The sequence below is a fragment of the Paraburkholderia solisilvae genome (genome assembly GCF_902859875.1).
Lineage (GTDB): Bacteria > Pseudomonadota > Gammaproteobacteria > Burkholderiales > Burkholderiaceae > Paraburkholderia > Paraburkholderia solisilvae.
On record NZ_CADIKF010000020.1, the window covers coordinates 54790 to 112460 of the forward strand.

Consider the following 57671-nt stretch of genomic DNA (forward strand, 5'->3'; position numbering starts at 1 on the left):
TGCCGCCGGCGGAGAAAGTCGCGAGGCTCGCGGCGGCGATCCGCTCGCTCGACGGCATCGTGAGCCTCGATGACGGCGCGCTGCCAAGCGGCGTGATCCAGCCCGTGCATTCCGTTGCCCGACTGATCGCGAGCGCCGACGCGGCGGATTTCGTCTGGCGCCGCTTTCCGTTCAATCAGCCGCTTTTCATCATGTTTTCATCGGGTACGACCGGCAAGCCGAAGTGCATCGTGCACGGCGCGGGCGGATCGCTCGTCGAGCATCTGAAGGAACATCGGCTGCATGGCGATCTGCGGCCTGGCGACAAAATGTATTTCCACACGTCGTGTGCATGGATGATGTGGAACTGGCAATTGTCGGCGCTTGCGTCCGGCGTCGAGATCGTCACTTACAGCGGTCCGCTCGCGAGCGTCGATACGCTATGGCGTCTCGTCGCCGACGAACACGTGACCGTGTTCGGCACGAGCCCCGCGTACCTGAAGATGTGCAGCGAAGCCGGACTCGAGCCGGCGCGCGCGTTCGATCTGCATGCGCTGCGCGCGATGATGTCGACCGGCGCGGTGCTGTATGACACGCAGTTCGAGTGGGTGCGCGATCACGTCAAACCGTTGCAGTTGCAATCGATTTCCGGCGGCACCGATATTCTCGGCTGCTTCGTGCTAGGCAATCCGAATCTGCCGGTCTTCACCGGCGAAGCGCAATGCAAGTCGCTCGCGCTCGACGTCAACGCGTGGGACAACCAGGCCGGCACGCCGGCGCACGGCGTCGGCGAGCTGGTCTGCACCAACCCGTTCCCATCGCGGCCGCTCGGCTTTTTCGGTGACCCGGACGGCACGCGTTTCCATCAGGCGTATTTCGCCGCGAATCCGGGCATCTGGACGCACGGCGACCTGATCGAATTCTCTGGGCAAGGCAGCGCGCGCCTGCATGGGCGTTCAGACGGCGTGCTCAACGTGCGCGGCGTCAATGTCGGTCCCGGCGAAATTTACCGCGTGTTGGCCGACATCGAAGGCGTGCGCGAAGCGATGGTCGTGCAACAGACCGTGCCGGCCCGCGCCGCGCCGCCGGACGCAGAGCCGCTGCGCCCGGCCGCCGGGCACGACCGGCGCGTCGTGCTGCTCGTCGTGTTGCAGGATGGCGTCACGCTCAACGGCGCGCTGATCGCGCACATGCGCCGCGAACTTGCGCGCCGCGCGTCGCGTGCGCACGTGCCGGACGTCGTGATGCAGGTCGGCGCGCTGCCGGTCACGCACAGCGGCAAGCCGTCGGAGGCCGCCGCGCGCAACGCGGTAAACGGGCTGCCGGTGGGCAATACCGGCGCGTTGCGCAACCCTGAATGTCTCGATGCGATCCGCCACCATCCGGCGCTCGCCGTCATCACGCGCGAATTGCCGCCGCCGGGCGAAACGGTCGAAGATCTCGAATGCTATCTGCGCGCGCTGTGGGAACGCCTGTTCGATCTGAGTCCGATCGGCCGCGACGACAGCTTCTTCGATCTCGGCGGCGACTCGTTGCTCGCCGCCGCAATGATCGCCGAAGTCCAGCAGGCGACCGGCGCAACGATCTCGCTGGCGACGCTGCTTGCCGCGCCGAGCGTCGCGCAGCTGGCTACGCATATTCGCGGCAGCCATGCCGGCGAAATCGCCGCATCGCAGATCGTCCTGCCGCTGCGCGCCGGCACCGGCACACCGGTGTTCTGGATGCATAGCATGGCCGGTTCCGTAATGGAGTGCCTCGCGGTGATCCACGCGCTGCGCACGCCGCGCCCGTTTATCGGCATTCACGCGCGCGGACTGAACGGCGAGGCGCCGCCGCTGCGGGACGTCGCGCAAATGGCCGCGTCGTATATCGTCGAGATGCGCAGCGTGCAGCCGCACGGCCCGTACACGCTGGTCGGCTATTCATTCGGCGGCCTCGTCGCGTACGAGATCGCGCAGCAATTGCATCGCGCGGGCGAACAGGTCGACATGCTGTGTCTCGTCGACAGCTACGTGCACGAACGCTGCCTGCCGTGGGGCGCCTGGCTGCGTTTCCAGCGCGCCTGGGCGCGGCGCCAGTGGCGCACCTTCAGCGGCCTGCCGTTCGCACAGCGCATCGGCTTCGTGAAGCGCAAGCTCCACGGCGCGACCGACAAGATCCGTCTGCGCCTCGGCCATATGGCGCACAAGCCGTTTCCGCAGATCGCGCATTTCCCGCCGGTGCTGATCCGGGTGCGCGAAGCGATGCGCGTGGCGATGACGACCTATCGGCCCGTCGCGTACACAGGCGGTCCGGTGTATTACGTGCGCGCGGCGCTGCTCGACCCCGAGCGCGGCGATCCGCTGCCGCTGTGGCGGCAAGTTGCGAAACGCGGGCTCGCCGTGGTCAACGTCGGGGGCAGCCACACCGATATGATTCTCGAGCCGAATATCGACGTGCTGGCGGCCGCGCTCGACCGGGTGTTCAGTAATGAGATCGCGCCGTCGGGGGCACAGGCGGCATCGGCCGCACTGCGCGCGAAGAGCGGCTACGCGTAGGCGCGGCGGGCGCCGCGACGCCTGGTGCGGCGGCGCCCGATGCAATGACGCCCGATGCAATGCGCTCGACGCAATGACTCCCGATGCAATAGCTCACGAAGCAACGACTCACGAGACAACGGCACAAGAAGCAACGCCGCAAGAAGCAACGCCCCACGCCATGCGTGGGGCCTTGCAAGCCGTACTCTCAAGCGCCACCGCGCGCCGCGTCGACGGCGCGGATCGCCTGCGTGCCGTTGTCTACTCCGTCCGCTCCGCGGCCAGCGGAGCCGCGCCGGCCGGCAAACTCGTGCGCGCGCGTGCATCGAGCGTGCGCCGCGCAAACTTGAACAGCGGCCGGTCGACGAACCGGTAGAACAGACAGCCGGCACAAGTCGCACAGATCACCGCCAGCACCGCGCCGAGCGGCGCGCGAATATCGAAGCCGTGCACGATTTTCGGCAACAGCTTGCGCATCGATTCGACCACGAACGGATGGCTCAGATAGGTCGCGTAACTCGCGTCGCCGATGTAGATCAGCGCGCGCGTCGCGCGATTGTCGCGAATCGACTCCTCGAGGCTCAACGCACACAGCACGAGGCAGAACGACGGCAAGCCGTTGCGCACGAGCGGCGAGCTACCCGGCAGCGCCCACTCGGCGTAGGTCATCAGCACATACATCGCGACCGCGCCCGGCAGCGCGAGCGTCGCCGGCACCCGCGCGCCGCGCTTCCACGCGTACCACGTCGCGATGCCGAGCGGAAATTCGAGCAGACGGTTTTCCGCGAGGAAACGGCCGAGCGCATGACTCGAATGCGCAAGCACCGCGACGACATAAAGCGTGGCGAGCGCGACCGTGATAAACGCGAAGCGGCGCTCACGCATCAGCAGCAGTGCGAGCGCGGTGACGACATAGAACAGGATTTCGTAGTTGAGCGTCCAGCCGACGAACAGCATCGGAAAGATCTGGCCGCTCTCCTTCGTATACGGAATGAAGAACAGCGACTTCAACAGCTCGCCCACATTGGCCGTCGTCGAATTGAAGAGGTCGGGCCGCACGATCGCGCCGAAAAACACCACGAACGTCATCAGCCAGTACAGCGGCACCACGCGCGCCACGCGGCTGACGGCGAATTCGCGCACCGTCATCGTGCCCGGGCTCAACGCGAGCGCGATCACGAAGCCGGACAGCACAAAGAAGATATCGACGCGAAACGCGCCGAACGCCGTGCCGTTCGTGATCATCACGTGATGCACGATGACCGTGGTCGCAGCAACCGCGCGGAGAATTCTCAAGGAGTTGAGCTTACGCATCTGGCACCCATAACGGGACATCGCCGGAGGATTCTAGGCATACGAAATAGCGTTGATCAGACAACATCCGGTGTCGGCACGCCGCGAGCGTGCGCTGCACCAAATACCGCGCGCCGTTGTCCGTCGATGCCTGGCGATTGGCCGACATCGCCGTGCCGCCGCGGCCAGTATTGACGTGCCAGCTGTCCGGACCCGCGATGCGGCGGGCGCAGCTTGCGTGATGAGGATGATGAAAAATACCGGCGATTTCAGCCATATGCGGGGCGTGCACCATGAATCCACGGCAGATGAACGTCAGCATGCTCGCGGCCGAGCGTCATGCTTATGCACCCTATATCGACGGGCTGCGCGCCATCGCGGTGCTCGCGGTGATCGCCTATCACCTGCATCCGCAGTGGCTGCCCGGCGGGCTCGCGGGCGTCGATATCTTCTTCGTCATTTCCGGCTTCGTCGTCAGCGCGTCGGTCGGCGCGCTGAGCTCGGTCAGCCTGTCGCGCTTCGTGCTGTACTTCTATGCGCGCCGCGTGCAGCGCATCGCACCGGCGCTGATCGTCTGCCTCGTCGCCACCGCGCTCGCGTCGGTGCTGTTCATTCCATCCGCGTGGCTGAGCGACACCAACTCGAAAACCGGTCTCTTCGCGTTCTTCGGCCTCAGCAATCTCGTGCTCGCGAAGACCGGCAACGACTATTTTTCGCCGCGCGTCGAGTTCAATCCGTATATGCATACGTGGTCGCTCGGTGTCGAAGAACAGTTCTATCTGATCTTCCCGGTGCTGTTCTTTCTGTGGGTCAGCAAGGCGCCGCGTCGCAAGCTGACGCTCGTGCTGTTCGGCGCCGGCTTTGCCGCATCGCTCGTGTGTGCGAAATGGCTGGCAGTCGGTCATGAAACGCTCGCGTTCTACCTGATCTTCAGCCGCTTCTGGGAACTCGCGGCCGGCGTGATGCTGTATCAGGCGCTGGTGCTGTGCGGGCGCCCGTTCGGCGTCGCCGAACGCGGCGCCACGTGGGTCACGTCGAGCGCCGCGCTGCTGTCGCTCGGCCTCGTCGCGGTCGGCCTTGCACTGTCGGCGCCGAACACGTTTCCGTTTCCCGGCGCGCTGCTGCCGGTGGCCGGCACGCTCGGCCTGCTCGGCTTTCTCCATGGGCGGCGCACCGAAGGCATGCTGCATCGCGTGCTCGCGTCGCGCGGCGTCGTGTTTATCGGCAGGATTTCGTACTCGCTGTATCTCTGGCACTGGCCGGTGATCGTGCTGCTGCGCTGGACCACCGGCATCGATACCGCGCTGGAAAAAACAGTCGCCGCCGTGCTCACGTTCGCGCTCGCCAGCGCGTCGTATTACTTCGTCGAGAATCCGGTGCGCCGCTCGCCGCGCTTGCGGCAGTGGCCGCGCCCGGCGGTCATCGGTTCCGGATTCGGCGTGATCGTACTCGGCGCGGCGCTCACCTTCGGCCTCTATCAGCAGCAGCCGCGGCTGTCGCTGAGCGTCGTTTCGCATCAGGCCGACGACTGGTACCCGTACGGCGCGCTCAACCAGCGCTATGCGGGCTGCAGCGAAAAGTGGGACACCCGCAAGCTCGATGACGGCCCGGTGTGGACCTATTCGCGGGTCGGCTGCAATGTGCCGGCGCGCTACGCGTCGCGTCTGTTCGTGATCGGCGATTCGCACGCGATGGCCTATAGCCTGATGTTCCGCGAACTCGCGTTGCAAACCGGCGTCGAGGTGCTGTCCTATAACAACGGCGGTTGCGCGTTTATCGGCTTTCTGCCGGTCGATCGCGCGGACGCGACGCGCTGCAAGGCGTACGACGACGACGCGTTTGCTGAAATTCTCGAGAAGGTGCGGCCAGGCGACGTCGTGTTCCTGCCGTCGCTCAGGCTGCCGCGCTTTTCCGACCAGTTCGCGCGTTTCGACGATCGCGCCGCGCACGATGCGATGTTCAGCGGCGCGTCGCTCGCGGAGCGCCGTGCGCGCGAACAGGAAGCGATCCAGCTGCTGCACAAGCTGACCGCACGCGGCGCGAAGGTGGTGCTCGAAGCGCCGGAGCCGGTCTTCCGGACGCCGGCCTTCCGCTGTGCGGACTGGTTCAATCGCGACAATCCGATCTGCACGCCCGGCGGACAGGTGCCGCGCGCGGACGTGGAAGCGTATCGCGCGCCGGTGCTCGATTCGTATGCGCGCATCGCGCAGGCGGTGCCGTCGGTCAGCGTGTGGGACCCCTTGCCGGTGCTGTGCCCGGACGACGTCTGCTCGATGCATACGGGCGGCGTGCCGCTCTTCTTCGACGGCGACCATATCAGCGGTTATGCGAACCGCCTGCTCGCGCCGCACTTCCAGAAATTCATCGTCACGCTGATGGACGCGCCGCGCACGTAGGCCGCGTAGGCCGTATCCGATGAACGGGCCACGGCGCGCGTGAGTGCGCCGTGGCGCATCACATCCGCGCTCAGGTTCCCGACACAATGCAACGCAAAAAAACGCGGCGCCAGGCAGCGCCGCGTTGCATCGAGCTAATCGATCGAGCTAACCGATCGGACTAACCGGTCGGACTAACCGGTCGGACTAACTGAGGATCAGTTGAAGGTATCGTCACCGGCGATCAACCGGTCGCGCACCAGCGAGCGCCAGCCGTCATAACGCGCGGTCGGTGCGCCGACAAAATCCGGCTCGTCGCGCTTCACATGCAACTGATCGGAATACGCGCCGTACTCGGACGTATGCTGCTGGCGCCGGGCTTCCGCCTGCAGCTTGTCGTCGAGGTCCGCGAGAAACTTGAAGTGCAGCAGCGCGCTCGTGATCGCGCCACCTGCGCGCGACGCCGGCTGATTCAGGCGCGCGGGCCACAATTGATGCGACGACTTCAGAAACGCGTACGGCTTCTTCCAGTACACGAGCGGCGTCTTGTTCAGTGCCGGACCGTCCCACACGTCCTTGAAGAAAATACGTCCGCGCACCCCGCCCTTCGTCCATGTCGTGCGCGAGCGCGGATCGAAGCGCGTCTGATAGCCGTACGCGTCGTATAACGGACAGACGCTTGCCGGATCTTCGCCGGGCAGGCACGCGTTGTCGCGAGTGCGATTGCCGCTATACATGTCGAGCATCAGGCTGTTCATCGAACGTTGGCCGTGCGTTGCGAGGTGGTCGGTCAGCGCCGCAATGCCGCGCGTATCGTGATGCGGGTACACAAAGAACTCGTCCGCGTCGACGTAAAGAATCCACTTGCCGCTGCAATAACGCGACAGCACGGTATTGATCCAGTCGTTGCCGAAACGCGATTGCTTGTACGAACCGTGCGCGGCGAACAGCGACACGCCGGGCTCGCCGGCGAGCAGCTCGCGCAGGCCGTCGGTGGAATCGTTGTCGAGCACGATAAACTGCTCGAAGCCGAGCGCTTTGTAATAACGCAGAAAAAACGCCATCCGGTGCGCTTCGTTATGCACCGTCATGATCAGCACATGCGACGCGGCCGGCAGGCCCGGCGCGATGCGCACCGCGCGGACTTCGCGCGCCTTTGCGATGCGCCGGATATGCGCCTTCGAAAATTCGACCGCGTTATAGAGCAGAAAGGACAAGCGTCCCGCTCGCTCGCCGCGCTGCCCCGCCTTCGGCAAAGCGGCGGCAGCGGGCTGCGGCAGGTGCATCGGCGTGGTCTGGTCTTGCGTTGTCATGTGAGAAACCCCGAGCGGTTTTCCGTTTACGGCGAGCACTGAACGCCGCACAACCGGCAACAGCCAGAGCCGGCCAACCTGCGCGCGTCGTTTTGCATGCCAAACGATACTAGCATCGAACCCTTCAGACGAGACGTCAGCATCCCGTACTTTTACGCCTGCAATGTGCCCTGCCGATCGTAGTCGCCCCGCCTGTGTGCGAACGCACGCGCACCGCCCGGCGCCATGCGCCGAATGGCCGATGGCGCCGGGATTTGGGCCGAAGCGGAAGGCCGCGGCTACCTAGAATGCCTGACAAGCGTCGGTCCGCATCGTGCCATGCGGACCGGTTCAGCGCCGCTGATCATGGTCCCGGTAAGGTCAAGACAGCGGCGCGGCGCAACCGGACAGATCCGGCGCCGATTCGGAGGAGATTGCGATGGCTCGCAAAGGCATCATTCTGGCGGGGGGCTCGGGCACGCGTTTGTACCCGATCACGCATGCGGTATCGAAGCAGCTGATTCCCGTCTACGACAAGCCGATGATTTACTACCCGCTGTCGACGCTGATGCTCGCCGGAATCCGCGACGTGCTCATTATCTCCACCCCGCAGGACACGCCGCGCTTCGCGACGCTGCTGCGCGACGGCCATCAGTGGGGCATGAATATCCAGTACGCGATACAGCCGTCGCCGGACGGTCTCGCGCAGGCCTTCCTGATCGGCCGGCGCTTTATCGGCCGCTCGCCGTCGACGCTGATCCTCGGCGACAACATCTTCTACGGCCACGACCTGCCGACGCGCCTCGCGCGCGCGAGCGCCGCGAAGCATGGCGCAACCGTGTTCGCGTATCACGTGAGCGACCCGGAGCGCTATGGCGTCGTCGAATTCGACAGCCGGCAGCGCGCGCTGTCGATTGAGGAAAAGCCCACCCGCCCGCGCTCGAACTACGCGGTGACCGGTCTTTACTTTTACGATAACGACGTGTGCGACATCGCGGCAGGCATCGCGCCTTCCGCGCGCGGCGAGCTCGAGATCACCGACGTCAACGCGTGCTACCTGCAAGCGGGACGCCTCGACGTCGAGATCATGGGCCGCGGCAATGCATGGCTCGACACCGGCACGCACGACTCATTGCTCGACGCGGCGATGTTTATCGCGACACTGCAAAAACGCCAGGGCCTGATCGTATCGAGCCCGGAGGAAGTCGCCTACCGGCAGGGCTGGATCGACGCGCAACAACTGCACAGGCTCGCCACGCCGCTCGTCAAGAGCGGCTACGGCAACTACCTGCTCGGCATTCTCGACGACCAGCCAGGCGAGCCGCTCGACGCCCAACCGGCCGTTCTGCGCGACATGCACGTGATCGACGCGTTGAGCCGGCATAGCGACGCGCTCCAGACGTAACGCATTACCCGGCAGCCGCCACGCGGAGGCGGCCGCCGCCAGACATGCACCCGGTGCAGACGACACCATCCGCGCATTCAAATAATGATGTAGCAAGGACAAAGCGAACATGACGACATCCGTATCGGTCGCGATGGCGACCTGCAACGGCATGCGGTATCTGGCTGCGCAGCTGGAAAGTCTTGCGCATCAGACCTGGCTGCCCGCCGAACTGGTCGTCACCGACGACGCCTCGACCGACGAGACCGTACAGATCGTCGAAGCCTTTGCCCGCGTCGCGCCCTTTCCGGTGCGGCTGCATATCAACCCGAAACGGCTCGGTTATCGCGCGAACTTCATGAAGGCCGCGCAGCTATGCCAGGCCGACGTGATCGCGTTCTGCGACCAGGACGACGTCTGGGTCGAAGACAAGCTCGCGGTCTGCATCGACCGGCTGGTGAATACCGACGCGGTGCTGATTTATCACAACGCGATCGTCACCGACAGCGAGCTGCTCGAAATCGATACGCTCGCGCGCGACGCGCTGCCCGCCGCGTACAATCCGGCGCTCACCGTCGGTCCGCTCGCGTATGGACTCGGCTTCACGCTGTTGTTGCGCCGGCAACTGATGGTATTCATGCCGCTATGGCCACGCTCGCTCGATTTCCATGACCCCACGAATCGCGAAGGCCACGACCAGTGGTTCTTCTTTCTCGCGAACGTGTTCGGTTCGATCGTCTATATCGATACGCCGCTCGCGCGCTACCGCCGTCATGCGGCAGCCGCGACCCACACGCGCTGGGCAGGCGCGTCGTGGATCACACGCGGACTGCCGTACCTGTTCGAGAACCTGCATCACTGGCGCAATTTCGCGGACGGCTGTGCGCGCCGCGCCGAACTGCTGCGCGAGGTCGCCGCGAGCTACCCGCCGCACTACGCGGCGGCGGCGCTTGCCGGCGCCGCGCGTTTCGATGCGTATGCGCAGCTTTACGTCGACCGGCTCGACCTGTACAACGCACCGACGCTGGTCGAACGGTTCACGATCTTCTTTCGCATCAAGGCCAACGGCGGTTACCGCAATGGCGACGTGTGGGCAAAAGGCAGCCGCAGCGCGCTCAAGGATCTGCTCGTCGGCGTGTTCGCGCTCGGCAGTTTGCGCAAGCGTTTCCTGCCGGCTGGCGAAGATCTCACGCTCGGCGGAAACTGAGGTGGCTGTCCGGCCGCCCGTCACGCTCCCCCTCATTGCGCGCCCTGCGCACCCTGTGCGCCAGCCTCGACGCGACGGCTTCGCGCGCCCCGGCATGCGTAGCAGATCAGCGCGATCACCAGCACTTCGGTGAGCACCACCGAGATCGCCGTGCCCGTCGCGCCGAATTCTTTCACGAGAATCAGCGACTGCACGAAGTGGAACGCCGCGGCGATGCCGTAGATGCGCTTGAGCGGCCGCACTTCACCTTGCGCGATCAGGCTGAGCTGCATCAGCACCGTCGCGATGCTGACCACCACCGGCAGGAAGATCAGCGCCTTGAGCACCGGCACGGCCGGCAGGAATTTCACACCGAACGCCAGCACGACCAGCTTCTCGCCGCCGACGAACACCGCGAGAATCGCGCATGCGTTGAGCAGCAATACCGTCATCACGACCTTTCTGATGATGTCGTCCGCCTCCTTGCCGCGGTTCTCCGAATGAAGCTTGCAGATGCGCGGGAACATGGTCTGGATCAGCGGCCCGAAAAACTGCTTGATCGGGCTCACGATCTTGTCGGCCATCACGAAGTAGCCGACCGCATCGTTGCCGGTCAGGAACTTCAGGATGATCGCATTCAGGTAGGTGTACATAAATGCGAACGCGGAACCCGAAAACACGTGGAACGCCTCGAGCGACTGCTGCCACAGGTCTTCGCGCGTGATCTTCTGCCACGACGTCAGCATGCCCGCGCAGTGCGCGATCGCGGTCAGAATCAGTCCTGACGCGAGCAGCGGCGCAAAAAAGCACACCGCGGTCGCGAGATAATCGGCCGGCGACTTCACGATAAAGAACAGCGCGGTCAGGCTGACGATACGCGTCGCGAGCGTGATCACCGCCATCAGCGGTATTTTCTCGAGCCCCTGGAACAACCATACCGGGCTTAACACGGTGCCCGCGAGCGACAGCAGGCTGATCAGAATGATGCCCTTGACATCCTGCAGCGCCGGCACGAACTCGACGGACGCGAGCACGATCAGCGCGCAGAGCAGCGCAATACAGCTCTTCGAAATGGTGACGATCCAGTAGAGACGCGTGAGCATCTCGCGGTCGCCGCGGTGAATCGATATTTTCCGCGCCGCGGTCAGATCGAAGCCGAAGTCGGTCACCGTGATAAAGAACTGCATAAAGGCAACCGCGAAGCTCACCTGACCGAAGTGGTCCGGGCCGAGCGTGCGCGACAGGTAAGGCAGCGCAATCAGCGGAACCAGGTAGCCGCATGCCTGTATCACGTACAGTGCGGCCGTGTCTCTTTTGACCGACAAGGGAGCCTCGCTTCAATAAAAGGAACTGCGTTCGTCGTCGGCGAGCGTGCCGCTCACCACCGCGTCGAAAAACTGCCGGTAATGCCGGCAGCACGCGAGCCAGCCGAACTCGCGCATCGCGAGTTCGCGCTTGTCCTGCCGCGCGGCGCCCTGCCAGTTGCGCTGCGCATAACGGACAAGCTCCGGCAACTGCTCGATGCGATCGAACAGCAGCACGTTGTCGAACTTTTTCGCCGCCCACACCATAAACGGCGTCGCGCGCGCAATCAGCATCGGCACCCGGCCGATCGCTTCGAAGAATGCGCCGCTGACGAGCATCGAGTCCGCGACGTGCGGCAAGACCAGCACGTCGGTGCGGCTGATGCGCTGCTCGAATTCCTGATCGGACAGAAAGCGCGCATCGATCGTCACCGTGTCGTTCAGTGCGCGTCGATCCATCACATCGTGCAGTGTCTTCACATAGTCGGCGCTGCCGTTGCCGGCGATCTCCAGCTTGCATTCTTCGGGCCAGACATCGAGCACCGCCGCCAGATCCTTATACGGGCGGATCGTGCCGAGCATCGCAAAGAGCGGCGGCGAATCGGCAGAAGCAGCGCCGTCGTCGTGCGCGCGCGGCGTCGCTTCGTAGCCGGGCACGTCCCAATACAGCGGATGCGGCAGATAGCGCGCACGGTACTTGCCCTCGAAGGTCGGCGCATGCACGACCCGCGCATCGGCGAGTCCGCGCACGAAGGCCATCAATTTCATCGACATGCGCCGTATCAGGCCCACTGTGTCGTGCACCGCATGGTCATGCACGAAATACACGACCTTCGCACGGCCGATGCAAATGACGAGGCAATAGAACGCGAACACCAGGCAGCCCACCGGCGACAGCAGCGTACGCGTGCCTTTGCGCCGGAACGGCCGCAACTCGAGCCAGTGGAACACCAGCACGGTTTTCGTGCTGAACAGATGCGCAAACCCGCCGCGCAACAGGCCGCGCGCGGACAGCGGCTCGACGTCGTAGCCGACCTGCGTCAGCACGCGCTTGACGATGTCGATATACGGATTGGTGGTATTGGTGAATGGCGAGAACAGCACGCGCACACGTTGCGCGGCGCCGGCGGCCTTGACCGCCGCGGCACCCGCGGATGCGTCCATCACGCGCGCCTGCGCGGTGCGGCGTTGCGCGCCCGCGCCTGACGCGTCATCCGGTGCGATATCGAGCATGGCTGCCTCCACTGCGCTTCCCCGTCCCGCGCGCGCCGACCGTGATCGTCGCACGCGCGCTATAGTTTTGTGCCGCCTGTGATATCTGCGTCGCGTCCGCTCACGCGCACGCAACGCAGACTGGATGAACCCGCCCTGCCCGTATCACGCCGCCTTGGCATCCACCGCGCACGACAGAATGATTTCGATAATGCGCTCCTGCTCGACCGCTTCGAGCATCGTGTACATCGGCAGGCACAGCACCTGCGACGACACTTCGCTCGCCACCGGCAGGTTCTCGCGCGCCGCGGACGGCAGATCGCGATACGTGACGAATTCGCTGATCAGCGGATAGAAGTACCGCCGCACCGCGATATGGCGCGCGCGGAACTGCTCGAACAGCGCATCGCGGCTCAGCGGAAACTCCGGCGTCACGCGAATCGGAAAATACGCATGATTGCGCGTGTTGTGACTCTCGATCTGATGCAATTTCAATCCGCGCACCTGACCGAGCGCGTCGCGATAGCGGCGGTCGATGCGCGCGCGCGCGGCAAGCGCATAGTCGACGTGCTTCAACTGCAGCATGCCGAACGCGGCCTGCACCTCGTTCATCTTGCCGTTCAGGCCGGCCGCGCCAACCGTCAATTCATCGACAATGCCGAAGTTCTTCAGCCGGTCGATGCGCCGCTTCGTTTCGATGTCGCGGCATACGATCGCACCGCCCTCGAACGTATGAAAAATCTTCGTGCCGTGAAAGCTCAGAATCGACATGTCGCCTGCGCGCAGGATCGACTGGCCGTTGCGCTGTACGCCGAACGCGTGCGCCGCGTCGTACAGCACGCGCAGACCGTGCTTCGCCGCGATCTGTTCGATCGCCTCGATTTCGCACGGGTTGCCGTAGACGTGCACCGGCAGGATCGCGGTGGTTTGCGGCGTGATGGCCGCCTCGATTTTCGCTGGATCAAGATTCATACTGACCGGGTCGATATCGGCGAACACCGGCTTGATGCCGTTCCAGTGCAGCGCATGGGTGGTCGCCACGAACGAGAACGGCGTCGTGATCACTTCACCCTTGATATCGAGTGCCTGCAGCGCGGTCATCAACGCGATCGTGCCGTTCGAAAAGAGGCACACGTGCTCGACACCCAGATGCTCGCAAAGCGCCTGTTCGAGCTGGTGATGAAACGGACCGTCGTTGGTCACCCACTTGTTGCTCCAGATCTGCTCCAGATAAGGGGTGAACTCCGCCAGCGGCGGGAGGTACGGTTGGGTCACCGGCACAAAGCTAGCTTTCTGGTTGTCCATAAGGATGCTCGCACGTTTGGTCTGCTCGAATCGCTACCCGCGCCGTGACGTCGCTTGCGCCGCGAAACCCCTCCGCCTGGCGACACAATGCTTGCCTTACGCTTCTGACTTACTGTACGTAAGCCAGTACTCCTGAATCCGCCTAAATCACGGTCGATTCGGCCATGCGGGGACACGGCCTTGTTCATGCGGTGCGGGCTGCTGCGTCACGACGGCCGTCGTGCGCGGCACCGCGGCAGCGTCACGCGTCGCACCGTGCGTTGCCGCACTCGCGTTTCCTGCGGCGCCTTTCATGCCCGCTACGCCATGCGCCGGTTTGCCCGTGCCGAGGCCTGCATACGCGCGAGGCACGGCTATCGCACGGCGCCGCGGCGCCGCCTTGACACGCTGCCCGGCCGATAACGCGAGGCCCGCTGCGGCAGCGGCAAACAGATAAAAGCAGGCGCCCAGCTCGAACACCGTGCCCGACACCGACGCGACGATCAGCACGCCGAGCATTCCTTGCCGCGACGCGTAGCACACCGCACGATCGGCCGGCGGATGCGCGGTCGAGATCGGTGAGAGCACCGAACGCGCGACGAACAGCCCGAAGCAGGTGGTGCCGAGCACGCCGAGGTTGGACAGCGTCACGAGCAGGAAACTCGACGCGCGCGAGCTGCCGACGCCGACGCCCATGCCGAACGTATCGATAAAGTTTTTGATCGCCTGCATGTTCCACGCGGTGCGCTCGACGCCGGAATCGCTGTCCGCTTTTGCGAGCAGCGTCTGGCTGAAGAAGTCGCTGATCACGTCGATCAGGCTCGGTTTGAACGTCACCGCGAAGATCACCGCCAGCACGCCGACGGATGACAGCACGATGCACAGGCGCCGCTTGCGCGCGCGGCTGTCGGGCGCGATGCGCTCCGAGCGGCCGAGGAACAGCACGAACAGATAGGCGACGAAACCGACATAGGCGGTCGCCGAGGTCGACATGATCAGCGCGACCCCGGACCCGATGCTGAGCAGTCCGGTAATCTTCGGCCGGTAACCGAGCAGCCACAGGTTCGCGGTGAACGCAAAAAGCGGCAGCGTGAAGTACGAAAACGCGGCCGACTCCGCAAACGTGCCGGTAATGCGTTTGAGACCGGCGAGCTCCTCGCCGTCATGCAACGTATAGCCGGCGGTTTTCACCGCGCTGAGAATATCGAGGCTCGTGCCATACGTCGCGAGATCGATGACGGCCGCGCACACGTTGAGCGCGGCGAGCAGCAGCACGGCCTTCGCGAAATGCTGGTAGCCCTCGCGGCGCGTGAGAAACACCGACATGCAGCAATACAACACCAGTTCGCCGACCACATAGACCGACTGGCTCAGATTGCCGGACACCGGCGCGAGCGGCACCATCGCCGCCGCATTCGGGTCCGTGCCTGCGCGGTCGATCGCAAACACGTAGGTGGTGCCGGCCAGCGCGCGCGGCAGGAACATCGCGCCGAGCGCCGCGACCGCGCACACACAGACGAGCCAGAAACCCGGCCGCCCGGGTGAAATCGCGCGCAGCAGCATCGGCCCGCCGCCGATATTGAACGCGCGCAGCGCGAAAAACAGCAGAAACAGATTGACCGGCACAATCGCGAGGCCGCCGAGCGCCGGAAACGCCACCGTCGCCGCCGCGGAAAAAAGGCTGCACAGCACGAGGAAATAGATCGCCCACTGGTAGCGCAAATTCAGCGACAGCACGCCCAGTGCAAACACGATCACGCCGAACACCTGAATTTCCATATCGCTCTACCCTCGTGCGTGGTTCGATGCCGGTGCGACGATCAGCGGCGGCCGCCGCGCGAAGCGAGGCCGATTTCGAGAATGCGTTGCGGATGGCTGCTGCCGCGCAGATAGTCGACAAACGCGAGCACATTGCCCTTGAGCCGGCCGCGATAGTCGAAGATCGGGTCGCGCTGCAGGCTGTGATAAACGTTCGACAGCAGATGGCGGGTGATGAACACATACGCTTTCTTGCGCGCCATCGTGTTCTTCTTCACGAGGAAGATCGGATTCGCGATTTGCGAGTAGCCGAAGCGCACGCCGGAGATGCGGCCGTTCTTCACGCCCAGATGCACGCCGCGGCAAGCGGGCTCATACACGAATTCGCCAAGCACGAGCGCCTGCGACGTGTAGTCCTGATCTTCCTGCCAGCCGTACAGCGGCAGCGCTTCATCGAACCGGCAACTGCGAATCACCCGTTCGACGAACGCCATGTTGCAGCCGTACGCGGAATTCAGCGGCCGCCGCGCCTCGCCCGACGCCCAGTGCTCCTGCGGCGCAAGCTCGCCCGACAGATAACGCAGCGCGTTCGCCTCGGAAACGCCCTGGCCGCGCACGCCATCGGCGAGCACCTGCCCGGTCATGCCGATCACGCCGGGCTCCGCGCTGAACAACGCGTCGCACTGCTGCAGCCACGCGCGATGCGGACGGAAGTCGTCGTCGAAAAACGCGGCGAACCACGGTTCCTCGCGACCTTCGCGCGCGAGATCGCGCAGCAATTCGGCCACGCCCGCGTTTCTTTGCACGGTGAGGCCCGGCCCCTTCGCCAGCAGCAGCTTCACGCATGCCTGCGCGCCAAGCGGGTGAGCGGCGACATCGGGCAGATCGGATGCTTCCGCGCCGACCACGTACACGGCATCCGGGCGGACGTCCTGCTCGAACAGGAAATCGAACAGCGTCGCGGTTTCGACCGCGCGCCCTTTGGTCGCGATGATCACGTACTTTTTCATATCATTCCTCAGCCATAACGACAGGACGCGGGATCTCCGTACGAGTGGCATCGGCATGGCCGGCGCCCACGCCGGCGCCACGCATGTCCACCCCGATTTCTTCCCCGAGCCGGCGCTGCGCCGCGCGCACCGCGTCATCGACGACGCGCCGGAACTCGCGCCGGAACCGCTCCGGCGTAAAGCGCAGCGCATTGCGATGGCACACCTCCGGGTGGAACGCGCCGCTCGCTTCGAAGCGCGCAATCGCGTCGACGATCGCGTCGACGTTTTGCTCGCGGAAAAACACGCCGGTGCGGGCCATCGGATCGACCGATTCGACGACCGTCTCGAGTACGCCGCCGCGGCCGTACGCGATAACCGGCGCGCCGCACGCCTGCGCCTCGACGACCGACAGCCCGAAGTCTTCTTCGGCCGCGAACAGGAACCCGCGCGCACGCTGCATGTGGTCGATCAGCACGTCGTCGGGCTGAAAGCCGAGCAGCGTGACGTTCGGGCCCGCCAGCGCCTTGGCGCGCTCGAACTCCGGTCCGTCGCCGATCACCACGAGCCGCTTGTCCGGCAGCTTCGAGAAAGCGTCGACCAGCAGCGGCACGCGCTTGTACGGCACCATGCGCGACGCGGTCAGGTAAAAGTCTTCGCGCTGCGTGCCGGTCACGAAGCGCTCGATGTCGATCGGCGGATACACGACGGTCGCGTCGCAGCCGTAGGTCTTGCGCATGCGGCGGCCGATAAAAGCCGAGTTCGACATAAACGCGTCGACGCCGGGCACGGTGCGCAGATCCCACATCCGCACGTAATGCAGCACGCTGCGCGCGATCCAGCTCTTCAAGCCCTTCGTCATGCCCGCCTGCTGCAGATACTCGTGCTGCAGGTCCCACGCATAGCGGATCGGCGAATGCACGTAGCTCACATGCACCTGGTCCGGCCCGGTGATGATCCCTTTCGCGACCGCATGGCTGGACGAAATCACGAGGTCGTAGCCGGACAGATCGAACTGCTCGATCGCAAGCGGCATTAGCGGCAGATACGAGCGGTACGCGGTGCGCGCACGCGGCAGATGCTGGATAAACGACGTTTTCGCGTGCTTGCCGAGCAATTTGCCGCGATGCTCGTCCGGAAAGAAGTCGACGAGGCTGAACAGGTCCGCGTCCGGCCACATCGCGATAATCTGCTCCAGCACGCGCTCGGAACCCGCGTAAGTAACCAGCCAGTCGTTGACGATCGCGACCCGGCCGTAATGCGGCCGCTCGTCGGCGGTCACTTCGCTTTGCGCTAGGTCAGCCATGGCGAGATCTCTTCGAGTAACTTGACGGCGCTCGCGCGCCACGTGAGTTGCGCGGTGATCGCATGGCCTTTCGCGCGCAGCGCGTCGCGCAGCGCGGTATCGGTTGTGATGCGTTCGAGCAGGCTCGCGAGTTCGCGCGGATCGTCTGGCGACACGTAGAGCACCGCATCGCCGCACGCCTCGACAATCGACGGCAGCCGCGACGCGATCACCGGGCAGCCGAGCGCGAGCGCTTCGACCGGCGGCAGGCCGAAGCCTTCATAGCGCGACGGGTAGACGAAACACGCGGCATGCCGGTACAGCGCGTTGAGGTCCGCGTCGTTCACATAGCCGAGGTGCTTCACGAAAGACGGCAGCGGGTCCTGCGACGTGCCATATACACGTGCATCGCCGGCGCCGACCACGACGATGTCGAACGCCGCATCGCCGATCAGCCGCGCCGCGTCGCTCACCAGCTTGAAATTCTTGTGACGGTTGAGGCTGCCGACCGCCAGCACATACGGCCGCTGCGCGGTCGCACCATACGAACCGGCGCCGGCCTCGTTCACGCGCAGCATATGCTCGCCGCTTTCCGGCACGACGCCGATCTTGGCCGGCGCAATCCGGTACGCGTCGCACAGCTCGCGCCGGGAGAACTCGGAGACGGTCAGCACGCGCCGCGCGATGCGCCCGATGCGCGGCGCCATCACGCGATACCACGCGGTAAACGCACGGCTATAGCTGTCAGGCACACGCACCGGCGCCGCGTCGTGCAGCACGGTGACCTGTTGATGCACGAACAGCGGACCCGTATTGCAGAGATTCAGCAGCAACGCGCCGTGCGCCGCGCGCGGCAAGCTCAGTTGCTCCCAGCGCATGCCATGCCCGGCGCCGACCGCACGCAGCGGAATACGCGCAAACGGGTTGGCGAGCGCGCCCAGCGCCTGCGGTACGACGATCTGCGCATGCAGACCGGCCACCAGCGGATCGCCGTTCTGCAGCATCTGATCGATCGCGCGCACCGTCTCGAACGCGAAGCGGTCGACGCCAGTCGCCCGCCTGCCGAGAAAGCGGCCGTTGATCACGAGGCCGCGCGCTGCCGTGGTTGTCATCTGAATCCCCGAAGTATTGGTGTGGTCGCCTCAACCCGCTTCAACGCTTGTCATGGCCGCTAACGCGCCGAATGCGGGGATGGATGCGCCTGCCGCGCGAGCGGATTCGCGATATAGCGGATCGCGTAGTCGCTGACGCGTCGCGACGGCACAAGGCACAGCGCGGTCAGCGCGAGCGCGCCGAGCTTCTTGCCCGTGCTCCAGAACGGATTGCCGAACACCGAACGGAAGTAGCGGCCCGACTCGAATGCGAACCAGCGCCAGCGCTGCGCGATCGACGCTTCGTATACGTTCGCGCACAGGCGCGCCTTTTCGTACGAAAAGTCATGGCCCTGCATCGGCAGCGCTTCGCCCAGACGCTCTGCGACCAGTTCGCGCAACGCGTTCCAGCGCAGCGGAAAACCGTCGATCACTTCATTGAAGTCCTGACAATTCGCAATCGACAGGCTGATCTTCGGCGCGCCGCCGTGCTCGTCGACGACGAACGAGCGATGCACGCGATAGCCGCCGAGCGGCGTTGCGATCGAATGGATCGAGCCGACCATCGCGATGCCGTAGATCGCGAAGAAGTCCGCCGCGATGCGGCGGCCGCCCGCGAGCGGCACCGGCAGAATCTGTCTGAGCGCGCTCACGCGGTACGCGTTGCCCGATGCGGGCGGCGACGGATACAGCCAGCCGCTCCTGAGCAGCGCGCAGCAGTCCGCGGGCGGCTGCGAATTGGGCACCTGCGCGCCGGTCGGCGTGCCGTCCTGCGCGATCACGTCGAGCGTGAATTGCACCTTCGCGTAGCCGCCGCGCTCGAACGCATCGAGCACCTGACGGACCGCGCCGTCGTACAGCACGTCGTCAGAATCGAGGTAGATCAGATATTCCGTATCGGCTAGCACAAGCCCCTGGTTGTAGGCCGACGCCTGCCCTTCGTTTTCCTTGAACACGGCGGTAAGCCGCTCGCCGTAGCTCTCGATGATCGCGCGCGAGCCGTCGGTCGAACCGTCGTCGATCACCACGACACGGGTGCGCTCCGGCTCCTGCCGCAGCGCCGAATCGATCGTCTCGCGAATGAAGCGCTCGTAGTTGTAGCTGCAGATGATGATCGTCATATCCTTCATCGCGTTTATTCCTTCGCCGGTTCAGGCGGTGAGTCGCTGCCGTAGCTGGTGTATCCGTAGGCGCCGTACTCCTTGCCGTAGCGACTCGGACGCGACGTCATATCGTTGAAGATCACGCCGCGGATCGGCACGCCGATCTGCGCGAAGCGGCGCGCGGATTCGCGCAGTTCCGCGAGATTGGTCACGCCCTGGCGCGCGATCACGAACACATTGCCGGCGAGCTTCGCGACGATGCCCGAATCGGCGACCGGTAGAATCGGCGGCGCGTCGATCAGCACGACGTCGTATTCCTGCTCGATGCGCTGTGTGAACTCGATGAACTTGCTGTGCATCAGGATTTCGCTCGGGTTCGGCACGAAACCGCCGCTTGCGACGAAGTCGACGCCCGGCAGGATGCCGCGGCGCACCACATCCTCGAAGCTCATGCCGCCCACCACCATCTCGGTCACGCCCGGCGTGCACGTCGCACCGAGGTAGTGGTGCAGCGAGCCGCGGCGCAAATCCGCGTCGATCAGCAGCACGCGCTGGCCCGACGAACCGATCAGCGTCGCGAGGTTCACCGACACGAACGACTTGCCGACCACCGGCGTCGGGCCGGCGAGCAGCACGATCTTGTTCGGCGCATCGAGCAGCGCGAATTCGAGCGCGCTGCGGAAGCTGCGCAGGCTTTCGATCGCCGCGTCGCCGGCCGACGCGCGCGCCAGCACGAGATTGGTGCCGGTATTGGTCGGCAGGCTGCGCGTGATCTGCTCCTGCAGCTTGCTGCGCGGCACCTGCGCGTAGACCATCATGCCGGTGCCGTATTCGATTTCCTCGGCCCCGCCGACGCCGTCGATCAGCTTGCGCTTCACCAGCACCGTCGCGATGCTCAGAAACAGGCCGGTGAGCACCGCGCCCGCGACCGCGAACGCGCGCTTCGGCCGGATCGGGCTTTCCGGCACGATCGCGCTGTCGACGAGCCGCACGTTGCCGACCTTGCCGGCCTTCAGCAAACGCAACTGCTCCTGCGTATTCAGCAGGTTCGTGTACAGATCGGTGTTGACCTGCACGTCGCGCTGCAGGCGCAGCAGGTTCTGCTCGAGCGGCGGCAGCGCCTTGGTGGTGGCCGCGATGTGATCGAGCTCCTGACCGGCCGCGGCCAGTTGCGAGTCGATCGCGACCACCGCCGGGTGCTCGGACGTAAAGCGCGCAAGCAGCTGCTCACGCTGCTGCTTGAGGTCCGCGATGCGGCCTTGCGACTCGACCGAACGCTGCAGCAGCGCGGTGGCTTCCGCGTTCAGATCGACGGTGCCGTGCTCGGAACGGAACGTGTTGAACTTGCTTTCCGCCGCTTCGAGCTGCGTCTTCAGGTCGGGCAGTTGCCGCTCGAGGAAGCGAATCGACTTCTCCGCTTCTTCCTCGGTGCGCTCCATGTTCTGCTTCACGTATTCGGAGCCGATCGCATTCAGAATTTCGGCCGCGCGGCGCGGGTCGTTGTTTTCGAGCGCGACGCCGATCACATCCGACTGCTTGCCCTTTTCGGTAATCAGCAGCGACTTCTGCAGCGTTTCGATCGTCGACAGACGCGAATGACGCGCCAGTTCGAAGGTCGAGCCCGGCTGACCGGACACCTGATCGACCATCAGATCGATCGGGCCGGCCGGCGTTTCGACATGCATCAATTCGCCGACGCGCCCCTGCAGATGCAGTTCTTTCGTCGACAGCGAGTACGCGCCGCCGCCCTCGAGTTTCAGCACGAATGGCGCGCCGTACAGGCTCCCGGGCACGTCGAAGACCGGCACGCTGATGCTGTCGTCGCCCCACGCGTAGCCGCCGAGCCCGGAGTGCACGAGACCCGGCAAATGCCGCGCGATCCACTTCCCGACCACCGGAAAGTAATGCGGCTGCGCGTTGATATAGAGCTTGGTGCGATCGACCGCGCGTGAAATGACCATCCGCGAGCGCAGCACCTCGATTTCCGCCGATGCGGCCGTATGCACCGCGAACATCGACGACACGTCGCTCAGCAGGTTGCGCGCCGAGCTCTGGTTTTCCTCGACCTGCACCAGAATGTCCGATTGATAAACCGGCTCCGCCAGCATCGCGTAGGACACGCCGATCAGCGCGAAGCACGACGTCACCGCCGCGATCAGGCCGCGGTTGTGATACAGCAGATCGATAAAGCTGCCGACGTGCGAGCCTTGCGGCGAATCGGCATCGATCGTTTCAAGTTGCAGGTCGCGCTGGGTCATGTCCATTCTCCACATCGGTATGCGTTCGATCGAGGCATGCCAGGTACCGGCCTACCGCATGCATTACCGCTGCGCCGATCAAGTCTGTCAGGTCTGTCAATGGTGTGATTCATCAGTAGCCCAGTGCACGAGTCGTCGATGCGGCCTGCGTGCTCGGCAGGATCAGCCCGATCACGCGGCTCCATCTGACGAGCGCCGATGCGTCGACGAACACCACGTCGTTCGGCTTCAGCTCGAAGCTGTCGGCCGTGGCCATCGCGGTGGGAGACGACGCGTCCAGGTGGAACACGGTCGGCTGCCCCGAGTCGCGATTGCGTACGACGAAGATCTGCGATGCGTCGCCCGTGCCCTGGTTGACCCCGCCCGCGTCGCCGAGCGCCTGGCTAAGCGACATGCGTCCGTTGTTCAGCATGAAGCTGCCCGGGTGCTCGACTTCGCCGAGCACCGAGATCTTGCTGTCGTTCGACGAGAACACGCGTACCAGGTCGCCGTCGCGCAGCACGATGTTGTTCGGGTTGTTCCCCTTCGCGATCATGTCCGGGATATTCACGACCACCGTGTCGTCGTGGCGCGTGACCGCGATCTGCGAGCGGTCGCCGTTGGTCGTGAAGCCGCCCGCGCGGTTGATCGCCTCCGGCAGCGTCATCGGCATGTCGTTGAGCATCTGCAGGCCGGGATTGCGCACTTCGCCATCCACATAGACCCGCTTGCTGCGATACGCGGTGATGCGCAGCGTGACCTGCGGATTTCTCAGGTACCTGCTGAGCTTCGTGCTCATCAATTCGCGCGCGTCCATTTCGGTCAGGCCCGCGAGCTTCACCGGGCCGATATACGCGTACTGGATCATGCCGCCGCTATCGATCGTGTAACCGGAGACCACCGAGTTCGAGCCGGTCGCATCCTGCCCGCCGCCGGCGGTCGCTTCCGGCATGTTCAGCTCCGGGTGATCCCAGACGACGATCGACAGGATGTCGCCCGGACCGAGCGTGTAAGGCGCCGGCTTCGCGAACAGCGCGGAGACGCCGGCCGGAATGCCCTTCGGACGTTCCGCCTCCTGCTTCGAGACCAGCTCGTTGTTGATCTCGACGAGCGAGTTCGGCGGCGGCGTGTCCTTGGCGTTCGCTGTCGGCGCGCCCGGCCGCGTGCTCATCAGCGGATCGGACTGGATCGTGCCGGCGCCGCTCACGCGGCTGCTGTAGCTCATGCCCGGCGCCATCGCGCAGCCCGACAGCACGGCGGCCATCGCGACGGCCGCCACGAGCGTCACATGGCGGCGCAGCGTCTTCACGATGACCCCGGCTCCGGCCTTTTCGCAGCCGTGCGGCGAGCGTGTGGAATTCGTTGTATGTGCAAGCGATTTGCCGCACCCAGCGGCTGCAACCGGGCTTGCAAAAAGAGAGTCGCTGTGTAACATGGTTCTACCCATCTGTATGCAGATCCCGCTCACTTACCTGTTCAGGCATCCCAATGAGCAAAGAACTGATTCGTACTCTTTCACTGATACCGTTTGCCGCGTTTTCGACTGCATTTTCGATTCACGCTGCGGCTCAACTGGTATCCCCCCGTCAAGCACTCACCACTACTGAGACTGCACGACAAACCGGCGCGACGCCAAATCGAAGCGTTGCTACGGGTGCGGTAACCCACATTCACCCGACTTACACCGGTGCGGCCTCGATTTCGCCAACGCAAGTTCAGCCGACTTACTCGAGTCCGATTCCTTCCACGTCCACCGCCACCGCGACTTCAAGCCAGGTGGGAGGCGTTGCGCAAAACGCGCGGGGCGCCGCCAACGCAACGCCGGCTCGTGCCGCGCATGCGCGCCCTTCGATGCAAACCTTCCGTTACCGTCCCGCGTCGCAAACCGATACGTCGATGCCGAATCCGTATGCATACGGCGGCTGGGGCGGCGATACGGCGCGCGGCGCAAGCCAGCTCTACAGTTCACCGATCACGCCGGAGGTCGCGCCGCCTTCGCCGTGGAATCGCTAACGCCGCTTTCTTTTCCGACTGCCGCCTGATGAAGCGCGCGGTGCAGTGCGCGCTTCGCCACCGTCGCCATCCGCGCGCGACGCTTGCCTGCGGTGCGTTGTCTGCGGGTGCGTGCCTGCGGTGCAGGCCTGCGGTGCATGCCTCGGTGCATGCCTCGGTGCATGCCTAATACGCGCCGCTGCCGTACACCACCACCTTGAATGTCTTGAACAGAATCGTGACGTCGCGTGCCAGCGACCAGTTCTTCACGTAGGCAACATCGAGCGACACGCGCGTCGCGTAGTCGGTGTTGCTGCGGCCGCTGACTTGCCACAGGCCCGTCATGCCGGGCTTCGCCATCAGGTAATAGTCGACGTCCGCGCCGTAGCGCTCGAGCTCCTGGTCGATCACCGGGCGCGGGCCGACGAGGCTCATGTCGCCGCGCACGACGTTCCATAGCTGCGGCAACTCGTCGAGGCTCGTGCGGCGCAGGAAGCGCCCGATCGGCGTGACGCGCACATCGTTCTTCAATTTGAATTCGCGCTCCCATTCCGCCCGGGCCTGCGGATCGGTTTCAAGCAACTGCTTGAGCACCTGCTCCGCATTCACGACCATCGAACGAAACTTCAGACAGCGAAACTTGCGTCCGTTCAGGCCGACGCGCACGTGTCCGAACACCGCGGGACCGCCGTCGCGTTTGACCGCCCATGCGATCGCCGCGAGAAACGGCGAGAAAACGATCAGCAGCGCGACACCGACCACCACGTCGAAACCGCGCTTGACCGCCTGGCTTGCCGCGGTCGGCCCGAGCGACACATACACGCGTTGCACCGGCATGCCGTCCGCTGCGCTCACGCGTTGCTGCAACTGGCTCGCGATATTGAACGCAACCACCGTCAACGTATGTGCGACGAGCAACAGAATCCCGCTCGTCAACGTCCAGTAAAGGAACCACGGCACCGACAGCACGCTCGTGCGCTGGATCAGATAAAGCAGCGCGAGGCCGCTCATCTGCACCACGAGCCATGCGATCGCGGTGCGGGTAGCCGAGCTGATGACCGAACGTGTGCGCTGCGTTTTGGACGGATAGGTGCCGCATGCCGGAAAAACCGACAGCGCGAGCGCGGCCACGAACGCGACCAGCAGCGCATCGAGTTCGTAGTGCACGCCGGCCGCGGGCACGTTCAGGTGCAGCGCGCCGAACGCGCCCAGCACAATCAATGCGATATCGATCGCCCGATGAAATAGTCCAGACATGTCGTCACTCCACACCTTTGCCGTCTTCCACGCGATGCGGCGTCCTGGTGTGGACACCGCTGCCGCGCGCCCTTCAACGACGCCTCGACGGCGCCAGGCATTGCCCTCGCAAACGTCGCGTGACGCGTTGCGGCGTCACGGTCGGCAGGCGGCGAGCGGCGCTTGCCGGAACACCATCAGGACGTCATCCCCTTCCGTAGTTGTCCTCGAAACGCACGATGTCGTCCTCGCCCAGGTACGAGCCGGACTGCACCTCGATCACCTCGAGCGGCAACTTGCCGGGGTTCTCGAGGCGATGGCGCACGCCGAGCGGGATGTAGGTCGATTCGTTTTCGCCGAGCAGGAACTGCTCTTCGCCGCGCCAGACACGCGCGGTGCCGCGCACCACGATCCAGTGTTCGGCGCGGTGGTGATGCAGTTGCAGCGACAGGCGCGCGCCCGGCTGCACGACGATACGTTTCACCTGGAAGCGCTCGCCGCGGTCGATCGAATCGTAGAAACCCCAGGGGCGACGCACCTTGCGGTGCTGATCGGCTTCGGGCGCCCGCTCCGCCTTGATGCGCGCGACGAGGCCCTTGACGTCCTGCACGCGCGAGCGGTCCGCGACCAGCACGGCGTCCGCGGTCTCGACGACCACCACATTGGTGGTGCCGACGCAGGCGACGAGACGCCCTTCGGAATGCGCGTAGCTCGCGGTCGCCCCTTCGAACATCACGCGGCCGCGCCCGACGTTGCCGTCGGCGTCCTTGTCGTGCGCATCCCAGACGGCGTCCCACGAGCCCAGATCGGACCAGCCGGCTTCGAGCGGCACGACGACGCCGTGGCACGGCAACGCGTCGGTGCCCAGATGCTCCATCACCGCGTAGTCGATCGAATCGGACGGGCTCTGTTCGAACTGCGCGGCGCCGGGGCGCAGAAACGCGCCGTCGGTGCGGCTGTTCGCGAACGACGCGACGCACGCGTCGTGCATCGCCGGCTGCAGGCGCTTGACGGCCTCGAGCCAGATCGATGCGCGCACCACGAAAATGCCGCTGTTCCACCAGTACTGGCCGCTCGCGAGATACTGCGCGGCGAGTTCCTGCGCGGGCTTCTCGACAAAGCATTCGATATGGCGCGCGCCGTCCTGCAGCGCGGCGCCGACCTTGATATAGCCGAAGCCGGTATCCGGCCGCGTCGGCGGCACGCCGAGCGTGACGATCGCGCCGCCTTCCGCATGGCAGGCCGCCGCGAGAATCGCGCGCTGGAACGCGACGACGTCGGCAATCGAATGATCGGCCGGCATCGCGACCAGAATCACGTCCTCGCCCTGCGCGGAGGCGACCACCGCCGCGAGCGTCAGCGCCGGCGCGGTATCGCGGCGCGCCGGTTCGACCACGAGCCGCGCATCGACACCGTTTGCATGCAGCTGCTCGATCGCGACAAAGCCGTGCTCTTCGCCGCACATGATGATCGGCGCGCCGCTCACCTTGCGCTCGGCGGGGAAGTTCGCCATGCGTCGCACTGTCGTCTGCAGCAGCGAGTCCGGGCCGACGATGTCGAGCAACTGCTTCGGGCAGTTCGCGCGCGACATCGGCCACAGCCGCGTGCCTGAACCGCCCGCCAGCACCACCGGCGCGAGTGCGAGCGTCTGCACGGCAGGCAGTTCGCCGGCCAGACACGCACGCGACCGGTCATCGAGTGTGCGGGCAATTTCCTCAGTCTGTTCGCTGTCTAACATTTCCCATTCCTAAATATGTAGACGTTCCGTCGATCCGGGGACGAAGCGAAAACTTCATGCGTCCGGTTGGCTTTCAGTTTCTCTTTAGCAAAATCGAAAAACGGTGCGCCAGCGCGCGTAGCGATGCATCTGGTTCGTGCGTTCGATCCACGTGCCGTTTGCGCGCGAGCCGGTGAGGCTGTTCATGCAGGTCATACGCGCGTACGGTCGACGCGTGACGCCCACCTGCCCGATCCGGCCGTGCGCTCAGAACGCGAAATCGCGCGTTTCGAGTTCCGCTGCCGCGGCCGGCGCGACGATAGCGGCAAGCGCGTCGCGTTCACGGCGATTGCGCAGCCGGTATTCGGTCGGCGAGATCGACCAGCGCTTGCGGAAAATCTTCGCGAGATGGTCGCCGTTGCCCATGCCGCTGCGGCGCGCGATCTTGTCGACCGGCAGTTCGGTGCCGGCCAGCAGCCGGCAGGTCATGTCGAGACGCGCCTGAAGCAGATATTCGGAGGGTGTGCTGCCTATCTCGAGCTTGAAGCGGCGCAGGAAATTGCGCTCGCTCATCGCGGCTTCCTGCGCGGCGTCGGCGACCGAGATCGGGCGGTCGCAGTTTTCGCGCAGCCATTGCGCGGAGCGGCGCACCTTTTCGCCAACCGTCGTGCCGACACTGCCGAGCAGCGGCATCAGCTTCGCGCTCGAGCCCGGCATCAGCCGCTCGGCGATCTCGCGCGCGATGTCGAGGCCATGATCACGCACGACCAGCGTAAGCGCGCTCTTCACCGCTTCGTAGCGGTCATCGGCTTGCGCGGCCGGCAGGTCGAAGACCAGCGTGGCGCGTGACGCGCCGGCGGCCATCGACGCAGCGTCGCGCGTGTCGTTCAGGTCAAGGTCAGCCGCATGAGCGGACTTTCTTTGTGGCGCGCGCGCAGGCGTGCCCGGCAGCCGCGGGTCGCTCGACGGGTCGGCGCCGCTGCCGGAGATAAACAGCGCGTCGAACGCGTTTTGCGCGCGCACGTCGAGTTCGTCGGTCCACACCTGCACCGACGACGAACATCTGATGCCGCCGCCTTGCAGCGACAGCAACCGCACGCTGTAGCGCACGCATTCGCCGTGCGCGGCAGCGCCCGATTCGTTCGCAAGCTGGAACACTTCGGCGACGATGCCGGCAGCCAGCAATGAGAAACCCTCCGACAGGACGATGCCTACCCGGCGCGCGGCGCGTGCTGCACCACTGCCGGACGCCAGCCTGCCAGCCCCCGTCTGTTCTATCCCGGCGTACGTCATTCTGATTTCCCCAGGTGGCCGCTTTCGCTTGTGCCGACTCGAATAAAAGCGTTGAAAGCCATGATGCCGATTTCCTTTCAGATAATTTGTTATCCGAAATAGTCTGAACGTTGATCCGTCATCGAATGTGCGGTCTGGCTCCACGACAGACACTTCGACAACCGCACCGCGTCCGGCTGGTCTTTTCAGGCGGCCCAAGCGGCTTGCGGGCCGGTGCATCCTGGCGCCGGACATCGATCACATCGGCGGTTCATTTATACCGCACGCCCGTCGCCGCCCGCCATGGCAATCGATCGTTTTGTGTGCGGTCATCAACGTACCCGCGCTGTGTGGTGAGGCGCACATAAAGCGGTTGCGAAACGGGAAACTTGCAGGCCGTTTACAGCCTGATTTCTTACTGGTTCAGCGCTAGCGGACGAGCGTCGGACACGACTCGTGTGAAACGATCGGACAGCCTGACTGAAGACGTGGAAACCGCTTTGAGACTGCGAAGATCTGCTGCGCGATGACGCGACGTGCTGACGCGGCCGCAGGCGGCCGGTGATGCGGTGCTGCGAGAGATAGTGCAGAGCGAGCGATGCGTTGCGCGAGATAAACGGGCGGCGATGCGGGTTCACACGGCTGGATCGCCGTACGCCACTGCAGCCATCGCAGTCACTGCATTATTCGCGCACGCGCGGCGCGATACTGTTCGGCATCGCACGTAGAGACGCGACGATGTCGGTCTTCCGATGCGCCGCGATGTGAATCATCGCAGCGATGCAATACGATGCGTTCTGGGAAAGCAAAAACGCCGTGCGCAGCGGACGGCTGCACACGGCGTTTCGAAAAACCAGCTTAAGCGAGTTTAACGCGGCTCAACGCGTCGTGAAGTCGATCCGTTCGACGCCGGTGTCCGTGCCGAGCAGGCAAAGATTCGCGCCGCGGTCCGCGAAGAGGCCCACGGTCACCACACCGGGCCATGCGTTGATTTGCGCTTCGAGTGCGAGCGGATCGCTGATGCGCAGACCTTTCACGTCGATGATTTCGTTGCCGTTGTCGGTGATGAACGGCGCGCCGTCTTTCGCGACGCGCACCACCGGCACGCCGCCGATCGCGGTCACGCGGCGGCCGATCGCGGTACGCGCCATCGGCACCACTTCGATCGGCAGCGCAAATGCGCCGAGCACATCGACGCGCTTGCTCGCATCGGCAATGCAGACGAATACGTCCGCCACCGACGCGACGATCTTCTCGCGCGTCAGCGCACCGCCGCCGCCTTTGATCATCGCGCCGCGATGATCGATTTCGTCGGCGCCGTCCACGTAGACCGGCAGCGCGTCGATCTCGTTCAGATCGAAGACGCGGATGCCGTGCGCCTGCAAGCGCGCCGTGGTCGCGACCGAGCTCGACACCGCGCCGCGATAGCGGCCCTTGCTGGCGGCGAGCGCGTCGACAAAACAGTTCGCCGTGGAACCGGTGCCGACGCCGATTACCGCGCCTTCCGGCACATGAGCGTTCACGTAGTCGGCGGCGGCCCGGCCGACCAGTTGCTTGAGTTCGTCTTGAGTCATGAGAGTGAAATGCTGCGCAAGCGGGAAACCGTCAGTTTACCGGACTCGCGCGAGGGCTGGACGAGGGTGTGGAGCGGATGCCTAAGAGAACCGCGCCGCTTACCGCGCCGGCGTCGCGCCGGCGGGTGCCGACGGCATGTACTTGTCGAGCAGCGCCTGCGCAATCGCATCCGTTTCCGCGTCCGGATTGCCCGCATAGTCGCGCGGCCGGAAATGCATCTGGAACGCGGCGAACACGCGCCGCGTTTTCTCGTCGAGCACGCCGTCGGTTGCCACATCGTAGCCGTAGCGCGCGAGCTTCTGCTGCAGGCCGCGCACGTCGGCGGGCGCATCGGGCGCGCGCCCCGCGAGGTCCGCGGTGACGCTCGCCGCGTCGGGCCATGCGCCGATACCGGCGTCGTAGAGCTGCTTCCATGGGAAAGCCGGCCCCGGATCGGTCTTGCGCTGCGGGGCGATATCGCTATGTCCGACCACGCGCGTCGGCGGAATGCCGTAGCGCGTGACGATGTCCTTCGCCAGACGGATCAGCGCATCGACCTGCGCAGGCGGATACGGTTGCCATGTGCGGCCTTGCGGCGTGTCGATCGGACCGAGATTCACGTTTTCGATGCCGATCGATGCGGCGTTCAGTTCGGTGGTCCCCTGCCATTCGCTGACGCCCGCATGCCACGCGCGCTGCGACTCCGGCACGAGCTGCCAGACCACCGGCTCGCCGTTCCTGATGCGCGGCGCGGCCGGCACGAGGTAGTGCGCGCTGACCGGCTCGGTCGTCAGCACGTTCAGCGACTGCGCTTCGTCGATTTCGGTGTAGTGCATCACGAGAAAACGGATACGCGTGTCCGCGTATTGCGCGTGATGGCTGGTGTCGGCGTAGTAGGTGCCGCGATCGACGGTCATGGTGGTGCACGCGGTGAGCAGCGCGGCCGCGCAGGCGATGGATGCGCGTATCAGCGCGCTGTCGAACCGGCTGGGTCGAACGAAAGTCATGGTGCCGCAGGTCTGTTTTGTTATGTTACGAAGTGCCGGCCGGGACACTGGCCGGGTTCACGTGCGCGCCGCCGCCCGCTGTCTGACCGCTTCGAACAGACACACGCCGCTTGCCACGGAAACATTCAGACTCTCGACGCTCCCCGCCATCGGAATATGCATCACCTCATCGCATGTATCGCGGGTGAGGCGACGCATCCCCTCGCCTTCCGCGCCCATCACGAGCGCGACCGGGCCATCGAGTTTCGTCTGAAACACGCTTGCCGGCGCATCGCCCGCCGTGCCGACCACCCACACGCCCGCGTCCTTCAGTTCGCGCAGCGCGCGCGCGAGGTTCGTCACCGTGATATACGGCACGGTATCCGCCGCGCCGCTCGCCACCTTCGCGGCGGTCGCGTTGAGGCCCACCGCGCGGTCCCGCGGCGCGATCACCGCGTGCGCGCCCGCCGCGTCGGCAACCCGCAGGCAGGCGCCCAGATTGTGCGGATCCGTCACGCCGTCGAGCACGAGCAGCAGCGGCGGCCCGTTCAGCGCGTCGAGCAGTTCGGCGAGATTCTGCGCGAGCGGTAAATCGGTTGCGCGTGCAACCACACCCTGGTGGCGCTCGGTATGCGCGAGCCCCCACAGCCGCGTTTCATCGGCGGCGATCACGCGCACGCCCGCTTCCTTCGCGATATGCAGGAATTCGTTCATGCGGCGGTCGCGCCGCGTCTGATCGTAGTAAATATCTTCGACCGTCGACGCATCGTGGCGCAGACGCGCAATGACCGCATGAAAACCGTATAGAACCTTGAGACGTGACATGACTGAAACGACCTTTGATGAGGCGCCCAAGCGGCGAGCCCATCGACAATGACAAACGATGCGCGGCAACACGGCACGCGCATGCACGCACGCGGCGTGCTGGCGAGGCGTGTTGCCTGCGGGTGCGCTGAACGCGAACGGCGCGCGTCAGCGCTTCTTTCTGGACGGTCCCTTGGCGGACTTCGCCGGCGCCGCACGCGACGCGGAACGCTTTTTCGCCGCGCCGCGCGCCGCGCGCGCTTCCTTCACCGCGGCGCTCGGCGCGGGGGCCGCCTTCTTGCGATGCGCGCCATCAGCCGCCGCCAGCGCGCGTACGCGCGGCCCGCCGTTGCCGCGCTCGCCGCCCGATTTCTCGAGCGCCGCGCCCCGGCTCGACGGCGGTTTGATCGGCGTGTCGCGCACGAGGCGGAAATCGATCTTGCGCGCGTCCAGATCGACGCGGCTCACCTGCACGCGCACGCGGTCCGACAGCCGGTAACGGATGCCCGTGCGTTCACCGCGCAGTTCGTTGCGAATTTCGTCGTACTGGAAATAATCGGAGCCGAGCTCGGTGACGTGCACGAGGCCTTCAATAAAGAGCGCATCGAGTTGCACGAAGATGCCGAACGACGTGACGCCGCTCACCATCCCGCCATACTCTTCGCCCAGCTTGTCGCGCATGAAATAGCACTTGAGCCACGCCTCGACGTCCCGCGATGCTTCGTCGGCGCGCCGCTCGTTCGACGAACAATGCAGACCGAGCTCTTCCCAGATCGCGGTGTTCTCGCGGCGGCGGCCGGCGCGCTTTTCGTCGTCGGCCTGCATTGCGCGGGCGCGCGGCGACAGCGCGGTGTTCAGCACGACGCCTTCGGGCGCTTCCGGCTGGTATTTGCGCCCTTGCAGGATCGCGTAGATCGCGCGGTGCGTGAGCAGATCCGGATAACGGCGAATCGGGCTCGTGAAGTGCGCATACGCCTCGTACGCGAGACCGAAGTGACCGATGTTGTCCGGGCTGTAGACGGCCTGCTGCATCGAGCGCAGCAGCATGGTCTGCAGCATCTGCGCGTCGGGCCGGTCGCGGATATGCGCCATCAGCGCCGCGTAGTCGCTCGCGTGCGGTGTTTCTCCGCCGGTCAGCGTCAGGCCCATGCCGCGCAGGAACGTGCGCAGGTTTTCGAGCCGCTCGGCGGTCGGCCCGGCGTGCACGCGATAGAGCCCGGCGTGCTTGTTGCGCTTCATGAAGTCGGCTGCGCAGACGTTGGCGGCCAGCATGCATTCTTCGATCAGCTTGTGCGCGTCGTTGCGATGGCGCGGCACGATCTGCTCGATCTTGCCCTGCGCATTGCAGACGATGTACGTTTCCGTCGTATCGAAGTCGATCGCGCCGCGCTTCTGCCGGGCGGCGAACAGCGCCTTGTACGCGCCATACAGATTCTGCAGATGCGGCAGCAGCGACGCGCGGCGCGCGGCTTCCGGGCCCTTGGTGTTGGTGAGCACCGCGGCCACTTCGGTATACGTGAGACGCGCGGCCGAATGCATCACGCCCGGATAGAACTGGTACGCCTTGATCTCGCCGCGCGCGGTGATCACGATGTCGCACACCAGCACGCAGCGGTCGACGTGCGGGTTCAGCGAGCACAGCCCGTTCGACAGCTTTTCCGGCAGCATCGGAATCACGCGGCGCGGAAAGTACACGGACGTGCTGCGTTCGATCGCGTCGATATCGAGGCCGCTGCGCGGCAGCACATAGTGCGACACGTCGGCGATCGCGACGACCAGCCGGAAGCCGTCGCCGCGGCCCACCTTGACCGGTTCGCAATACACGGCGTCGTCGAAGTCGCGCGCGTCTTCGCCGTCGATCGTGACGAGCGGCACGTCGCGCAGGTCGATGCGGTGGCGGATATCCGCGGGGCGCACTTCGTCGGGCAGCGCCGCGGCCGTGTCGAGCGCAGCCTGGCTGAACTCGTGCGGCACGCCGTACTTGCGCACCGCGATTTCGATTTCCATGCCCGGGTCGTCGATATCGCCGAGCACTTCGGCGACGCGCCCGAGCGGTTGCGAATGGCGGCTCGGAAAGTCGGTCAGCTCGACCACCACCACCTGGCCGACCTTGGCCTTCTTGGTGTTCTGCGTGATCAGGATATCGTGGCCGATGCGCTTGTCTTCGGGCGCGACGATCAGCGCGCCGTTCTCGTTGAGCAGGCGCCCGATCACGCGCTTGTTCGCGCGGTCGGTGACCTCGACGATATGCCCTTCCGGCCGCCCGCGCCGGTCGTAACCGACGATGCGCGCGAGCACGCGGTCGTTGTGCATCACCTTCTGCATTTCGCCGGTGGGCAGGAACAGGTCGTCCTGGCCGTCGTCGCGCACGAGAAAGCCGTAGCCGTCGCGATGCCCTTGCACGCGGCCGGCGACGAAATTCGACGGATGGGTCAGCTGGTAATGCCCTCGCTGATCGAGCCGGATCTGGCCGTCGCGTTCCATCGCGGCCAGACGCTTGAAGAAGCCTTCGCGCTCCTGGCGCTTGATGGAAAGCGCCTCGGCGATGTCGTTCGCAGCGAGCGGCGTTTCGCTCGTGCGCAGCACGCCGAGGATTTCTTCGCGGCTTGGAATCGGATACGGATATTTGCTCAAGGGCTTATCGATGATTGTTCTCGGTGCGTGGACGTCGGCGGATGACGTGCGGCGGCGCGGTATGCCTGGCTCGCCCTGTCAACGTACTGCTGCGGGCCATTCTATCATCCGTCTCTTAATGCAAAGCGCGTCGCAGGCCGGGTGCGCGGGCCTTGTCGCATGCGTTCGGCAGGCCAGGGGTGAGTTTCGCGCAGCGCTTGACAGGTTTTGTCATACGGCTATAATTGCGGTCTTTGCTGCGAGGCGCATGTATTTAGGCGCTGGATGGCGAAGACACCTGCCCAGGTGGCGAAATTGGTAGACGCACTAGGTTCAGGTCCTAGCGGTGGCAACACTGTGGAGGTTCGAGTCCTCTCTTGGGCACCAGGATTCTAAAAAGGTCGGCGCATGCCGGCCTTTTTTCATTTGTGCGCCCAGGAAGCAAAGCGCCTGCGCGCTTTGCGGGAGGACTCGAAAGGCTGCGCTTGCAAGCGCAGCCGGGGTCGCGCCCGTGTGACCGAGTCCTCTCCTGGGCACCAGGATTTAAAAAAGGTCGGCGGCACGCCGGCCTTTTTTCATTTGTGCGCCCAGGAAGCAAGGCGCCTGCGCGCTTTGCGGGAGGACTCGAAAGGCTGCGCTTGCAAGCGCAGCCGGGGTCGCGCCTGTGTGACCGAGTCCTCTCCTGGGCACGAGGATTTTAAAAGGTCGGCGGTACGCCGGCCTTTTTTCATTTGTGCGCGCGGAAGCAACGGGGTTTTGGGCGGCTTTTTATCCACTCCCAATTGACACATTGCATCATCTCGCTACAATAGCGGTCTAGCCTGAAACATGCCCAGGTGGCGGAATTGGTAGACGCACTAGGTTCAGGTCCTAGCGGTGGCAACACCGTGGAGGTTCGAGTCCTCTCCTGGGCACCAGGGATTCAAAAAGGTCGGCGCATGCCGGCCTTTTTCATTTTTACGCCCAGGAAGCAAAGCGCCTGCGCGCTTTGCGGGAGGACTCGAAAGGCTGCGCTTGCAAGCGCAGCCGGGGTCGCGCTCGCGTGACCGAGTCCTCTCCTGGGCACCAGGATTCAAAAAAGGTCGGCAGATGCCGGCCTTTTTCATTTCTGCGCCCAGGAAGCAAAGCGCCTGCCCCGGCACGCTCCCCTACCCGCGAACGCCGCCCAGCCGCACAGCCAGCAGCAACGCCGAAGGCACCATCAGACAAGCATTGGCGCCCCACCACGAAGGGTCATAATCGGCGGTCAGCGCCCAGAACGAGAGCGCCATCAACCCCGCACAGAAGGTCAGGCACAAGCTGAGCAGAATCAGACATTCGCCAAGCGCTTGCCGCTCGCTGCGTGCGCATGCGACACCCGCAAGACCGGTCACGGACGCAAGCAGATCCAACGGCAAAAAAGACCAGTTCCACGCTGAAATCGTCGGATCGCGATAGCCCTTGAACAGCCACGCGGCCGGCAACACGTCGGCAATCGCGACTGCCCAGTACACCAGCAATCCGATGTCGACCATCAGCAGATACAAACAGACAAAGCGCCAGTTCCGCTGCTCACGCCAATTCGTCGTTGAGCCCATGTTCACGCCGCCGTGATAGCCGGACGGCCGACCTGGATAAGCACAACGCCGACCACGACCAACGCGATTCCGCACAGCGACACAAGTGGAACGCTGTCACGAAAGAACGCATAACCGATGATCACCGTCAGCACGGTGCCCGCACCGGACCAGATCGCGTACGCCGCGCCAATCGGAATATGCCGCAGCGACAGGCCGAGGAAATAGAACGCGCAAAGATAGCCGGTCGCGGTTGCAGCGACGGCGGGCCAGTATCGGAAGCCCGCCGACAGCCGCAGCGCATTCGTCGCGACGACTTCGGCACCGATCGCAATGGCAAGATAAAGCGACGACAACATGTTCAGGATGCACTCCGTCATTGATTGAGATGCGCGGCGCACGCCCGCGCGGGCCGCTGACGATTGACAAACGGCGCTTCGAAACAACGGTGAAACAGACGCGCAAGCCCCAGACAAACGGGCGGACCGATGACGCTGAGCGTGACCCATATCCACGGCGGCGAACTCACAAAAGCGCTGACGAACGACCACAGGATGAAAATCACCGGCGCATGCGTCAGATAGAGCGAATACGAGAATTCGCCGACGCCTTGCCACACGCGCAGTCTCGGCACCGGGACGCGACCGGTGCGCGCTGTCACGCCCCATAGCAGGAGCACGGCGCCCGCCGCGCACAGCCCATCCAGCCACGCGAGCCAACGCTCGGACGCGTCAAAGCCAAGCGCGACAGACACCGCGATCAGCACGCACAGCAACGCGACACCCGACGTCATCGCGCGCGATCGCCGCATCGGGCTGCCGCGCATGCGCTGACGACAGGCCCAGATGCCGGCGTAGAAGTGCGCACACAAGCCCAGATAGGCCACCGGAAAATCCGCGCCCGCGATCGGCGCGAGCCACGCGATCGCCCCATAGACAATGCCGTACACCACCACCAGCGACCACCACGGCGCGTTCGCGCACACGCGCAGCAGGAACGGAAAGCACAGATACAGATGAAACTCGGCCGCCACCGACCACATCGCGTAGTTGATCTGCGTGCTTTCGACAAAATCCTGCAGCAGCGCGACGTGCGACACGAGGCCGGCGGCCGTCACAGGCACGCTGATGTCCCACTGCGATCCCGTTTTGCCGTCGCCCGTCAGCCAGATCACCGCGCACGAGAAAGCGAGCGCCGCGTAGTACGGCGGACCGATGCGCATGAAGCGCCGCCAGACGAACGCCCGGAACTCGGCCCGAGGCAGCGCCATCCTGCAACTGGCGGCGAGCGAAAATCCGCTCAGCACAATAAACACGACGACCGCGTAATGTCCGTAGTACAGCCATCCGGTCGCCCGCAGCCAGACGCCATCGGGCGCCGCGCCGTAGCCGAACGGCGGCGCGACCGCAGGCCATACCTGAAACCAGATATGGCTGAGCATCACGTAACAGGCGGCGAGTCCCCGGATCGCGGTCAGCGCGGCCCAATCGCCGTGCGAGATCTGCCACGCCGCAGCGGCACGCGCACTCATCGCTTTCGAGCGATCAGCGCACTGTACTGATGAAGCAGCGGAACGCGTCGCGGTTGCTCCGCGACGAGCCGTTCGAACGCGTCGAGAAACTCGTCGCGATACGCAGGTTCGATCGCATCCAGAAAGCCCGCGGACGCACCCGATTTCAGCATGTATTCGCGGACTTCGGACGCCGCCGTGTACGGAATATCCAGTCCGCCGTCCCATTGCGAAATCGCGTGAAGCGCATCCGAACAGAATTTGCGCGCGAGCGACGCGGCATCCTCCGGCAGGTTGAGCCTGATCGCTTTCCTGAGATACGCGGGCCGGCTGATGACGAGACGCTCGAACAGGTTACTCACTTCGTTCAGCGTGCACTTGCGATTTTCAATGAGCGCGAGCATGCCGCCCGGTCTGAGCACGCGCTGAACCTGCGACAGAAACGCGTCGTGATTGAAATAGCAGATGCCCCACGCGCACAGCACCGCATCGATCGATTCGTCCTCCTGCTCGGCGATCACGCGCAGCGCGTCGCCTTGCCGGAAATCGATGCGCGGCTCGCGCAGCACAGCGTGCTTCATCTCGTTCAAGGCCAGCATGCGTTCGGACAGATCGACCGCCGTGACGTGCGCGCCCGCCCCGAGCCGCCGGCAGATCGCGCCGGTGAGCCGGCCGGTGCCGGCCGCCAGCTCCAGCACGCGTTCGGCGCCCGTCAACGGGATGGCTGCCGCGAACTCATCGGTCACGGTGCCCAGATAGCGGCCGTAGTAGTCATCGTAGGTGGACGATGCGGCATCGTAATCGGCGCGGACATCGGCAAAATTGTTCGTGATGTTCCAGCGCACCGTGTTGAACGCAACCCGGGCGGTGTTGAGAATTTTCATGGTCGAGGGCTTCCCTTCAGACGGCATAGCCTGCGGCCGGCGTCGCGTGACAGGTGATGAAATCGCTGAGCACGCCGATCGCGCGGTCAAGCTGCTCATAGCGGTGATCACGGTTGATGAAAAAGCGCACACGGGCCGCGTGCTTCGGCACGGCCGGATAAATAATCGGAAACGTATTGATGCCTTGCGCACGCAGCGCGCCGCCCGCGGCGATCGCCGCGTCCTGCGGCAGATAGACCGGGAAAACCGGCGTGCTGCCCGCGGTGCCGATATTCAGGTTAGCCAGCCGCGCCTGCCGCTGAAAATAGGCGGCCTTGTCCTGCAGTTCCAGCACCCGTTCCGGCGAGCGTTCGAGAATCGTCAGGGCCGCGAGCGCCGCCGCCGCATTGACGGGCGGCAACCCGGTGCTGAACACAAATCCCGGGCAGTTGTACTTGAGAAAATCGATCAGATCCCGCCTGCCGGCCACATAGCCGCCGCAGCTCACGAGTGTCTTGCTCAGCGTACCGATCCAGAGATCGACCTGCTGCGGCGACACCCGGCAGTGTTCGGCAATGCCGTGTCCGGTTCGACCCACCGTGCCGAGCGCATGCGCCTCATCCACCATCAGCACGAAATCATGCCGCGTGCGCAGATCGACGATACCGGCCAGATCCGGCACATCGCCGTCCATGCTGTACACCCCTTCGACGACAACCAGAACATTTTTGAATCTGCCGGCGCTTGCGAGCTTGCGTTCCAGATCCTGCACGTCGTTGTGCGCGAAACTCCATCGCTCGGCGCCGGACAGCCTGATTCCTTCAAGCACGCTGTTGTGGATGCAGGCGTCGTGCAGGATCAGGTCGCCCTTGCCGAACAGGAAGCCGATGATGGTCACGTTGGTGCCGTGCCCGCTGACAAAGCTCAGCGCGCTTTCGACACCGACGAAGCGCGCAATGCGCGATTCCAGCGCTTTATGCAAAGGCGTCTCTCCGGACACGAGGCGGCTCGCGCCCGCGCTCGAGCCGAATCGTTCGACGGCATCGCGAGCCGCGTGTCTGACATCCGGATGACGGATAAGGCTCAGGTAGTCGTAGCCGGAAAAGTTGATGATCTCCGCCCCCGTCCGGTCGGAAATCACATGTCCATTCGGCGAATAGCGCGGTTCGAAATAGCCGAGCGAAGTGCCCGCCTGCGCCATGATTTTCTGGAATACCCGATAGCGCCGATCGTCGCGATACCAACCTTCGCCTGATCGTGTGATCGGCATCAACTTGCGATGCATGCCTACGCCCCTCGTATGTAAGCGCGGTCCATTGCGCCAGGATCTGAATTGAGTCGCATGCTTCATGTCGACGACATTAGAAGGTTCCTAACAACGCCAGAAAATTTAGGAGGCTTCTCAATATCATTCTTATGATTCGCATGCCTTATTAATACATACGGATTTTTTGATCCCTTATTCGACGAACAAGGTGTCGACCGCCGCGCAAGTATCGTGGCTTCGTTCGGTAAGCGAACCTATTCAACAGAACAGCTTGACCGCACATCGCCGATATTGAAATCGAATTGTAATTTTTGCGACGACAAACGCGGTTTGCAGGTACGCGCCCGGGTTCGGGAAGCGCCAATTCGAGCGCGAAACTTACACGCGAAAAGCGAAGTTGAGCGCCCCTTTCATTACCAAATACTTACCAATACATATCTGGAAAGGTACATTTATTACATCAGCAGAACGAGGCACAAAAAATGCATTGGCACTGCCCAGGGAATACCACTGATTCATGCGCATTTACATGCAGGCGCTTAACGGTCGGCGTACACTCGACCCGCGGCCGCGTCACGGGGTACGCGGCGCGATCCGTATTGCTCAACACGTAAAGCGACAACTGCAAGAGGAGAACAACGACGATGACCTGGACCCGCGAACAACGAAACGTCACGATCGCCGCGTATCTCGGCTGGACACTCGACGCGTTCGATTTCTTTCTGATGGTTTTTGTTCTGAAAGATATCGCCGCCGAATTCAGCGTGAAGATTCCCGATGTTGCGTTCGCGATTACGCTGACGCTCGCGATGCGTCCGCTCGGCGCGCTGATCTTCGGCCGACTCGCCGACAAGTTCGGGCGCCGCCCGACGCTGATGATCAACATCGCGTGCTACTCGCTGCTCGAGTTGCTGTCCGGCTTCGCGCCCAACCTGACGACGCTGATCGTGCTGCGCGCGCTGTTCGGCATCGCGATGGGCGGCGAATGGGGCGTCGGCTCCGCGCTGACCATGGAAACGGTGCCCGCGAAAGCGCGCGGCTTCGTGTCCGGCCTGCTGCAGGCGGGCTACCCGAGCGGCTATCTGCTCGCGTCCATTGTGTTCGGCGTGCTCTATCAGTACATCGGCTGGCGCGGCATGTTTTTCGTCGGCGTCGTGCCGGCGTTGCTCGTGCTGTATGTGCGCTCGAGCGTGCGCGAGTCGCCGGCGTGGGTCGCGATGGAGAAGAAGGCGCGTCCGGGCCTGCTTGTCACCCTCAAGCGCAACTGGGTGTTGTCCATCTACGCGATCATCCTGATGACCGCGTTCAACTTCTTCTCGCACGGCACGCAGGATCTGTATCCGACCTTCCTGCGCGAACAGCATCATTTCGATCCGCATACGGTCTCGCTGATCGCGATCACGCTGAACATCGGCGCCATCGTCGGCGGTCTGCTGTTCGGCTCGATGTCGGAGAAGATCGGCCGCCGCCGCGCGATCTGCATCGCCGCGCTGATCGCGCTGCCGGTGCTGCCGCTGTGGGCCTTTTCGACGACCGCGGTGATGCTCGCGCTCGGCGCGTTCCTGATGCAGATTTCCGTGCAAGGCGCGTGGGGGGTGATCCCGGTGCACCTGAACGAAATTTCGCCGGATGAGATTCGCGCGACCTTCCCGGGTCTCGTCTACCAGCTGGGCAACCTGCTCGCGTCGGTCAACGCGACGATGCAGGCCTCGTTCGCCGTGTCGAACAACAATAACTATGGACTCGCGATGGCGGTCGTCGCAGGCACGGTGGCGGTCGTGATCGCGGTGATGATCCTCTTTAGCCGGGAGCGGCGCGGCATCGACATGACTCAATCCGCCGAACAGGTCGCCGCCGCCACTCACTGAGCGCGGCCGGTTCGCGCTTCTTTCAGCACGCACCCAAGGCCGTGCCGATCTGATCGGCACGGCCTTTTTCATCGCTCAGCAACGCCGACGCATGGTGCTCCTCCACCCAGCCTGTTAGAAGGCTTTACCGACGCCGCTCTCTTGCCCGATCGTCGTCGCGTTCCGTATCCTCGAGCACCGGGTTGTTTCGCGAACGCGCCGCGACGCAGCGGTGCATGGGTCGCGCATGCGGGTGAACCCGCAGTCCGGCAGCAACGCGCCGCAAACATACAGCGTGCGACGAATGCGACCGGCATGCGCGATCCGGGTGCCGTCCGAACGTCGCCCGCGCGCCGCGCCCGCTGCCTACGCGCTGCTTGAGCGCTGACTGCGCGCTGACTGCGCGCTGACTGCGCGATGCGTGGCGCGCAGTGGCGAAAAGCTTCCGCACCGATCGATCGGCAGCCATACTGTCTGTACAACCGATAAAACACAAAAGCCCAAGGAGACCGTCATGCCCACCTTGACCCAGTCGCTGCCGCCGTTGGCCACGGAGGTACGCGTATCGCATGCGGCGCCGCTACCGGCGCCCGCTACCGACGGCCTCTGGTTCGCATCCTATGCGCCGGGCGTGCCGCATGAAATCGACGTCACGCAGTACGCATCGATCGTGCAGCTCTTCGACGAATGCACGCAGAAATATCGCGAGCGCGTCGCGTACGTGAGCGTCGGCGCCAACCTCACTTACGGCGAACTCGCGCGCAAGGCGAATGCGTTCGCGAGCTGGCTGCAAAGCATCGGTGTGAAGCCGGGCGAGCGCGTCGCCATCATGTTGCCGAACACCTTCCAGTATCCGGTCGTGCTGTTCGGCAGTCTCAAGGCGGGCGCGGTGGTGGTCAACGTGAATCCGCTCTATACCGTGCGCGAACTCGCGCATCAGTTGAAGGACAGCGGTGCGCAGACCATCGTCGTGTTCGAGAACTTCGCGAAGACCGTCGAAGACGCGCTGCCGGGCTCGCGCGTACAGAACGTGGTGGTCACCGCGCTCGGCGACCTGCTCGCCGGCGGTCTGAACGTGAAGGGCCGCTGCATCAACGCGCTGATGAAGCACGTGAAAAAGATGGTGCCCGCGTACCGGCTGCCGCAAGCGATCCGTCTGCGCGACGCGCTCGCGACCGGTGCGCGCCGCGCGCCCACGCCGACACCGGTGAACCCGACCGACATCGCGTTCCTGCAGTACACGGGCGGCACCACCGGCGTCGCGAAAGGTGCGATGCTCACGCACCGCAACATCATCGCGAATGTGCTGCAGGCGAAGGCGTGGTCGGAAAGCGAATTGTCCGGCGACATCGAAACCGTGCTCACGCCCTTGCCGCTTTATCACATCTACTCGCTCACGTTGAACGCGATGATCTTCATGCTGCTCGGCGGCCGCAATATTCTGATTGCGAACCCACGCGACACGCAGCGCGTGATGAAGGTGATCCGTCACGAAACTTTCACGGGCATCACGGCCGTCAATACGCTATACAACGCCTTTCTCGACAACGACGCATTCTGCAAGCGCGACTTCTCGAAGCTCAAGCTCGCGATGGCGGGCGGCATGGCGATGCAGAAGGCGGTCGCCGAGCGCTTCAAGGCGGTGACCGGCAAACCGGTCGTCGAAGGTTACGGACTCACCGAGTGTTCGCCGATCGTCACGATGAATCCGGTCAACCTGAAGCACTTGCGCGACTTCGACGGCTCGATCGGTCTGCCCGCGCCGTCGACCATCGTGCGTTTTCGCAAGGACGATGGCAGTTGGGCGGGTATAGATGAGCCGGGCGAATTGTGCGTGAAGGGTCCGCAAGTGATGAAAGGTTACTGGAACCGTCCGGACGAAACCGCGAAGGTGCTCGACGATGCCGGCTGGCTCGCCACCGGCGACGTCGGCGTGATGAACGAACACGGTTATATCCGCTTGATCGACCGCAAGAAGGACATGATTCTCGTCTCCGGCTTCAACGTTTACCCGAACGAAATCGAAGACGTGATCGCGATGCATCCGGATGTGCGCGAGGTCGCGGCGATCGGTGTGCCCGACGCGCTGCAGGGCGAACGCGTGAAGGTGTTTGTCGTGCCGCGCAACCGTGCGTTGACCGAAGCGCAGATAATCGAACACTGCCGCAAGAACCTGACGGGCTACAAGGTGCCGAAGCTCGTCGAGTTTCGCGACGCGCTGCCGCAAACCAATGTCGGCAAGATTCTGCGGCGCGAGTTGCGCGATCAGGAACTCGCCAGGCAAAAACCTGCCTGATACTACGTATGTGCGGCGCACGTGGCCGTCACCAATCCAGCCCCCGGTTCATGAGGGAGTCCATTGATGCCGCACCCGCCACCGACGAATCCGACTCGCCGCGCACCGCTCATGCGCGCGCTTGTCCGGCTCGCCTGTATGGCGGCATGCGCAGTGGCCGCCGCCGCAATCGCCGAGGAAAACGGCGCGCCGGCGGCGAGCGCGACGCTCGAGCCGGCGCCTTCCGTGGCGCCTTCAGTAACACCTTCCGTGACACCTTCCGCAGCGGCCTCATCGGCAGCATCGAACAGCACAGCCGTTGCTAATGGATCGGGCGGCGCGGCGAGCACGCCCCGAACCGACGTCGCCGCACCCAAGGTTCCACCGAACGAAGCCGCGAAGCTCAAACCCGACGAGCAGGTGCGATGGCTGCGCCAGGCCGCGCAAAGCGGCCTGCTCGAAAAGCTCGACGATGCGGAGCTCACTACGCTCTTCCAGTCGCTCGACGCGCTGACGGTTCCACGCTACGTGCAGGACGGCCCGAACGGTTATCCGTCGTATGAGTTCACGATGATTCGCCAGGAGCGCATTCGCGGCGTGTGGCCGAGCCGGCCCGACCATATGCTGGTGCGCGTCACGCGCTACCCGCTGCGGATCTACGCGAAATGGCTGCCCGACGGCGCACACGCGGGACAAGAAATCATCTATGACGAGACCCGCCGCAGCGACGAAATGTACGGCCATCTCGGCGGTATCCTGAATATCCTGCCGGTGTGGGCATCGCTGAACGGCGCGCTGGCGCGCACGCAATCGAATCACCAGGTCAGCGATCTCGGCACCGAATACATCGCGCGGCAGTTTCTGTCGGAAGGCGAAAAATATGCGCAGGCGGGCGTCACGCGGCCCACGCGCATCGAGGTCAAGACGCTCGAAGGCGTGCGCGTCGTCGCGTTCACGTACGAGACGAGCACCGGCATGCCGCAGTTCTATGCGAAGAAGGAAACGCTCGGCCTCGATCTGCGGCATCCGTACTTTCGCACCGTCGAATCCTACGACAACGACGGACGCATTTTCGAGCGCATCGTCTTCCAGACGATCGCGCCGAAAACCTTCGACGACGAAACGTTTGATCCGAAGAACCCCGCATACCGCTTCTGAACCCGGATGCGCGGCACGCTTGCCGGCGGCCCCGTCACCTCACACAGACATCACGAAGGACACCGGCGCGTCCGCATGCGGCCGGCTCGCGTCGGTTGCGGCCGCAACGAGCCGGCCCGGGCGCGACGCAAGACGCGTCAGCACGAAGAAATCCGACGCGCGGGTGAAGCCGATCAGCACCGCCGGCGCATGCGCAAGCCGTGGCGCAAGCGTCATGTGCCACAACGTGCCGATGTCGTCACCGCTGTCGAAGATCGGCATGCGCAGCCGCAGCGCCTCGTCGGCGAAGGCGCCGGCTTGCGCCAGCGCCGCATCGAATATCGCGAGCGTTTCGCGCGAGCGCGCCGGGCCGGACGGCGCCGCACGATCCGCCGCAACACAGACGCCGGCCAGCCACGCCGGCATTCGCATGCCGCCCGAATACCACGCGCCAGCCGCAACGAAGGTGCGCCGGTTCATCGCCCGCTCCTTGCCGCGCGAGCGCGGCGTACGCAAGCCATCATGTATAGCCCCGCTTGTCGCGCCACGCGCGCGGCCAGATGCCCTGCTTGCCCGGCGACAGAATCCCGGCCGGGTCGAGCGCGTCCTTCACCGTTTCCGACAGGCGCAGCAACGCGCCTTCGTTGAAGCTGTACTGCGCGGCCGCATAGTCCATATGCACCAGATGCGAGCGGTATTCGCCATAGCCCGCCGCGCGAATATCGCTCATCAGCGCGCGTATCAGGTCGCCGGCCCGTTCGCTTTGCGGCGCGTCGTCGCGATTGAAAATTGCCGCGAAAATATGATGCAGATGCCGCACGCCGGCGGTAAAGCCGCCGTAGTAGTCGAAGCCGAACGAGGCGGCGCGCCCCTTCACCATCATGTATTGACGCAACGCATCGCGGCCGCTCGCCGGGCAGATCGGCGAGAAGTCGATATGCGCGCCGGTGCCGCCGCGCCAGTCGAGCATGCGAAACGCGGTCATCGCGGGAATGCCCGCGAGATTGCGGTCGCCGCCGCCGGTCGGCTGCGCATCGCCGGTGTACGTTTTCGCGGACATCGACGCATGCGGGATGCGGGCGAACGCGCGCTCGACAATCGCCTGCCGCGCATCGATCAGCTCGGGCGCGCCGTATAGCGCGTAGTGCAGATTCCAGCGGCCGACGTCGAGCTTCTTCAGCATCGCGTCGATCGCGCCGTCGGGCATCGCGCCGTCGCCGTCGTACCACTGCGAACGCGGCGACAGACCCGCCGCACGGCGCAGGCCGCCTTCGATCACCGCGTGATTGGTGATGGTGCCGTCGAGCCGCAACGGCCGCAGGATATCGACGATCGCTTCGAGATCGCGCTCGTCGTGAAACTGGATCTCGCCGAGCCGATACGCGGGCGGCGCGGGCATCAGCCACAGGCCCATCTTCGTGACGATCCCGTAGTTCGACTGCATGAACATCGGATCGAACGAGGGCCCGTAGCCCGGCCGGTACACCTGCCACGACGTGCCGATCTCGATGCCGCCCATGCCGGTGCGCACCACGTCGCCGTTCGCGAGCACCACTTCCATCCCGCACTGCGTCGCCGCGTGGTCGCCGTACGCGGTGTAGCCGAAGCCGCGCTCGAGCGTATTGCCGACCACGCTGCCCCAGCCGGCGGCCGGCGGATCGACCCATAGCTTGTGGCCGTGCTCGCGCAGATAGTTGTAGAGATCGAAGTAGCTGACGCCCGGTTCGACGAGCGCATACGCGAGCGTCTCGTCGACCGCGAGCACGCGGTTCATGCGCTGCAGGTCCACCACGACCGAACCCGCCAGACGCGGCGCGGCGCCGCCGTATGCATAGTTGCGGCCGGTCGATACCGTCCACAGCGGAATGCGGGATTCGTTCGCGACCCGCAGGATCGCCTGGATCTCTTCGACCGATGCCGGCAGCAACGCGGCCGACGGCACGCACGCATCGCCCGCCGGTCCGGGCGCGAACGGATCGAGATACGGCGTGAGCGCCGCGCCATCGAGCACGTGCTCGCTGCCGACGATCGACTGCCAGCGCGTGAGCGCGCGGTCGAACTGCGCCGTCGTCACGCCCGGCGGCAGGATGCGGATCGCGGGCGGCATCATGCGAACGTCTCCGCGCGCCGCTTGCCCTGCGCCGGTACAACCGCGCATCCCGCTACGCGCCGCGCGGACCCGCCACGCTCGCTAGCGGTGACCGCCCCCTCCGCCGTGAAAACCCCCTCCGCCGCCGCGAAAGCCGCCGTGGAAGTTGCCACCGAATCCACCGCGGAAACCGCCGCGGAAATCGCCGTGAAAACCGGCATGGCCGTAGTGGAACGGACGCCCGATATGGACATGATTGATGTGATGGAAATGATGAAACCGGTCGACGAACACGAACGACGCACCGAACCCGAACGCGAACGGCGGCCCCCACCACGGATCATACGGATACCACGGATACGGACCATAGCCATACCCATAGTACGGATCGTACGGCGGCGGATACACGACGCCGCCATTGTCGTCCGCTTCCTGCTGCTGGATGCGCCACGTGCCATCCGGCTGACGGCAGGCGATGCCTCGGATCGGCTGCTGCTGGCCGTCGATATCGGCATCGCCGCTGACCTCGCGGCACTCCTGCGCGGCCTCCTGGCCCGGTACGGCCCCGCCACCCTGGTCGGCCTGCTCAGCCGGCTGCGCGAATTGCTGCGCGTACTGCTGATCGCCGAGCAATGCGTGCTGCGCGTTGCCCGACGGCGCTTCGTTGTCATTTTGAGGGAGCTCGTCCGGTTGCGCGCCGTCCTGTTGCGCAGTCTGCTGCAGATCGGCCGGCGCGCTGACCACCGGCGGCTCGGGTTCGTCGGCCATCGCGGGCGGCCCGCCCGCCAGTACGCTGCCGACACAAACAAAAAACGCTGCTGCAAGTCCGAAAGTAGTGCGCATCGTCATCCCGCCTCGACGGTCCGGCAGGTTCGACACAAATGCGTGTCGACGCCGTGAAGACCCCATCGATTCGCCTGCGTGACCCGTTATTGTGCGGGTGCGTCAATGCACCGCACGACAGGCCTGCATCTATCTAAACGACATGATGCGCGCTGCTATTCCGCTGCGTACGGGTCGCGGCGGCAGATCTTCGTTACCTGGTATTTCCGTACGCGATGTGTTATTGCCACGCTTCCGGACGGCCGCCCAATGCGCTGCATACATCGATTGCGATGGTGCGCAGCTTGCCCTCGGCAATCGGACCGGACAGCGCATAGCCCATGCCGTCGTTGACCCAGTAGAAGGTGCGGCGGTTGCCGTCACGGAACAGGCGAAACGCGGTCTCGTCCTTCGGCACGCCGGTCACATATAGCGTCAGACGGCCGCCGGTCGGATTCTCGTACATGAATTGCGCGGCCGGCCCCGCTTCGCCGGGCAGCAGCCGGCCGCCGACCAGCGAGTAACCGTACTCCTGCAGCGACGGCACCGACAGCTGCCGGTTCAGGCGCTTCGATAACCAGTTGATCAGATGTTCTTCTTCGGCCGCGGCGACCTCGACCGGATGACGCCGCTCCGGCGTATAGACCGCATACGCGATATCCGCGCGGCGCGCGAACGACATCGTGTCGCCGCCCGTCAGGCGCGGCACGAGCGGCCCGAGCGCGAGCGCCAGTCCCGCGCCGGCGACCAGCCAGCAGGCCGCGAGCACCGCCTTGCGCCACCACGGCGTGCGCGCATGCAGGACCACGAATTGCGAATCGTCGCGCACGGTCGCGCCGCACAGCGCCCGCAGCGCGGCCTTCTGCGCGCGCCACGCGGCCACCTGCGCCGCCGCCTGCTCGTCATGCGCGAGATGCTCGCGCACCGCGGCCGTCTCGTTCTCGCTCAACTCGTCGTCGACGAACGCTGACAGCATGCGCAGGTTCGGCGCGGATTCAGGATAGCGGGCGTCGTTGTTCATGAAGAATTTCTCACTACTTTCAGCGACGGAGATTTATGACCATTTTCCTGCGGGTTTTGCTGCGGGGTTTGCTGATCCGGACCCCCGCTCAACCATAGCCGCATCTGTTCGCGCGCACGCGACAGGCGCGACATGATGGTGCCGACCGGCACGCCGAGCGCACTCGACGCCTCCTGATAACTCAGCTCCTCGACGCAGACGAGCAGCATCACTTCACGCTGCTCGACGCTCAGACTGTAGAGGGCACGCTGCACGTCGCGCAGCACCAACCCGTCGACCTCGCCGTGCGGCGCCTCGAGGTTGCGCCATGGCGCGCTTTCCTCGTCGACCGCGACCTCGCGGCGCACGCGCAGCTGATCGATATACAGATGCCGGAGAATCGTCAGCAGCCAGGCGCGCAAGTTGCTGTTCGGCCGAAATGCCGACCAGCGGGCGAGCGCACGCTCGGCCGTATCCTGAACCAGATCGTCCGCCCAAGCGTGATCCCCCGTCAGCGCGCGCGCATAGCGGCGCAACTGCGGGAGCCAGGACACCACCTCCGCTTCGAAACTCACCCGGCCGGCAGAACGCGTTGCCTGCGGATCAATATCCGCCGGAGCTGCTGCTACTGCCGCCGCTGCTCGCGCCGCCGCTGCCGCTCATGTCGCCGCAAGCGGTCACTGTAAGCGCCGTCGCGCCGAGCGCGACCAGCACACAGACGGTTCTGACGAGTCGTGTCATCTTCATGAGCTTTACTCCTTGAGGTGGGGCTATGAGGGATATGGGCCTTGCGGCCCGGACGGGTAACGGGGTATTCGTCGAACATGAAAACGAACTGCACGTGAACAAAACGAGATCCGCGCGAGGTTTATTCCGTCCCCACCGACGGTTTTTCAAAGTTATGCCATATCGCGTTCCAGCGCCGCCAATCCGCGCGATCCTGAAGATGACGAAGCATCCCCTCGCGCCAGTACGCGCGGCCTCTGCGGCCCAAATGCAAAGATTCGTAACGCAACGTTACACATCGTATTTAACGGATGCTTCCGCGCGCGCAAGCCGTTATAGTGGGCGTCAGGTTCGCCGTTCAGCACGCGTATGCGCCGACCCATGTAGAATCCCGGCGAACAAACGTACTTCCACCCATACTCGTCCATGCCTTCCGCAGAATCGCATCCGCAAAACGACTTCATGAACGCTGCGCGCAAAGAACGAAAGCGCGTCGAAATTTACCTCGTCAATGGTATCCGTCTGACGGGGTGCATCGAGTCGTTCGATCAGTACCTGGTGATGCTGCGCACGCCTGTCGGGCTGCAGGGCATCTACAAGCGCGCCATCTCGACCATCCAGCTCGACACGGGCACACGTCCGGGGCCGCGCGCCGGCCGCCCGTCGCACGGCGAACACACATCGCGCGGGCCGCATGGTACACACGGGTCGCATCGCGAACCGCGCGAGCCCCGTGAACCGCGTGAACCACGCGAGTCGTACGGCGCGGCGCCGGGCGCGCCCGAGCGTTCCGGCAGCGACGCGCCGGTCGTCGTGACGCGCCGGCGGCGCCTGTTCGGCACCGGCGCCGGCGATAACCACGGGCACGGCAACAACAGCAATCCCAACCCCAACCACGGCGGCTCAGGCGACGACGAGTAACCGCGGGAGTAACCGGTTCAACGACAAAGGGCGGGCAGTTGACCGCCCTTTGTCCTATCTGCAGCCAGGCTCGCCCGCGGCATGTGTCGTCCGGATGCGCTGCTGCGATGCGCATCCGCTCTGCCCCGGCCTTGCTGGTTGGCTGGTTGCTCGAGACGCTAGTTGTCAGGGCCGGGGCCGACCAGCCGCTTCAACATCCGATCGATCCGCATGCCTTGTTGCTGCGTCAGCTGATAGCCGCTCTGCAAGGCCATGACGCGGCGCTGCCAATATCGTGCGTCGAGGATATCCAGCATCGGCTGCTGCGTCGCCCATTCCAGATGTTCCAGTTCCGCATCCACCACGTGTGACGCATTGCGTCGCGGCGTGCGACCGGATCCGTTCGTCTCCATCATTGCGTTGCCTCGTCGGTGCGCAGGCGAGCGGCCCGCAACGCGCGAGCCGTTATCGTGCGACCGAGCTGGAACGAACTTGCGCGCGCGAATATTCCATCGCTGGCCGCGCGGCTCACGCGACGGACTGCTGCTGCGGTATTCATGCGTTGCTTACCGGAACACGGCGACGGGGTGTGATGGCACGCTGAGAGGGCGATTGGCCGCGCTCCGGTGTCGCGGTGTCGCGGTGTCGCGGTGTCGCGGTGTCGCGGTGTCGCGGTGTCGCGGTGTCGCGGTGTCGCGGTGTCGCGGTGTCGCGGTGTCGCGGTGTCGCGGTGTCGCGGCAGCAGCATAGTGGTCCGCTGGAGGTCGAGGCATCGGCGCGCCAGATTAAGATTTGCCCTATGCCGATCGGCCGAATGTTGTCGCGCAAGGCTTTGCGCTATTCTGGTTGTTCGACAACGTCCGAGCGGAGAACGATATGTCCACGTCGAAGGCAAAAGCACAGCAGGCCGAGCTCACCGCGGAGCACCGCCTCGACGAAGCGCTCGAAGAAACGTTTCCGGCCAGCGACCCGATCGCGGTGGATACCGACAAACCGAACCGCACGCCCGCGAAGTCGGACGCCGATGCCGCAAAGCAGCCGGTGAAGCGCCCGCCGGCGCGCGCGAAGCATCACTGACCTGCTACCTCGCGCGCAATACCGAACCGTACGGCCTGCGCGCGAACGCCAACCGGCGCCCGGCGCGCGAATGGCCGCATGAGCAGATTTGAGGATTGTGTGGGCGAGCGCACCGCCCTCGCCGCGTCGAGCCCGAGCGGCACACGTCGAATCGCGCCGGATTGAATCGCGCCGCGTCGAATCGCGGCTTCGGAAAACGCCATCGAACGCACGGCATGCGCCGTAGCGGCCGCGGCACTTCACGCGCCGCGGCGCAAGCGAATCAGCGTATCGGCAAACCGCTGTCGAGTTGCCGCTGCAGTTCGCGAACCTGGCGCTGTGCATCGCGCAACTGCGCCTGCGCCTGCGACTTCTGCTGCTGCAGCGCAGTCGCTTCCGCACGGTTCTGCTGTTGCTGGTTGCTCACGATCACCTGCTGCTGGCGCGCGATCGTCAGGTCCGCCTGCAACCGGTTGGCCCGTTCCTGAGACAGCGCCACGAGCCGCTCGGTAAACGCCTTCTGCGCTTCAAGCCTGGTGCGCCGGATTTCGATATCCGACAGTTGCAGCGTCTGGCGAACGAAGTCGCGATAGATCATCTCGGCGCGCTGATCGTCCTGCGTCTTGATCACGCGCCAGAAGTTCTTCTGCTGGAAAAGCGCGACGTAATAGGTCATTTCCTTGCCGTAGAACAGCAGGCTCGCGCCATAGCTGCCGTTGTACGTCGTGCGCATTTCAGTGAGATCCGGGCCGTGGATCATCTGTTGCAGTTCCGCCACATTGCCGGTGGCCGACTGCTTCGCTTCGTCCGGTGTCAGCGCAATCGTTTGACCGGCCGCCGCAGACGATGCCGCCAGAATATCCGGCTGCGCCGCCGTGGCCGTTTCGCCAGCGGCACCGCTCGCTGCACTGTCCGACACCGCTTCTTGCGCCTGAGCGGCCTGCATTCCCCCGATCGCGATCACTACCGACAGTATGATCTGCCTGACTTTCGACTTCTGGTCCATGTAGTTCCTGCTTTGAACAGTTTTTGTTTTCACCCAATCGTCTCATTATTACTCACTTTCACGCGTTTCGGGTTCCTCGTCGAAAATTTGATACTTGCGCATCTTCTCCCACAGCACCTTGCGGCTGATGCCGAGATACTGCGCGCTATCCTGGCGCCGCCAGCCGTTCGCGTGCAATGCCGCCAGCACGCGGTTGCGTTCGTTCATATCCCACTTGCTGCGGTCCACCACCGTCTCGGCCGGGGCTTCAGCCGGCGTGGTTTGACCGTTGCGCGCGAGCGTCAGCAGGCGTTGCAGCCGCACCGCGTCCCACGCCCCGATCTGGCGCACCGTGACCCCGACGCGCTCGGCCAGATTCCGCAGTTCGCGAACATTGCCCGGAAAGTAGGTATCCGCCACCGCGTCGGCGAGCCAGTAGGGAATGTCGGGCAGCTGCGCGAGCCGTTCGGCGCCGATCGCCGACGCAATAAACGATTTGAAGATGGCGATCTTGTCCGCGGCGCCCCGCTCCTCGAGCGACGGGATGCGCAGCTCGATCACCGCGAGCCGGTAGTAGAGGTCCGCGCGGAAGGTGCCGTCCTTGACGAGCTTCTGCACATTCCGGTTGGTGGCCGCGACCAGCCGGAAGTCCACCTTGACCGGCGTCGCGGACCCGACCCGCGTCACCGCGCCATCCTCGAGCACGCGCAATAGCTTCACCTGCTGGAACAGCGGCAAGTCGCCGATCTCGTCGAGAAAAAGCGTGCCGCCGTCCGCCTGTTCGAAATAGCCTTTGTGCGTCGCGGCAGCGCCGGTGAACGAGCCTTTCGCGTGCCCGAAAAAGAGCGACTCGAACAGACCGTCCGGAATCGCGCCGCAGTTCACCGCGACGAACGGTCCGCCGCCGTAGCGCGAGTGCTTTTCGTGCAGCAGTTGCGCGATGCGCTCCTTGCCGACGCCGGTCTCGCCGTGCACCAGCACGCTCGTATCGCAATCGGCAAACGTATCCACTTCGTGCAGCAGCGCCTGCATGCATTCGGAACTCGCAATCAGCGCGGTCGGCGCGAGCGTCTGCGCGCTGTGCGCGCGCAGCTGCACCACCAGCTTGCTGACCATCCCGCGCAGTTCCGCACAGGTGAAATCGAGCGGCAGCACATGCGAGTATTCGGGCGGATACGTCGCGGGGTCGCTCTCGCGCGGCGCGGCGCCGACCCAGATCACCGGAATGCCGTGCGCGCTTTGCCAGTCGGTCGGCAGCATCGCGCCGGCGTCGATCGCGGACACGCTGATGATCGCCAGCGACGGCCGGGTGGCGAGGCGCTCCGGCGAAAGCGCGGTGCCGTCGGCACGGATCACCTCGACGTCGAAGCTCGCCATGCAGCGTGCGACGCGGTCGATGATGTCCGCTTTGCCCTCCCACACGTACAGGTCGACTTCATCGATTTTGGCTGGGGTTCTCATTGGCGAGGAGTCAGTTGACGAGTTGTGCTTCACCGCAGGAAAGCGCGATGTCATGAACGGTGGCGAGTCCGACCTGCACGCCGAGCGCCTGCAGCAGCGGCACGAGCAGCGTGTCGAGCTGGCTCAGCGCGGGCTTGAGCGCATCGACCGCGCCGTTCAGGATCGGCGCGAGCGCGACATAGATGCCGAGGTTGCCCAGTCGCACATTGACGCCGCCGACGCTCAGATACAGCGCGTTCGGCAGTTGCGTGATGACCTGCCCCAGCAGACCGGCGCTCGCGGAGCCGAGCGCGTTGGTATTGACCGACTGGTAGTCGTCGGCGTCGCCGGGCTGCGCGTTGAAGTTGAGCGTCGGCGGCGTCGCCCCGGCCGGCGACGACGCCCGCAGCGCGACCTGCACGCCAGCGGGCGGCGACGGATTGCCGAGCCCGACACCGAGCAGCGGGTAGCCCAGCACCGAGAGGCTTGCCACGCTTGCCGGCTGCGAACAGTTCACCGGCTGCGTCGTGTTCGACGGGTTCAGCACCGCGGCGTTACTGACGCACACGGCAGCCGCGCCCCATTGCACGCCGATCTTGCTGATGCTCGTCTGCCGCGCCCCGGTGCACTGCGTGCTCTGCAACGACGCGGTCGCATCGCCGACCTCGATGTAGAGCGGCAAATTCAGCACGCCGGCCGACACCAGTCCGAGCACGTTGAAGTTGCCGATCCTCAGGTTCACATACAGCCGCACCTGCGCCGCATGCGCGCTCGTACGCGCGACGCCGTTGGCATCGACGCCCGCTTCGCCGACCGCGATCACGGGCGGCTGGGTCACCACCAGCCGCGCGCTGACATTCGCGAGCGCCCCGAGGTTGAGGACCGGAGAAACGTCGATCGCGGACGTGCCGTTCGCGATCTGCGCCGCGGCCATCAGCATATCGAGCGCGCTGACCTGCGCGGACAGCGCGCCTTGCGGATCGGTGAGCCCGAGCGCGAACAGCCCGTTGCCCGACCCGCTGTTGCCGAGATTGAGCTTCAGACCGGCGGGCACCGTCGCTGCGATCGTCGCGAGCGCGCTCGTCACATCCGCGCTCGCGGTGCCGCTCGCGTCGAGTGCGCTCACCATCGCGTGCGCGAGATCGGCGACGCTCACGTTCATCTTCAGCAACTGGTCGATCGATCCGGCATTCAGCGCGGTCGCGAGGTCGCCGAGCTTGATCCGGGTCGACGCCAGATTCTGAAAGGTCAGCACGCCGAGCGACAGATTCGTTCCGAGCAGACTGTTCAGCAGGCCGTTGAGCACGCCGCCGGATAGCGTCGCGGTGCTGGTCGCGACCGCGAAGGTGCCGATGTTCACCGCCTTCGCCGTCGCGCTCGCGTGCACGGTGCGCGACGGCCCGAGGAACAGATACGGAATCTGCCTTGCGACGTCCACCTGGACCGCGTTCAACGGCGTGCCGTCCTCGTCGAAGACGGGCGCGCCGGCGGCCGGCGCATCCCAGCGGCCGCAGGTGACCGTGATCGTCGCATCGGGCTGCAGTCCGTTGCCGGTCGCATTCGCCTTCGCGGCATCGGTCGCGCCGCCGCAACCGGGCGCGCCGCCGATCGACTGCGCGCCCGCCGACGCGGCCATGTCGGCGGTGCGCTGCAACTGGCGGCGCGCGAGAAACACATTGCCGACATCGAGCGCGCCCAGCGCCGCGACGGCGACGGCCAGCCACAGCGCGGCGGTCACCGCGATCGCGCCGCGCTGCACGCGATGCGCGCGCGCACGCTGCATGGACTGAACCGGACGAACGGGATCGCGCATCTCAGTTCTGCGGGCCGCCGCCGTTCGTATAGTCGACATGCAGCTGATTGCCCGAGTAACCGCTGTCGATCGACGAGCCGAACGATGCGGGAATCTTCGTCCTGAACGAATCGAGATAGCGCTGATATGCGAGCGACGCTTCGGCGCCGAGCATCGGTTGCGGCGCGGCTGCGGCACGGCCGCTGCGCTGCAGGTCGAGCCAGCTCAGCGTCGCGTGACCGATTTCGCTTGCGGGCGGCGCGTCACTGGCATCTGCCGCCGGTTGGCTTACGGCGTCGACCGCATGCGGGTCCGCCGCCGCGCCCGTTTGCGTCTGTGCGACGGCGGCCTGAGCCACGCCGAACGCAAGCGCAACGGCGAGCACACCCTCGACACACGTGGCAAGAATCAGCGGACTGCCCCGTTTCACGTATTCCATCACGTTCCCCTCCCGAAAGAGCTGCATCACTGCGCAAAGCGCTGCAGCAGCGGCGGCGCCGGCTCGCGCGCGCTCGCCACCGGCTGCGCATGCCCGCCCGGCGCGGCGCGCGGCGTATGACTGGCCGCGCTCAGCACGAGCGCGGTTTCGTCGCGAATCCGCGCACGCACCGCGGGCGACAGCTTCTGTTCATTCATCAGCGCTTCGCCGCGTTTGCCCTGCCCGTCGGCGCCCAGATACAGCGCGACATTGGCGACGATCTTCGGATTGCCGCTATCGAGTTCCGCGGCCTTCAGCAACGGCACGCGCGCACCCGCGACGTCGCCGGCGCGCAGCCGGGCGTAGCCGAGATCGGATAGCGTCGCCGGATCGGTCGGCGCGAGTTGCGCCGCATGCTCGAGCTGCGACGACGCCTCGTCGAAATTGCCGCTCGCGCCCGCCAGCAGGCCGAGTCCGCGATACGCGCGCGCCGCGAGCGGCGTCGCCAGCAATTGCCGGTACGCGGCTGCGCTCGCCACCGGCTGATCGGTCGCACGCAATGCGTCGGCGCGCAGCAGGATGGAATCGGGCGTCGCGCCGTATTGGCGATCGAACGCATCGATATGCGCGAGCGACGCGTAATAGAGGCCTTGCGCCTGCATCCGGTCGATCAGCGCGAGATACATGCCGGGCGTGTCGGGCGCCGGATCGCGCTGCGTCTGCTGCAGCATCGCTTCGCGTTCAGCCTGCGGCCCGACGCCGTAACCCGCCGGATTGACCGAGCACGCGCCGCACAGCGCGCATGCGAACCACAGCAGCGAGCGGCGCGCCGCCGCGCCGAACACGGTCCCGATCGAACGGTTCATGATGCTTTTCCTTAGCGATGCCGAACATAAGTGTGTTGCGACAGCGAATGCAGGACCGCGAGCACGCCCGGTCCCGCGGTGACGATCAGCAGAGCCGGCAACAGCGTGACGACCATCACGCCGGTCATCTTCACGGTCAGGCGGCCGATCTTTTCGCGCAACAGCGCGCGGCGTCCGTCACGCAGCCGGTCGCCGAACTGCCTGAGCGGCTCCTGCACCGCGCCGCCGTGACGATCGACCTGGATCAGCAGCCGCACGACCGCGCGCAGGTCTTCGTTATCGAAGCTCGACGCGAGGCGCTGCAGCGACTGCTCGCGCGTGCGGCCCGCGGCGAACTGACGTTGCGCGATTTCCAGTTCGCTCGCGAGCACCGGCAGCATGCGTCGAAAGTCGTTGATCGTGACCTGCAGACTCTGATCGAGCGACAGGCCGACGCCCTGCAGCAGCCGCAACAGATCGACCAGCAACGGCAGCTCGTCGACCACCGCGTCGCGCCGCGCGGCCGCGCGGCGTCGCACGAGCAGCTTCGGCAGCATGAAGCCGGCCACCAGCGCGATCAGCACAAGCGCGAGGAAGCGCGTGCCGGCGATACGGCCTTCGGCACACGCGGCGGCGACGGCCGGCAACACGATCGCGCACGCGAGCCGTGCCACCAGAAAA

47 protein-coding genes, 2 tRNA genes and 1 pseudogene (2 of these 50 only partly in view) are annotated in these 57671 nt (G+C 65.0%); 12 read left to right on the forward strand and 38 right to left on the reverse strand.

The features are described 5' to 3' along the window. Positions 1 to 2516: the 3' portion of an acetoacetate--CoA ligase gene (locus HV675_RS14345; protein WP_175111625.1), read on the forward strand. 598 nt of this gene lie to the left of the window's left edge; only the last 2516 of its 3114 coding nucleotides appear in the window; its start codon lies beyond the left edge, outside the window; it ends in the stop codon at positions 2514 to 2516. A gap of 240 nt (positions 2517 to 2756) precedes the next feature. On the opposite strand, the gene HV675_RS14350 is transcribed toward HV675_RS14345, so the two are convergent. After that, positions 2757 to 3791, reverse strand: a complete 1035-nt coding sequence (locus HV675_RS14350; protein WP_246270262.1) for an acyltransferase family protein — start codon at positions 3789 to 3791, stop codon at positions 2757 to 2759. Between the two features lie 10 nt (positions 3792 to 3801). Beyond that, complete coding sequence (locus HV675_RS14355) at positions 3802 to 4110, reverse strand: hypothetical protein (RefSeq protein WP_175111581.1); 309 nt, start codon at positions 4108 to 4110, stop codon at positions 3802 to 3804. Between HV675_RS14355 and HV675_RS14360 the strand changes: the two genes are divergently transcribed. Beyond that, complete coding sequence (locus HV675_RS14360; RefSeq protein WP_246270263.1) at positions 4097 to 6184, forward strand: acyltransferase family protein; 2088 nt, start codon at positions 4097 to 4099, stop codon at positions 6182 to 6184. The genes HV675_RS14355 and HV675_RS14360 overlap by 14 nt on opposite strands. Positions 6185 to 6381: 197 nt before the next feature. Here the strand turns inward: HV675_RS14360 and HV675_RS14365 are convergent, their stop codons facing one another. Continuing rightward, positions 6382 to 7476: a glycosyltransferase family 2 protein gene (locus HV675_RS14365; protein WP_175111583.1), complete on the reverse strand. Its 1095-nt coding sequence runs from the start codon at positions 7474 to 7476 to the stop codon at positions 6382 to 6384. 418 nt (positions 7477 to 7894) lie between these two features. Between HV675_RS14365 and rfbA the strand changes: the two are divergent. Beyond that, positions 7895 to 8779 (forward strand): annotated as a pseudogene (rfbA, locus tag HV675_RS14370) (glucose-1-phosphate thymidylyltransferase RfbA); the annotation flags it as partial. Between the two features lie 190 nt (positions 8780 to 8969). Then, positions 8970 to 10046, forward strand: coding sequence for a glycosyltransferase (locus tag HV675_RS14375; RefSeq protein WP_175111585.1), 1077 nt, complete (start codon positions 8970 to 8972; stop codon positions 10044 to 10046). A gap of 32 nt (positions 10047 to 10078) precedes the next feature. On the opposite strand, the gene HV675_RS14380 is transcribed toward HV675_RS14375, so the two are convergent. The 10 genes from HV675_RS14380 to HV675_RS14425 form a co-directional block, all read right to left on the reverse strand. Beyond that, positions 10079 to 11350 carry a flippase gene (locus tag HV675_RS14380; RefSeq protein WP_175111586.1) on the reverse strand — a complete coding sequence of 424 codons (1272 nt, stop codon included), beginning with the start codon at positions 11348 to 11350 and terminating at the stop codon, positions 10079 to 10081. A gap of 12 nt (positions 11351 to 11362) precedes the next feature. Beyond that, positions 11363 to 12562: a glycosyltransferase family protein gene (locus HV675_RS14385; RefSeq protein ID WP_246270264.1), complete on the reverse strand. Its 1200-nt coding sequence runs from the start codon at positions 12560 to 12562 to the stop codon at positions 11363 to 11365. 144 nt (positions 12563 to 12706) lie between these two features. Next, the gene (locus tag HV675_RS14390; RefSeq protein ID WP_175111587.1) at positions 12707 to 13846 is read right to left on the reverse strand and encodes a DegT/DnrJ/EryC1/StrS family aminotransferase; all 1140 of its coding nucleotides are present in this window, start codon (positions 13844 to 13846) and stop codon (positions 12707 to 12709) included. Positions 13847 to 13993: 147 nt separating this feature from the next. Continuing rightward, positions 13994 to 15604: an O-antigen ligase family protein gene (locus tag HV675_RS14395; protein WP_175111588.1), complete on the reverse strand. Its 1611-nt coding sequence runs from the start codon at positions 15602 to 15604 to the stop codon at positions 13994 to 13996. Between the two features lie 41 nt (positions 15605 to 15645). Further along, positions 15646 to 16593 (reverse strand): glycosyltransferase family 2 protein, encoded by a 948-nt coding sequence (locus tag HV675_RS14400; RefSeq protein ID WP_175111589.1) that lies wholly within the window; start codon positions 16591 to 16593, stop codon positions 15646 to 15648. A gap of 1 nt (position 16594) precedes the next feature. After that, the gene (locus HV675_RS14405; RefSeq protein WP_175111590.1) at positions 16595 to 17878 is read right to left on the reverse strand and encodes a glycosyltransferase family 4 protein; all 1284 of its coding nucleotides are present in this window, start codon (positions 17876 to 17878) and stop codon (positions 16595 to 16597) included. Further along, positions 17866 to 18969, reverse strand: coding sequence for a glycosyltransferase family 4 protein (locus HV675_RS14410; RefSeq protein ID WP_175111591.1), 1104 nt, complete (start codon positions 18967 to 18969; stop codon positions 17866 to 17868). The genes HV675_RS14405 and HV675_RS14410 overlap by 13 nt, the downstream gene beginning before the upstream one ends. 59 nt (positions 18970 to 19028) lie before the next feature. Then, positions 19029 to 20078: a glycosyltransferase family 2 protein gene (locus HV675_RS14415; RefSeq protein ID WP_175111592.1), complete on the reverse strand. Its 1050-nt coding sequence runs from the start codon at positions 20076 to 20078 to the stop codon at positions 19029 to 19031. Between the two features lie 5 nt (positions 20079 to 20083). Next, positions 20084 to 22309 carry a polysaccharide biosynthesis tyrosine autokinase gene (locus tag HV675_RS14420; RefSeq protein ID WP_246270265.1) on the reverse strand — a complete coding sequence of 742 codons (2226 nt, stop codon included), beginning with the start codon at positions 22307 to 22309 and terminating at the stop codon, positions 20084 to 20086. A 112-nt stretch (positions 22310 to 22421) separates the two neighbouring features. Continuing rightward, positions 22422 to 23597 carry a polysaccharide biosynthesis/export family protein gene (locus HV675_RS14425; protein WP_377700645.1) on the reverse strand — a complete coding sequence of 392 codons (1176 nt, stop codon included), beginning with the start codon at positions 23595 to 23597 and terminating at the stop codon, positions 22422 to 22424. A gap of 542 nt (positions 23598 to 24139) precedes the next feature. Here HV675_RS14425 and HV675_RS14430 point away from each other — a divergent pair. Further along, positions 24140 to 24301: a hypothetical protein gene (locus HV675_RS14430; RefSeq protein WP_175111595.1), complete on the forward strand. Its 162-nt coding sequence runs from the start codon at positions 24140 to 24142 to the stop codon at positions 24299 to 24301. A 165-nt stretch (positions 24302 to 24466) separates the two neighbouring features. Here the strand turns inward: HV675_RS14430 and HV675_RS14435 are convergent, their stop codons facing one another. From HV675_RS14435 to rnr, 7 genes are all read right to left on the reverse strand, one after another. Next, positions 24467 to 25537 (reverse strand): sugar transferase, encoded by a 1071-nt coding sequence (locus HV675_RS14435; RefSeq protein WP_175111596.1) that lies wholly within the window; start codon positions 25535 to 25537, stop codon positions 24467 to 24469. A gap of 184 nt (positions 25538 to 25721) precedes the next feature. Further along, the gene (locus HV675_RS14440; RefSeq protein WP_175111597.1) at positions 25722 to 27254 is read right to left on the reverse strand and encodes a mannose-1-phosphate guanylyltransferase/mannose-6-phosphate isomerase; all 1533 of its coding nucleotides are present in this window, start codon (positions 27252 to 27254) and stop codon (positions 25722 to 25724) included. A gap of 246 nt (positions 27255 to 27500) precedes the next feature. Then, the gene (locus HV675_RS14445) at positions 27501 to 28526 is read right to left on the reverse strand and encodes a GlxA family transcriptional regulator (protein ID WP_175111598.1); all 1026 of its coding nucleotides are present in this window, start codon (positions 28524 to 28526) and stop codon (positions 27501 to 27503) included. Positions 28527 to 29383: 857 nt separating this feature from the next. After that, positions 29384 to 30079, reverse strand: coding sequence for a ribose-5-phosphate isomerase RpiA (rpiA, locus tag HV675_RS14450; protein WP_175111599.1), 696 nt, complete (start codon positions 30077 to 30079; stop codon positions 29384 to 29386). 99 nt (positions 30080 to 30178) lie between these two features. Next, a complete protein-coding gene (locus tag HV675_RS14455) occupies positions 30179 to 30976 on the reverse strand; it encodes an N-acetylmuramoyl-L-alanine amidase (RefSeq protein ID WP_246270281.1) in 798 nt (265 codons plus the stop codon). Positions 30977 to 31123: 147 nt separating this feature from the next. Continuing rightward, complete coding sequence (gene rlmB / locus HV675_RS14460) at positions 31124 to 31870, reverse strand: 23S rRNA (guanosine(2251)-2'-O)-methyltransferase RlmB (protein WP_175111601.1); 747 nt, start codon at positions 31868 to 31870, stop codon at positions 31124 to 31126. A 147-nt stretch (positions 31871 to 32017) separates the two neighbouring features. Beyond that, the gene (rnr, locus tag HV675_RS14465; protein ID WP_175111602.1) at positions 32018 to 34483 is read right to left on the reverse strand and encodes a ribonuclease R; all 2466 of its coding nucleotides are present in this window, start codon (positions 34481 to 34483) and stop codon (positions 32018 to 32020) included. Positions 34484 to 34762: 279 nt separating this feature from the next. Here rnr and HV675_RS14470 point away from each other — a divergent pair. After that, a tRNA-Leu gene (locus HV675_RS14470) sits at positions 34763 to 34849 on the forward strand. 443 nt (positions 34850 to 35292) lie between these two features. Continuing rightward, positions 35293 to 35379, forward strand: a tRNA-Leu gene (locus HV675_RS14475). A gap of 231 nt (positions 35380 to 35610) precedes the next feature. Here the strand turns inward: HV675_RS14475 and HV675_RS14480 are convergent. Genes HV675_RS14480 through HV675_RS14500 form a run of 5 tightly spaced genes read right to left on the reverse strand, consistent with a single transcriptional unit; the run spans position 35611 to position 39676 of the window. Then, entirely contained in the window at positions 35611 to 36039 is a 429-nt protein-coding gene (locus tag HV675_RS14480) for a DUF5360 family protein (protein ID WP_175111603.1), read from the reverse strand. A 2-nt stretch (positions 36040 to 36041) separates the two neighbouring features. Then, positions 36042 to 36377 carry a DMT family transporter gene (locus HV675_RS14485; RefSeq protein WP_246270267.1) on the reverse strand — a complete coding sequence of 112 codons (336 nt, stop codon included), beginning with the start codon at positions 36375 to 36377 and terminating at the stop codon, positions 36042 to 36044. 17 nt (positions 36378 to 36394) lie between these two features. Then, positions 36395 to 37549, reverse strand: coding sequence for an acyltransferase family protein (locus tag HV675_RS14490; RefSeq protein ID WP_175111604.1), 1155 nt, complete (start codon positions 37547 to 37549; stop codon positions 36395 to 36397). Then, entirely contained in the window at positions 37546 to 38412 is an 867-nt protein-coding gene (locus HV675_RS14495) for a class I SAM-dependent methyltransferase (protein WP_175111605.1), read from the reverse strand. Before HV675_RS14495 ends, HV675_RS14490 begins: the two co-directional genes overlap by 4 nt. 16 nt (positions 38413 to 38428) lie before the next feature. After that, positions 38429 to 39676, reverse strand: coding sequence for an aminotransferase class I/II-fold pyridoxal phosphate-dependent enzyme (locus tag HV675_RS14500; protein ID WP_175111606.1), 1248 nt, complete (start codon positions 39674 to 39676; stop codon positions 38429 to 38431). A 626-nt stretch (positions 39677 to 40302) separates the two neighbouring features. Here HV675_RS14500 and HV675_RS14505 point away from each other — a divergent pair. The 3 genes from HV675_RS14505 to HV675_RS14515 all read left to right on the forward strand — a co-directional run bounded on the left by HV675_RS14505 (position 40303) and on the right by HV675_RS14515 (position 44938). Beyond that, positions 40303 to 41526 (forward strand): MFS transporter, encoded by a 1224-nt coding sequence (locus HV675_RS14505; protein ID WP_175111607.1) that lies wholly within the window; start codon positions 40303 to 40305, stop codon positions 41524 to 41526. 493 nt (positions 41527 to 42019) lie between these two features. Then, positions 42020 to 43801, forward strand: a complete 1782-nt coding sequence (locus HV675_RS14510; protein WP_175111608.1) for an AMP-binding protein — start codon at positions 42020 to 42022, stop codon at positions 43799 to 43801. Between the two features lie 66 nt (positions 43802 to 43867). Continuing rightward, the gene (locus HV675_RS14515; RefSeq protein WP_246270268.1) at positions 43868 to 44938 is read left to right on the forward strand and encodes a DUF1571 domain-containing protein; all 1071 of its coding nucleotides are present in this window, start codon (positions 43868 to 43870) and stop codon (positions 44936 to 44938) included. A gap of 39 nt (positions 44939 to 44977) precedes the next feature. Here the strand turns inward: HV675_RS14515 and HV675_RS14520 are convergent, their stop codons facing one another. From HV675_RS14520 to HV675_RS14545, 6 genes are all read right to left on the reverse strand, one after another. Further along, positions 44978 to 45397: a hypothetical protein gene (locus tag HV675_RS14520; RefSeq protein ID WP_175111609.1), complete on the reverse strand. Its 420-nt coding sequence runs from the start codon at positions 45395 to 45397 to the stop codon at positions 44978 to 44980. Between the two features lie 40 nt (positions 45398 to 45437). Beyond that, positions 45438 to 47024 (reverse strand): FAD-binding oxidoreductase, encoded by a 1587-nt coding sequence (locus tag HV675_RS14525; RefSeq protein ID WP_175111629.1) that lies wholly within the window; start codon positions 47022 to 47024, stop codon positions 45438 to 45440. 84 nt (positions 47025 to 47108) lie between these two features. Further along, the gene (locus HV675_RS14530) at positions 47109 to 47849 is read right to left on the reverse strand and encodes a hypothetical protein (RefSeq protein WP_175111610.1); all 741 of its coding nucleotides are present in this window, start codon (positions 47847 to 47849) and stop codon (positions 47109 to 47111) included. Between the two features lie 220 nt (positions 47850 to 48069). After that, entirely contained in the window at positions 48070 to 48849 is a 780-nt protein-coding gene (locus HV675_RS14535; RefSeq protein WP_175111611.1) for an anti-sigma factor family protein, read from the reverse strand. Continuing rightward, entirely contained in the window at positions 48846 to 49403 is a 558-nt protein-coding gene (locus HV675_RS14540) for an RNA polymerase sigma factor (RefSeq protein ID WP_175111612.1), read from the reverse strand. Before HV675_RS14540 ends, HV675_RS14535 begins: the two co-directional genes overlap by 4 nt. Before the next feature lie 28 nt (positions 49404 to 49431). Next, a complete protein-coding gene (locus HV675_RS14545) occupies positions 49432 to 49575 on the reverse strand; it encodes a hypothetical protein (RefSeq protein ID WP_175111613.1) in 144 nt (47 codons plus the stop codon). 405 nt (positions 49576 to 49980) lie between these two features. Here HV675_RS14545 and hfq point away from each other — a divergent pair, with 405 nt between their 5' ends. Then, positions 49981 to 50475 carry an RNA chaperone Hfq gene (hfq, locus tag HV675_RS14550; protein WP_175111614.1) on the forward strand — a complete coding sequence of 165 codons (495 nt, stop codon included), beginning with the start codon at positions 49981 to 49983 and terminating at the stop codon, positions 50473 to 50475. A gap of 158 nt (positions 50476 to 50633) precedes the next feature. Here the strand turns inward: hfq and HV675_RS14555 are convergent, their stop codons facing one another. Further along, positions 50634 to 50870 carry a hypothetical protein gene (locus tag HV675_RS14555; RefSeq protein WP_377700644.1) on the reverse strand — a complete coding sequence of 79 codons (237 nt, stop codon included), beginning with the start codon at positions 50868 to 50870 and terminating at the stop codon, positions 50634 to 50636. Between the two features lie 460 nt (positions 50871 to 51330). On the opposite strand from HV675_RS14555, the gene HV675_RS14560 reads away from it, so the two are divergent. Continuing rightward, positions 51331 to 51531 carry a hypothetical protein gene (locus HV675_RS14560; protein WP_175111615.1) on the forward strand — a complete coding sequence of 67 codons (201 nt, stop codon included), beginning with the start codon at positions 51331 to 51333 and terminating at the stop codon, positions 51529 to 51531. A 262-nt stretch (positions 51532 to 51793) separates the two neighbouring features. On the opposite strand, the gene HV675_RS14565 is transcribed toward HV675_RS14560, so the two are convergent. The 6 genes in view from HV675_RS14565 to HV675_RS14590 are tightly spaced (at most 48 nt apart) and all read right to left on the reverse strand, a layout consistent with a single transcriptional unit that may run on beyond the window. Next, complete coding sequence (locus HV675_RS14565; RefSeq protein ID WP_175111616.1) at positions 51794 to 52516, reverse strand: DUF2968 domain-containing protein; 723 nt, start codon at positions 52514 to 52516, stop codon at positions 51794 to 51796. Positions 52517 to 52564: 48 nt separating this feature from the next. Beyond that, positions 52565 to 53956 (reverse strand): sigma 54-interacting transcriptional regulator, encoded by a 1392-nt coding sequence (locus HV675_RS14570; RefSeq protein ID WP_175111617.1) that lies wholly within the window; start codon positions 53954 to 53956, stop codon positions 52565 to 52567. Between the two features lie 10 nt (positions 53957 to 53966). Continuing rightward, entirely contained in the window at positions 53967 to 55748 is a 1782-nt protein-coding gene (locus HV675_RS14575) for a TadG family pilus assembly protein (RefSeq protein WP_246270271.1), read from the reverse strand. 1 nt (position 55749) lies between these two features. Beyond that, complete coding sequence (locus tag HV675_RS14580) at positions 55750 to 56166, reverse strand: DUF3613 domain-containing protein (RefSeq protein WP_175111618.1); 417 nt, start codon at positions 56164 to 56166, stop codon at positions 55750 to 55752. A gap of 26 nt (positions 56167 to 56192) precedes the next feature. Next, positions 56193 to 57011 carry a tetratricopeptide repeat protein gene (locus HV675_RS14585; RefSeq protein ID WP_246270272.1) on the reverse strand — a complete coding sequence of 273 codons (819 nt, stop codon included), beginning with the start codon at positions 57009 to 57011 and terminating at the stop codon, positions 56193 to 56195. Between the two features lie 11 nt (positions 57012 to 57022). After that, positions 57023 to 57671, reverse strand: partial view of a type II secretion system F family protein gene (locus HV675_RS14590; protein ID WP_175111619.1) — the 3' portion only. The gene runs 614 nt beyond the window's last position; only the last 649 of its 1263 coding nucleotides appear in the window; its start codon lies beyond the right edge, outside the window; it ends in the stop codon at positions 57023 to 57025.

Bases quoted from the DNA above. Each gene is read 5' to 3' on its own strand.
- HV675_RS14360 (WP_246270263.1), top strand. From the start codon at position 4,097: ATGAACGTCAGCATGCTCGCGGCCGAGCGTCATGCTTATGCACCCTAT.
- HV675_RS14355 (WP_175111581.1), bottom strand. From the start codon at position 4,110: ATGCTGACGTTCATCTGCCGTGGATTCATGGTGCACGCCCCGCATATG.
- HV675_RS14365 (WP_175111583.1), bottom strand. From the start codon at position 7,476: ATGACAACGCAAGACCAGACCACGCCGATGCACCTGCCGCAGCCCGCT.
- HV675_RS14375 (WP_175111585.1), top strand. From the start codon at position 8,970: ATGACGACATCCGTATCGGTCGCGATGGCGACCTGCAACGGCATGCGG.
- HV675_RS14385 (WP_246270264.1), bottom strand. From the start codon at position 12,562: ATGCTCGATATCGCACCGGATGACGCGTCAGGCGCGGGCGCGCAACGC.
- HV675_RS14390 (WP_175111587.1), bottom strand. From the start codon at position 13,846: ATGGACAACCAGAAAGCTAGCTTTGTGCCGGTGACCCAACCGTACCTC.
- HV675_RS14395 (WP_175111588.1), bottom strand. From the start codon at position 15,604: ATGGAAATTCAGGTGTTCGGCGTGATCGTGTTTGCACTGGGCGTGCTG.
- HV675_RS14400 (WP_175111589.1), bottom strand. From the start codon at position 16,593: ATGAAAAAGTACGTGATCATCGCGACCAAAGGGCGCGCGGTCGAAACC.
- HV675_RS14405 (WP_175111590.1), bottom strand. From the start codon at position 17,878: ATGGCTGACCTAGCGCAAAGCGAAGTGACCGCCGACGAGCGGCCGCAT.
- HV675_RS14410 (WP_175111591.1), bottom strand. From the start codon at position 18,969: ATGACAACCACGGCAGCGCGCGGCCTCGTGATCAACGGCCGCTTTCTC.
- HV675_RS14415 (WP_175111592.1), bottom strand. From the start codon at position 20,078: ATGAAGGATATGACGATCATCATCTGCAGCTACAACTACGAGCGCTTC.
- HV675_RS14420 (WP_246270265.1), bottom strand. From the start codon at position 22,309: ATGACCCAGCGCGACCTGCAACTTGAAACGATCGATGCCGATTCGCCG.
- HV675_RS14430 (WP_175111595.1), top strand. From the start codon at position 24,140: ATGCAAACCTTCCGTTACCGTCCCGCGTCGCAAACCGATACGTCGATG.
- HV675_RS14435 (WP_175111596.1), bottom strand. From the start codon at position 25,537: ATGTCTGGACTATTTCATCGGGCGATCGATATCGCATTGATTGTGCTG.
- HV675_RS14440 (WP_175111597.1), bottom strand. From the start codon at position 27,254: ATGTTAGACAGCGAACAGACTGAGGAAATTGCCCGCACACTCGATGAC.
- HV675_RS14445 (WP_175111598.1), bottom strand. From the start codon at position 28,526: ATGACGTACGCCGGGATAGAACAGACGGGGGCTGGCAGGCTGGCGTCC.
- rpiA (WP_175111599.1), bottom strand. From the start codon at position 30,079: ATGACTCAAGACGAACTCAAGCAACTGGTCGGCCGGGCCGCCGCCGAC.
- HV675_RS14455 (WP_246270281.1), bottom strand. From the start codon at position 30,976: ATGACCGTCGATCGCGGCACCTACTACGCCGACACCAGCCATCACGCG.
- rlmB (WP_175111601.1), bottom strand. From the start codon at position 31,870: ATGTCACGTCTCAAGGTTCTATACGGTTTTCATGCGGTCATTGCGCGT.
- HV675_RS14480 (WP_175111603.1), bottom strand. From the start codon at position 36,039: ATGGGCTCAACGACGAATTGGCGTGAGCAGCGGAACTGGCGCTTTGTC.
- HV675_RS14485 (WP_246270267.1), bottom strand. From the start codon at position 36,377: ATGTTGTCGTCGCTTTATCTTGCCATTGCGATCGGTGCCGAAGTCGTC.
- HV675_RS14490 (WP_175111604.1), bottom strand. From the start codon at position 37,549: ATGAGTGCGCGTGCCGCTGCGGCGTGGCAGATCTCGCACGGCGATTGG.
- HV675_RS14495 (WP_175111605.1), bottom strand. From the start codon at position 38,412: ATGAAAATTCTCAACACCGCCCGGGTTGCGTTCAACACGGTGCGCTGG.
- HV675_RS14500 (WP_175111606.1), bottom strand. From the start codon at position 39,676: ATGCATCGCAAGTTGATGCCGATCACACGATCAGGCGAAGGTTGGTAT.
- HV675_RS14505 (WP_175111607.1), top strand. From the start codon at position 40,303: ATGACCTGGACCCGCGAACAACGAAACGTCACGATCGCCGCGTATCTC.
- HV675_RS14510 (WP_175111608.1), top strand. From the start codon at position 42,020: ATGCCCACCTTGACCCAGTCGCTGCCGCCGTTGGCCACGGAGGTACGC.
- HV675_RS14515 (WP_246270268.1), top strand. From the start codon at position 43,868: ATGCCGCACCCGCCACCGACGAATCCGACTCGCCGCGCACCGCTCATG.
- HV675_RS14520 (WP_175111609.1), bottom strand. From the start codon at position 45,397: ATGAACCGGCGCACCTTCGTTGCGGCTGGCGCGTGGTATTCGGGCGGC.
- HV675_RS14525 (WP_175111629.1), bottom strand. From the start codon at position 47,024: ATGCCGCCCGCGATCCGCATCCTGCCGCCGGGCGTGACGACGGCGCAG.
- HV675_RS14530 (WP_175111610.1), bottom strand. From the start codon at position 47,849: ATGCGCACTACTTTCGGACTTGCAGCAGCGTTTTTTGTTTGTGTCGGC.
- HV675_RS14535 (WP_175111611.1), bottom strand. From the start codon at position 48,849: ATGAACAACGACGCCCGCTATCCTGAATCCGCGCCGAACCTGCGCATG.
- HV675_RS14545 (WP_175111613.1), bottom strand. From the start codon at position 49,575: ATGAAGATGACACGACTCGTCAGAACCGTCTGTGTGCTGGTCGCGCTC.
- hfq (WP_175111614.1), top strand. From the start codon at position 49,981: ATGCCTTCCGCAGAATCGCATCCGCAAAACGACTTCATGAACGCTGCG.
- HV675_RS14555 (WP_377700644.1), bottom strand. From the start codon at position 50,870: ATGATGGAGACGAACGGATCCGGTCGCACGCCGCGACGCAATGCGTCA.
- HV675_RS14560 (WP_175111615.1), top strand. From the start codon at position 51,331: ATGTCCACGTCGAAGGCAAAAGCACAGCAGGCCGAGCTCACCGCGGAG.
- HV675_RS14565 (WP_175111616.1), bottom strand. From the start codon at position 52,516: ATGGACCAGAAGTCGAAAGTCAGGCAGATCATACTGTCGGTAGTGATC.
- HV675_RS14570 (WP_175111617.1), bottom strand. From the start codon at position 53,956: ATGAGAACCCCAGCCAAAATCGATGAAGTCGACCTGTACGTGTGGGAG.
- HV675_RS14575 (WP_246270271.1), bottom strand. From the start codon at position 55,748: ATGCGCGATCCCGTTCGTCCGGTTCAGTCCATGCAGCGTGCGCGCGCG.
- HV675_RS14580 (WP_175111618.1), bottom strand. From the start codon at position 56,166: ATGGAATACGTGAAACGGGGCAGTCCGCTGATTCTTGCCACGTGTGTC.
- HV675_RS14585 (WP_246270272.1), bottom strand. From the start codon at position 57,011: ATGAACCGTTCGATCGGGACCGTGTTCGGCGCGGCGGCGCGCCGCTCG.